This window comes from Nonomuraea sp. NPDC001636 (assembly GCF_040298265.1).
GTDB lineage: Bacteria > Actinomycetota > Actinomycetes > Streptosporangiales > Streptosporangiaceae > Nonomuraea.
Window position 1 is genome coordinate 1 of record NZ_JBEOZT010000021.1, and the last position, 57,671, is coordinate 57,671.

Below are 57,671 nucleotides of genomic sequence, written 5' to 3' on the forward strand. Positions count from 1 at the left end.
CCGACATCTGGCAGTCGTGCACGCAGGAGACGCTCGACAAGTGCGCCTCGTACGTGGTGCACCCGCCGCTCGGCAAGTGGATGATCGGCGCCGTCCCAGCTCCGCCGCCGCCAGCCAGTGCCGCGCGATCACCGCCGCGCGGTCGTCGCGGTCGTCGCGGTCGCCGTGCACGGCGGTGAGGGCGGCCGCCACCTGCTCGTGCGCCCGCGCCCGCCACAGCCGCGACCGGCGCGACAACAACGCGTCGGTCACCAGGGCGTGCGCGAACTCGTAGCCGCCCAGCCGGTACGACGACTCCCGGACCAGCCCCGCGCCGAGCGCCGCGTCGAGCGAGGGCAGCAGGTCGCCGACCGTGCCGCCGGCGACCCGGGCCAGGACGACCGCCTCGAACTCGTCGCCCATCACGGCGGCCAGCTCCAGCACGCGGGACGTCTCCTCCCCCAGGCCGGCCACCCGGTGCAGCACGACGTCCAGGACGCTCTGCGGCAGCCCGTCGCCCGCCCGGGCCAGCTCGGCGAGGAAGAACGGGTTCCCGGCGGTGCGCCGGCGCAGCTCCTCGGCCCCATGGCCGCCCGGATCGCGACCGGACAGCTCCTTGACCAGCGCGCGGACCTCCTCGGCGGCGAGCCCGTCCAGCCCGAGCCGGCGCGCGCCGAGCCGGGACAGCGCCGACAGCGTGGCGGTGAGCGCCGACGCCTCGTGCCGGCGGAACGTCGCCACCAGCAGCAGGCCCGGCCGGGCGGTGGCGGCCACGTGGACCAGCAGCCGCAGCGTGGCGTCGTCGGCCGCGTGCAGGTCCTCCAGCACGACGACCGCCGGGCCGACCGCGGCCAGGAACGTGCCGACGGCCTCGAAGAACCGCAGCCGCGCCCCCTGCGCGTCGGACGCCGGGACCGCCTGCGGACCGCCCGACAGGAACGTGACGACCTCACCCGGCAGGGCGGCCTGCGGGGCCGCGGCGGCGAGGTCGCGCAGGACGCGTTCCCAGGGCCACAGAGCGGGCGCGGTCTCGTGGTCGGGGCTCGCCCCCCAGCCGACCGGCACGCCCGCGGTCGCGCGGAACCGCCTCAGCAGGCTCGTCTTGCCGACGCCCGGCTCGCCGTCCACCAGCACGACCTGCCCGGCGGCGGAGGCCGCCGCGGCCGCCTCGGTCAGGAACGCGAGCGCGCTCTCCCGGCCGACGAACACCGGCTGGTCCGGCGCGGGCTCGGCGGCGCCGGGCGCCGCCGCCGTCCCTGCCGCCGCGCGCACCGGCGTCCGCGGCGGAACGGGCGGCGGCGGGGACGGCGGCGGGGTGAACGGCGGGGTGGCGGGACGGCCGGACGGTAACAGCGCGGCGTCCTGGCGCAGCACCGCGGCTTCGAGCGCGCGCAGCCGCGGACCCGGGTCGATGCCCAGTTCCCCGGCGAGCACGTCGCGCACCCCGCGCAGGCATTCGAGGGCCGCCGCCTGGCGTCCGGCGCGGTAGTGGGCCAGCACCAGCAGCTCCCAGGCCCGCTCGCGCAGCGGGTGCTCGCGGACGAACGGGTCCAGCCGCGCGACCACGTCCGTGTGGCGGCCCAGTCCCAGCAGGGCCGCGGCCAGCGCCTCCACCGCGTCCAGCCGTACCTGCTCCAGGCGGCCGATCTCCGGTTGCGCCCACTCCTGGGCGCGCACGTCCGCGTACGGGTCGCCGCGCCACAGGCCGAGCGCCTCGGCGAGGTCGGCCGCCGCCTGCTCGTGTCGTCCCGCGGCCAGGTGGGCGGAGCCGGCCGACACGAGCGTGCCGAAGTCCGCCGTGTCGAGGACGAGACCGCCGGTCATCAGGCCGTAGCCGTCGGCGGCGCTGACCAGGACGGCCGGGGTCGCGCCCGGCCGCCGGTCGGGCTCCAGCCGGCGGCGCAGGTTGGAGACGTACACCTGCAGGCTTCCCTGGACGCTCGGCGGCGGGTCGCCGGCCCACAGCCGGTCGGCCAGCAGGTCGGCGGGGAGCACGCGGTCGGCGTGCATCGCGAGGAGGGCGAGCAGGGCCCGCTGCTTGGGCGGCCCGACCGGTACGGCCTGCCCGCCCACGACGAGTTCCATGGGCCCGAGGAGGTTCAGCCGCACGCGCCCATGGTAGGGGGCGCGTTTCAACCGGTCCAGACGCGACATTCCCGCCGCGGGCCGGCCGGCCCGGAACGGCTTGCCACGCCCGAGTCGGCACGCTTTGCCGGGCCCGGGACGGCAGGCTCTGCCGCGCCCGGGCCGGCTTGGTGGCACCGGCTCAGGCCGGGGCGGGCCGGTCGAGTGCGGCGAGCTTGGCCGGATCGACGACGATGTGGATGCCGGTGATCCGGCCGCCCGCGACGGTGAAGGCGATGGCGGACAGCGGGGTCCCGTCGGCGCGCCAGGACAGGTGGCCGGGGAAGCCGTCCACCAGCACGGGCCACTGCCCGGCGACCTCGCCGGAGAACATGCGGGCTCCGGCGGCGACGGCGGTGGCGCCGAGGGTGACGACCACGCCGCCGGGGGTGTCCACGGTCAGCTTCACGTCCGGGTCGAGGACCCGCAGGAGCGCCTCGAAGTCGCCGCCGAGCGCGGCGGCGCGGAAGGCGTCCACGGCCTCCCGGTGCTCGCGGCCGGGGCCCGCCGCCCGGTCCGTGGACCGGACCTTGCGGCGGGCGCGGCTGGCGATCATCTTGGCGGCGTCGGCGGACCTGCCCAGGATGTGGCCGATGTCGTGGAACGGGACCGCGAACAGGTCGTGCAGGACGAACGCCAGCCGCTCGCTCGGGGTGAGCGAGTCGAGCACCACGAGGAGGGCGAGCCCGACCGAGTCGGCCAGCGCCGCCTGCTCGTCCGGCGTGGGCTCGTCGTCGGGCGTCGCCAGGAGGTCCGTGAACTCCTGGCCGTACGCCGCCTCGGGATGAGTCTGGCGGGATCGCAGCAGGTCCAGGCTGATGCGGCCGACCACGGTGGTCAGCCAGCCCGCCAGGTTGCCGATGGCCGACACGTCCTGGCGGACCAGCCGCATCCAGGCCTCCTGGACCACGTCCTCGGCGTCGGCGTGCGAGCCCAGCACGCGGTAGGCGACGGCGCGCAGCCGGTCGCGCTGGGCCTCGAACGCCTCGGCCACCGGGCCGGACGGGTGCACGCTCACGGCCTGCGCTGCTGACGGAGCGAGATCCGGTTGCCGTCCGGGTCCACCGCCTCGGCGCGGACGCCGAACGGGTAGTCCACGGGCTCGGACTCCTCGAAGGTGACGCCCCGCCCGCGCATGACCTCGAAGTCCTTGCGCAGGTCGTCCGATTCCAGGATCAGCGGGCCCGGCGCGCCGTTCCCGCCCGCGACGCCCGGCTGCCCGGCGGCCGGCGCGTACGACCACAGGAGGATCTGGACCGGGCTGCCGGGCACGCCGACGGTGAGGAAACGGCCGTCGGGCCCCCGGACGTCGATGCGCTTCTCCAGGCCGAGCCCCGCGGTGTAGAACTCCAGCGCGCGGTCCTGGTCGGTGACGTAGACCGTGGTGTACATGATGGTGGTCAGCATCCTGCTCTCGATTCACTCGTGGGTCTGACGACCGTTCGTTCTCGGTCGTCACCCCCATGACGAGCGGCGGCGGGAAAAGGTAACACGGCCGGTCCGGCCCGGCGGATTCGCGGCTTTACGGAACCTGAAAACTCGTTCACGATCACTGCGAGGGGGTGCAGGCTCGATCAGAAGGAGGCCCTATGCGGCCTGGCAGACGATCCTTGGGAGCGGTTGGCCTCACCCTCGGATTCCTCACTCTGGCGTTGTTCATCGCCGCGCTGGCGATCGGCCCGACCGGGCGGACGGCTCTGGCCTCCGTCCCGGCGGCGCACGACGTCGCGCACCCGGCCGTCCCCGCGGCGGCCGTCCCCGGCGCGGCTGTCGCGGCTGTCTCTGGCGCGGCCGACGACGCGCCGCCGACCCGTCCCGGCGGGCTGCGGCCGTGCCCGGTGCCGTTCGCCGCCAACCCGACCGGCTACGCGTCCATCTGCTGGTCCCCCTCCTCCGACGACACGGGCGTCGCCGGGTACGACCTGTACCGCCTGGCCCCGGACGGCTTCGTCCTCGCCGGCAGCACGACCAGCACGATCGGCGGCTTCTCCGGCGAGCTGAACCGCCTGTACACGATGTACGTCGTGGCCAGGGACCTGGCGGGGCACCTCAGCCCGCCGTCCGCCCTGATCACGGTGCCGGCGACGCTCGGGATGACCCCGACCAGCTCGCCGACCCCGCTGCCGGGCGACCACGTGCCCCCGTCCAGGCCCACCGGGCTGCGGGACGCCTGCCCGCAGGACTATCCGGGCGTCACGTTCTGCTGGCAGCCGTCGACCGACAACGTGGCGGTGACGGCGTACGACGTGTACCGGGAGACGGCGACGGCGTACAGCAGGGTCGGCACGGTCCTCCCGCCGAGCCTGAACTTCGCCGAACCCGGCCTGGTCGTCGGGCAGCGTTACACGTACGTCGTGGTGGCCAAGGACGCGGGCGGCAACGTCAGCGTGCCGTCGGACCCGCTGTCCGCGCTGGCCAGGGAGGGGCTGCCGTCGGGCGCGCCGTGCACGGTGACGTACCGGGCCACGACGGGAGGGCCGAGGCTGGACGCCGAGCTCGTCGTGCGCAACACCGGCACTGCCCCGGTCGACGGGTGGACGCTGACGGTCGACTACCCGGCGGCGGCCGCGGTGCGTCTCGTCTCGGGCTGGTCCGCGAACTGGACCCAGGCCGGCGCGGGGGTGGCCGGCGTGAACAAGCAGTGGAACAAGGTCATCGGGGTCGGCTCGCAGACCCAGGTCGGGTTCACCGCCACGTACGGCGGCGGCGCGCCGCCCTCGCCGGTGAGCTTCGCGCTCAACGGGAAGACCTGCGCCACCGGCTGACGTCCCGGCTGTAGCTGCTCGGCGAGGACGACCACGGCGACCACCAGCCCCGCCCCGCCGAGCCCAACCGGGCCAACCGCCGAGCCCGACCGGCCGCCGTGGCGAGCGCGACCGGCCCGGCCCGTCCGACCGGCCCCTCCGACCGGCCCCTCCGAGCGGTCAGGCCCGGGGCGAGCGCGAGCTTTCGGCGGCGGAGGGTGGGGGCCGCCGCTTCAGGCGCGGAGGGCGTCGAGGAGGCGGGACAGCGCCGCCTGGGTGTCGGCCAGCTCGTCCGGGGCGGACTGCGCCAGCCACAGCGCGGCCTCGTTCATCGCCCCGGACAGCAGGCGGGCCAGCGGCGCGACCGGCTGGGCCGGGATGGCGCCGGCCGCGACGAGCGCGGCCAGCGCCTCGGTCAGGTGCCGGACGCTGGTCGCCTCGTCGATCGCCCGCCACTCGTTCCAGCCGAGCACGGCGGGACCGTCGATCAGCATGATCCGCTGCACGTCGGGATCGGCTCCGGCCGCGACGAACGCCGCGCAGCCCGCCTTGAGCTGCGCCCACGGGTCGTCCTCGGCGTCGGCCGCCGCGGCCACCCGGTCGGCCACCTCGCGCTGCACCTGTTCGAGCACGGCCCGGAAGAGGTCGGGCTTGCCCTCGAAGTGGTGGTAGAGGGCGCCTTTGGTGACGCCGGACTCGCCGACGATCTCCGCCAGCCCCACCCCGGCATAGCCCCTGGTCGCGAACAGGCGCCGCGCCGTGGCGAGCAACGTGCGGCGGGTGCGTTCCTTCTGCTCCGTCCTGGTCACTGCGTCCCCTTTGACATACCGACGGTATCCCAAATAGTGTACGCCCACATACCGTTGGTACGTGAAATGAGGAGGAACGCATGGAGCTGAGCAGCGTGTATCCGGTGGTGTGCACGGCCGATCTCGCCGCGTCGAAGGACTTCTACGTCCGGCTGTTCGGATATGAGGTGACCTTCGAGGCCGACTGGTACGTGAGCCTGCGCCATGGGCCGTACGAGCTGGCCCTGCTCGACCACCGCCACCCGACGTTGCCCGCCGCCTACCGCCGTCCGGTCGCGGGGCTGCTGATCAACTTCGAGGTCGCCGACGTCGACGCCGAGTGGGAGCGCCTGGTCGGGCGCGAGGGGCTGACCCCGGAGCTGGCGCTGCGCGACGAGGACTTCGGCCAGCGGCACTTCATCGTCGCCGACCCCAACGGCGTCCTCGTGGACGTGATCACGCCGATCCCGCCCTCGCAGGAGTACGCGTCGCAGTACGCGTCCGAGTGAGACCGGCGCCGGGCGCTGGACCCGTCGTACGCGTACGTGAACCATGGAGGGGTGCGTACGGGCTTCGCCCATGAGGCGACGATCGTCATGGACGCCGACGGCGATGTGCGCGCCCCCGGCGCGGCGATCACCGTGGCGCTGTGCGGGCACTGGGAGCACGAACCGCCCTGCCCGATCGCGGCGCACCACACGACCGCCGACCGGCAGGGCGACGTCGTCCGGGTGCGGGTCCTGTTCGCGGCCGAGGCGGCGGCCGAGGCCGACGTGCGGGCCCGCATCGACGCCGCGCTGGCACGGGGGACGCTCGACGGCCCCGACGGGGTCACCACCCGATGGCGGCTCCTGGACACCCGGCCCGGCCGCCCGCACGCGGCCGAACTGCCGCACCTCGAACGTCTCCGGCGCGGATGAAACCCGCCGAATTACGGCGGCGACCACGGCTCGACGGCCATCCTGATCGGTCCGGACAAGTACGCTGACCGCTGTTTCCCGCGACAGTGAAGGAGCACCGATGACCGCCGATCCGACGATGGCCAGGATCGGCCAAGGGGTGGACTTACACCACCACCAAGGCCGGCCCGAAGCCGCTCGCGAATTGTTCGCGCAGATCTGGGACGACATCGGCGGCGAGCAGGGCGAGCCGCTGCACGTCTGCGTTCTCGCCCACTCGATGGCCGACGTCCAGGACGACGTGCACCAGGAACTGATGTGGGACCTGCGCGCGCTCGCCGCCGCCGACCGGGTCACCGACGAACAGGTGGCACAGGCCGGGATGGCGCTCCCGGTGGTGGCGCTGTACCCGTCGCTGCACCTGAACCTGGGCGAGTGCTACCGCAAGCTGGGCGATCTCGACCGCGCCCGCGACCACCTCGCCCAGGCCCGAACCGGCATCGGCGCACTGGCCGACGACGCCTACGGCCGACTCATCAGGGGCGGCCTCGACCGTCTGGCCGACCGGCTGAACTCCAACAATTCTTCCGTCACCCCACCCACAAAACCCTGACCGAAGTTTCCCACCACCATTTCCCACCGAAGCAATTCCCCGCAAAACCCAGGACCCCTTCGGCGAAATCCTCAACAAGGCCAAAAACAACAAGCTTCAATTCCGAGCGACAACGACACCCACTTACTCGAGACCACCACCCCACCCGAGCGTCTGGGGCCCCAGCGGCCCGGTGGCCCCGGCGGTCCGATGGCAAGGGCTCGGGGAGTCCGGAGAGTCCGGGCGGCCCGGAGCAGTCAGAACGGGAGCGGACACTCCCGGAGCGGGCACCAGGAACCAGGGACCGGGGCCCGAGCCAGGAAGCAAAGGCCGGGGACCAAGGGCCGGCCCGGAGACCAGAAGTTGGGGAGCTGAGAGCTGAGGCCAGGGAGCTGAGAGCTGGGAGGCGAAGGCCGGGAAGCTGGAAGCTGGACTCCCTTTCATGCCTTCAAACCGCCGGGCGGGTCGAAGGTGTGCGCGGCCAGGGCAGCCAGACCGGGCGCGCCAACGTCAGGCCCGGCAGGGGCAGCAGGGGGCACTCCAGCCAGACGCACCTCCACCAGCTCCCGGCAGAGCGACCGCCCCTCCATCCGACAAGCCCGGACGGCGACGAACAGCCCCGCCCCCAACAAAACCAGAGCCGCACGGCCGACTCGGACGACAATGGCCAGGGCCCCCGGGCGCGCCGATCGGGAATGAGCAGAGCCGCCCTGCCAGCTCGGACGACGACGAACAAGGCTGCCCTGCCAGCTCGGACGGCAACGAGCGAGGCCGTCGTGGCCACCCGCCCGCGAAACGGCCCCCAAACCGCCCACCAGACCACGTGCTGGACCGAACGCCGTGCTGCCCGCCAGACAGACCGTCACTCTGCCCGCCAGACCGGCCGCGCGAAGTCGGCCAGCCCGGCGGCGACCGAGCGCCAGGGCGATCGGGCGGTACGGCGGGGCAGGGCGGGGACGTTGGGCGGCGTGGCGACCGTATGACGCGGCGGGGATGTCAGGGTCGGCCGGTACGGCCCGGCGATGCGGCCCGACCGAGTGAGGTGCGGTGCGGCCCGACCGAGTGAGGTGGGGTGCGGCCCGGCGGAGTGAGGTGGGGTGCGGGTGGTGTGGTCAGGCTGAGTGTTGCCGGGTTCGACAGCGACGTCGATGAGCCGTTGCCGGGGCGCGCCTGACCTTGGCGTGCTGAGTCCTGTAGAGGAGGCGGCCATGCCTCCGAGCTGGCCTTCAGTGGGTTGCAGCACGGCGGGCACCTGACCAGGCTTCGAGGGAACGCCACCCCCACAGAACCAGCGCTCTTCCACGGGCCGGGATCACGAATTCGCCGCCCGGAGATCAGCCACTACACAGGGTCACAGAATCCCCTGGAGTTTGACCGGAAAACCTTACGGGACGTCATTCACGCTGACGGCCAACTCCATCCCGGAAAGCACTCGACAAAGCGATCATGCGGATTATGCTTCATCGCGCAATTTGTACGTATTTGCCGCCAATCGCGGTGGGTTTTACGGGGAGATACCATGACCGACGACGTGAAAGGCCCGGGGGCCGGCACACGCGTTCACGAGGCCATATCCATCCAAACCAAGAAAAGCCCCGACAGCATCGCCGTCATAGCCGGCACCACCCGCCTCACCTACGCCGACCTGGACCGCAGGGCCAACGGCATCGCCCACACGCTGCTCGACCGCGGCATCGACCGCGGCCACCACGTCGGCGTCTGCCTGGAACAGGGCGAATGGCTGCTCCCTGCGCTCCTGGGCGTGTGGAAGGCGGGCGCGGCCTACGTGCCGCTCGACCCCGCCTACCCCGCCGAGCGCTTACGTTTCATGGCCGCGAACGCCGAGGTCACCGCCGTGCTCTCCGCGACGGCGCTGGCCGCGACGGCCGCCCGCACCGGGGCGGAGGTCGTCCACGTCGACGACGTCGCGCCGCGCGGGGACGCGCCCGGCGTCGCGGGAGACGCCGCCGACGCCGCGTACGTGATCTACACCTCCGGCTCCACCGGGACGCCCAAGGGCGTGGTCGTCGAGCACCGCAACACCATGAACTTCCTGGCCTGGGGCGCGTCGGCGTACGGCGCCGAGGAGCTGGGCGGCATGCTGGCCAGCGCGTCGATCTGCTTCGACGCCTCGATCATGCTGCTGTTCGTCCCGCTCGTCGCCGGCGGCACGGTGATCATGGCGGAGAACCTGCTGGCGCTGCCGTCCCTGCCCGCCCGCGACGAGGTGACGACGGTCTTCGGCGTCCCGTCCGCGCTGTCGGTGCTGCTGCGCGACCCGCTGCCGGCCGGGGTGCGGACGGTGGTGTCGGGCGGCGAGCCGCTGACCGCCGCGCTGATCCGCCAGATCTACGCCAACCCGAACGTCCGGCGCGTCCTCAACATGTACGGCCCGACGGAGTGCAGCACCGCCTGCACCTTCTTCGAGGCGGGACGCGACTTCGACGGCGAGCCGCCCCTCGGCGAGCCGCTGGCCGGCGCCGTGCTGTCGGTGCGCGACGCGCAGGGCCTGCCCGTCCGGGACGGTGAGCTGGGCGAGTTGTGGATCGGCGGCCCCGTGGTGGCCCGCGGATACCTGGGGGTGGACTCCCCCGCGTTCGGCTCCGGCCCGGACGGCGTCCGCGTCTACCGCAGCGGCGACCTGGTCCGCCGGGTGGACGGCGAGCTGCGCTACGCGGGCCGGGCCGACGACCAGGTCAAGATCTGCGGCATCCGGGTCGAGCTCGGCGAGGTGGAGGCCGTACTGGACGCCCACCCCGCGGTGCGGCGGGCCGTGGTGCTCGCGCAGACCGGCGACGACGGGGCCGCCCACCTGGTCGGCCACGTCGCCGCGACCGGGGTGAGCGAGCCCGAGCTGCGCGAGTGGCTGGGCGACCGGCTGCCCGGACACCTGGTCCCGGCCCGGATCGGGATCAGCGAGAGCCTGCCGCTGGCCCCCACCGGCAAGGTGGACCGCGCGGCCCTGCCCAGGCTCGGCTCCACGCGGCTGGTCGCCGCCGCGCCGGTCGCGCCGCGGACCGACGACGAGCGCCTGGTGGCCGACGTCATCGCCGAGGTGCTCGGCCTCGACGGGATCGGCGTGCTGGACCGCTTCGCCGACCTGGGCGGACACTCCCTGGCCGCGGTCAAGGTGGTGAACGAGCTGTCGCGCCGGCTGGGGCACACCGTGCCGCCGGCGGCGTTCCTGACCGAGCCCACGGCGGCGGGGCTGGCGTCCCGGCTGCGCGAGACCGTCCAGGAGCCGGTGCGGCGGGACGGCGGCCGGAGCACGTACCCGCTGACCGGCATGCAGCGCGAGTTCTGGACCCTGCGGCAGCTCCATCCGGGCAAGCCGGTCACCACCGTGTCGGTCCGGCTGCGGGTGAGCGGCCTGCGGGACGCCGCGCCGCTGCGGGCGGCGCTGGACGCCGTCGTGGCCCGGCACGAGGTGCTGCGCAGCACCGTCGCCGTGGGCGAGGACGGCGTGCCGTACGCCGTGACGCATCCGCCGGTGCCGGTGCCGTTCGCCGAGCACGGCCCCGAGGCCGACCCGGAGCGGGTGGCCAGGCGCGCGGGCGCGTACGTGTTCGACGTGGCGGACGAGGTGCCGCTGGTCCGGGCCGAGCTGTGCTGGACCGGCGAGGCGGCGGCCGAGCTCGTGGTCGTGACCGATCACCTCGCCTTCGACGGCGGCTCGGTCGGCATCCTGATGGACGAGCTGGCCGCCGGGCTGGCCGGACGGCCGGTGGCCGGGCCCGCCGTCCAGGTCGGCGACGTGGCCGTGCGCGAGCAGGAGGGGCATCCGGAGCTGCCGCGGCTGCGCGAGTTCTGGCAGCGGGAGCTGTCGGGCGCGCCGGTGACGCCTCCGGCGCCCGCCGACCTGACGGCGGCGCGGGTGACCAGGCCGCTGCCGGAGGAGTTCGTGGCCGGCGTGTCCGCCCTGGCCAGGCGGTGCGGCGCGACCCCGTTCGCGGTCTACCTGGCCGGGCTCGCCCTGGCCGGCGCCGAACCGGACACGCTGATCGGCGCGGTCGCGGCGCGCCGCGCCGGCGCCGAGCTCGCCGGGGTCGTCGGCCCGCTGGTCGACACGGTGCCGGTACGGCTGCGGACCGGCGACGCCGCGACCTTCCGCGACCTGGTGCGCCAGGCCGCGGACGCCACCACGCGGGCGCTGATCCACCAGGAGATCCTGCCCGCCGAGCTGCCCCGCGCCGCCGTGCTGCTGGCCATGCAGCACAGCGAGGTCCCCGTGCGCGTGGACGGTCTGGAACTGCTCACCGAGCTCGGTTCGGGAGCCGCCGGGCACGAGCTCAGCGTGCTGGTCAACCGCACCGCGTCCGGCGGCGAGCTGCACCTGGAGTACGCCACCGCCCTGCTCGGCCGGGACCGCGCCGAGGCGTACGTGGACCGCCTGATCGCCCTGCTCCGGCACGCCATGACGGACCCCGGCCGCGAACTGGAGCTCGTCACCCCGGACGAGCGGGCCGCGCTGCTGGCGCTGGCCGCCGGGCCGGACCTGCCGGAACCGCTGCCGACCGTGCCGCGGTCGATCGCGGCCCACACCACGGGGACGGCCGTGGTCGGCCCCGACGGCACGTCGCTGAGCTTCGCCGACCTGAACGACTGGGCCGACCGGGCGGCGGCGGCGCTGCTGGAGCACGGCGTGGCGCCCGGGGACGTCGTCGGCGTCTGCCTGCCGCGCGACCACCTGATGCCCGCCGTCCTGCTGGCCGTGTGGCGGGCGGGCGCGGCGTACCTGCCGATGGATCCCGAGCACCCGGCCGAGCGCCTGCGCCTGCTGGCCGAGGACGCCGGGGCCGGCGTCGTGCTCGCCAGGGGCGGCGTGCCGGGGCTCGACGTCCTGGACCTCGACCGGCTGGAGCTCGACGGCCGCGCCGAGCTGCCCGAGGTCCGGCCCGGCGACCTGGCGTACGTGATGTACACCTCCGGCTCGACCGGCACGCCCAAGGGCGTCGAGGTCACCCACGCGAACCTGGCCGCCCTGGTGGCGGGCACGGCGGCCGCGCTGCGCCTGGGCCCGGACGACGTGCAGCCGGCCGTGGCGCCGCTGACGTTCGACGCCGCGGCCTCCGAGCTGTGGACGGTCCTGACCTGCGGCGGGACCAGCGTGGTGGTGGACAGGGCCACCGCAGGGACGGTCACGCGCTGGCCGAGGCCGCCGCCAAGGCCACGGTGCTCGACCTGGTGCCGACGGCGTACCGGATGCTGATCGAGGCCGGCTGGACGGGCGACGCGGAGCTGCGCGCGGTCACCGGCGGCGAGGCGCTGGACCCGGGCCTGGCCGCGGAGATCCTGGCGCGGGCCGGCGAGCTGTGGAACGCCTACGGCCCCACCGAGGCCACCGTCACCTCGACCATGCACCGCGTGTCCGCCGGCGAGCCCGGCCCGGTGCCGATCGGCTCGCCGATGCCCGGCGAGCGGGCCTACGTCGTCGACTCGCGGCTGCGGCTGCTGCCGCCGGGCGCGGTGGGCGAACTGCTGCTCGGCGGCGCGGGCGTGGCCCGGGGATACCGGAACCGTCCGGGCCTGTCCGGATTCGTGGAGGATCCCTTCGTCCCCGGCGGCAGGTGCTACCGGACGGGGGACCTCGCGCACTGGCGGCCCGACGGGACGCTGGAGTTCCACGGCCGCCGCGACCACCAGGTGAAGGTCCGCGGCTACCGCATCGAACTGGGCGAGGTCGAGGCCGTCCTGCACGAGGTGGCCCAGGGCGCGGTGACCGTGTCCGGCACGGGCGCCCAGGCCCACCTGGTCGGCTACGTCACGCCCGAGACGGCCGACCCCGCGGCGATGGAGCGACATCTGCGCGCACGGCTGCCCGACCACATGGTGCCGCGGCGGTGGGTGGCGCTGGCCGCGCTGCCCACCCTGTCCAGCGGCAAGGTGGACCGGGACGCCCTGCCCGAGCCCGGTGACGGCCCGCAGGCCGAACGGGTCCCGCCCGCCTCCGACGCCGAGATCATGGTCGCCTCGATCTGGGCGGCGGTGCTCGGCCGTCCGGCCGTCTGGGCCGACGACGACTTCTTCGCCCTGGGCGGCAGCTCCTTCGCCGCCACCCGCGTGGCCGGACGGCTCCGCGAGGTCCTGCAGCTCGCCGTGCCGGTGCGGCTGCTCTTCGACCGTCCGGTGCTCGCCGACTTCGCCGCCGCCCTGGAAGAGCTGCTGCTCGCCGACCTGACGGACGGGGTGGAGGCATGACCGACGTGCAGCGGGACCGGGTCGCCGACCTGCTCCGTTCCCGGCTCGCGGCGGCGCGGGCCGCGGCCGAGACCCTTGAGGAAGCCGCTCCGGCGGGCATTCCGGCGCTGTCGGCCGCGGACATGCCGCTGTCCCCGCTCCAGGAGCGGCTGTGGTTCCTGGCCCAGCTGGAGCCGGACTCCCCCGCCTACAACGTGCCGCAGGCGCTGCGGCTGCGCGGGCCGGTGGACCTCGACGCCCTCACCGGCGCGCTGGCCGACGTGGGTGAGCGGCACTGGGTGCTGCGCGGCGTCGTCGAGGGCCGGCGGGTGCGGCCGGCCGCCGGCGTGCCCGTCAGCGTGGTGGAGGTGACCCCCGAGTCGCTGGAGCGGGAGCTGCGGGCCGAGGCCTGGCGGCCCTTCCGGCTGGACGCCGAGCCGCCCATGCGTGCCACGGTGTTCCGGCTCGGTGCCGACGACCACGTGCTCGTGCTGGTCCTGCACCACATCGTGACCGACGCCTGGTCGGAGCAGGTGCTGCTGCGCGACCTGTCGGCGCTGTACGCGGCCCGGCTCGGCGCCGGCCCCCGTCCGGAGCCGCCGGCCCTGCAGTACGCCGACGTCGCCGCCTGGGAGGCCGGCCAGAACGCGCACGACACGGCCGGCGAGACCGACCTGGACTGGTGGACGCGGCGGCTGACCGGGCTGGCCCCGGTGCTCGACCTGCCCACCGACCGGCCCCGTCCCGCCGTGCCGGCCTGGAGCGGGCGCACGGTCGGGTTCGAGGTGCACGGGGAGCTGGCGGCCAAGGTGCGGGCCACCGCCGGGACGACGCCGTTCATGGTCTTCCTGGCCGGGTTGCAGGCGCTGCTGGGCCGGCTGGCCGGCAGCGACGACATCGCGGTGGGCGTCCCGCACGCCGGGCGGCACCATCCCGGCACCGAGGGCGTGGTGGGCTGCTTCCTCAACACCCTGGTGCTGCGTACCGACGTCGGCGGCGACCCCACCGGGCGCGAGCTGCTGGCCCGGGCCCGCACCACCGCGCTGGACGCCTTCGCCCACAGCCGCACGCCGTTCGAGCGGATCGTGGAGCGGTTGCAGCCGGAGCGGAACCTGTCGGTCACCCCGCTGTTCCAGGTGATGCTGAACGTGTACGACAGCGTCACCCCGATGAGCCTGCCCGGGGTCGAGGTCGCGACCGAGCGGCTGACGTCGCCGACGGCCAAGTTCGACCTCAACCTGACGCTGGAGAATCGCGGGGACGGGTTCGACGGCGTGCTCGAATTCCGCACGGACCTGTTCGACGAGGCGACCGTCCGCAGACTGGTGGACTGGTACCTCGCCCTGCTCGGCGGGATGTTGTCCGACCTGGACGCGCCGGTCGGCGCGGTGCCTCTGGAGCCGGTGACCGGGCCCGCCCTGGCCGGTCCCGCGCCCGTGGGCGCGCCCGGCGAGGCCGTCCACCACCTGATCGAACAGTGGGTGGACGCCACCCCGGACGCGCCCGCCGTGGTCGGCGCGGATCGCAGCCTGTCCTATGCCGAGCTGGAGTCCTCCGCCAACCGCATCGCGCACTGGCTGCTCCAAGCCGGGGTCCGCGCTGACCAGCCCGTCGGCGTGCTGCTGGAACCCGGCGCCTCCCTGGCGTGCACGCTGTTCGGCATCCAGAAATCGGGCGGCGGATATCTGCCGATGGACCCGACCTATCCGGCGGCGCGGATCGCGACCATGCTCGACGCCGCCGGAGTCCGCGCCGTGGTCACGGTGTCGGAGTTCACCGACCGCCTTGGCCCGGAGGTGCGGGTCCTGGAACTGGACCGACTGCCCGACCTGCCCGCCGAGCGGCCCCGCGTGGAGGTCCGGCCCGAGCACCTGCATCACGTCATCTTCACCTCCGGCTCCACGGGGACGCCCAAGGCGGTCGCCGCCGAACACCGCAACGTGCTCAGCTACCTCACCGGAATGCTTCCCCGCATCGACGTCCCCGGCGGCTCGTTCGCCGTGGTCTCCACACCGGCGGCCGACTTCGGCCTCACCTGCGTCTTCGGCGCGCTCACCACCGGCGGAACCGTCCACCTGCTCCCCCGCGAGATCGCGATGGACCCCACCGCCTTCGCCGACTACCTCACCCACCACCACGTGGACGTCGTCAAATGCGTCCCCAGCCACCTCGAACTCCTGGCCTCCGGCGGGAACCTGACCACCGTCCTACCCGGCAAACTGCTCATCCTCGCCGGCGAAGCCTGCCCCTGGGACCTCGTCGAACGAGCCCGCAACGCCAAACCCAGCCTGCGCATCCAGAGCCACTACGGCCACACCGAATCCACCATGATCTGCCTGGTCTGCGAGACCGACCAGATCCCCGCGGAACGCCGGACCGGGATCGTCCCGCTGGGCCGTCCTCTGCCGGGTGTCCACGGCCATCTGGTGGACTCGCGGCTGCGGCCGGTCCCGCCGGGTGTCCCGGGTGAGCTGGTCGTGGGGGGTCCCGGCATCACCCGCGGCTACATCGGGCTGCCGGACCTGACCGCCGAACGGTTCGTCCCGGACCCGCTCACCGGCGACGGGCGCTGCTACCGCAGCGGCGACCTGCTCCGCCTCACCACCGACGGACACATCGAGTTCCGCGGCCGAGTCGACGACCAGGTCAAAGTACGCGGCTACCGCGTCGAACTCGGCGAAGTCGTCACCGCCCTGCGAGCCCTACCCCAGATCAGCGAAGCCGTCGTCCTCCCCATCGGCGAGGGCAAGGCCAGGCAACTGGCCGCCTGGGTCACCCCGGCAGCCCTGGACATCCCGGCGGTCCGCTCGGCACTGCGCGAACGGCTGCCCGACTACATGGTCCCCGCCCACATCGTCACCCTCGACCACCTCCCCCTCAACCCCAACGGCAAGATCGACCGAGCCGCCCTGCCCGAACCGCAGCAGGAGGCGGTGGTCTTCGTGCCGCCGAGCACGGCCGCCGAGCGACTGGTGGCCCAGGCGTGGGCCGAAGTGCTCGACGTGGACCAGGTGGGGGCGAACGACGACTTCTTCACGCTGGGCGGGCACTCCTTCGCCGCCACCCGGGTGGCGGGCCGCCTGCGCGAGCAGCTCGGCATCGCCGTACCGGTGCGGCTGCTCTTCGAGCACTCCGTGCTCGCCGACCTGGCCGCCGCGCTCCCCCGCCCCGCCTCGGCGGCGGTGACGCGACGCGAGCGCGTGGAGGGCCCGGCGCCGCTGTCCGGCGCCCAGGCCAGGCTCTGGTTCCTGGCCCAGCTGGAGCCGGACGGCACGGCCTACAACGTCCCGATGACCCTGCGGCTGCGCGGGACGCTGCAGGCGGACGCGCTGCTGGGCGCGGTCAGGGACCTGGCCGAGCGGCACGAGGTGCTGCGCAGCGTGATCGTCGCCACCGGCGCCGAACCTGTCCTGGAGGTACGGCCGGCCGCGGAGGTGCCGGTGACCACCGTGACCATCGACCGTTCCCAGGTCGACCGGGCGGTGGCCGAGCAGCTGGCCACGCCGTTCGCGCTGGACCGGGAGCCGCCGATGCGGGCGGTGCTGTTCGTGGTCGGCGACGCGGAGCACGTGCTCTCCCTCACCTTCCACCACATCGCCACGGACGCCTGGACGCGTGGCCTCCTGCAGTCCGAGCTGTCGGCGCTGTACGCCGCCCGGCTGGGACTGCGCCCGCCGCCGGGCCCGCCGCCCGCCCAGTACGCGGAGGTGGCGCCCGTCCCGGCCCTGACCGACCTCGACTGGTGGGCGGAACGGCTGCGGGGGCTGCCGCCCGTGCTCGACCTGCCGACGGATCGTCCTCGGCCCGCGGTGGCCGACCCGGCGGGGGCGTCGCTGGAGGTCGAGCTGCCGGCGGAGCTGGCGGCCAAGGTACGGTCGGCGCCTGGCATGACGCCGTTCATGGTGCTGCTGGCCGGGTTGCAGGCGCTGCTCGCGCGGCTGTCGGCGGTCCACGACATCGCGGTCGGCGTGCCGGTCAGCGGACGGGACCATCCCGACACCGAGGGCGTGGTGGGCTGCTTCATCAACACCGTCGTGGTCCGCACCGACCTGGGCGGCGACCCGACCGGCCGGGAGCTGCTGGACCGGGTCAAGGAGGCCGCCCTGGGGGCGCTCGCCCACGCGGGAGCGCCGTTCGACCGGGTGGTGGACCGGCTGCGGCCGGAACGCAACCTGGCCGCCACCCCGCTGTTCCAGGTGATGCTCAACTACATCCCCGACCAGGGACGTCCCGAGCTGCCCGGCCTGGAGGCGACCTCCATCGAGCTCCCCGAGCGGACGGCGAAGTTCGACCTGGACCTGTACGTGCTCGACAGCGGCCCCGGGTCGCCTCTGCGCGGCGGCTTCGGCTACCGCACGGACCTGTTCGACGAGGCGACCGTCCGCAGACTGGTGGACTGGTACCTCGCCCTGCTGGACGGGATGTTGTCCGACCTGGACACGCCGGTCGGCGCGGTGCCGCTGGAGCCCGTGACCGGGCCCGCCCTGGCCGGTCCCGCGCCCGTGGACGCGCCCGGCCAGGCCGTCCACCACCTGATCGAACAGTGGGTGGACGCCACCCCGGACGCGCCCGCCGTGGTCGGCGCGGACCGCAGCCTCACCTACGCCGAACTGGAAACCTCCGCCAACCGCATCGCACACTGGCTGCTCCAAGCCGGGGTCCGCGCTGACCAGCCCGTCGGCGTGCTGCTGGAACCCGGCGCCTCCCTGGCGTGCACGCTGTTCGGCATCCAGAAATCGGGCGGCGGATATCTGCCGATGGACCCCACGTATCCGGCGGCACGCATCGCGACCATGCTCGACGCCGCCGGAGTCCGCGCCGTGATCACGGCGTCCGAGTTCACCGACCGCCTTGGCCCGCACGTGCGGGTCCTGGAACTGGACCGACTGCCCGACCTCCCGGAGACCAGGCCGGAGAGCGCGGTGCGACCAGAACACCTGCACCACGTCATCTTCACCTCCGGCTCCACCGGCACCCCCAAGGCCGTCGCCGCCGAACACCGCAACGTCCTGAGCTACCTCACCGGAATGCTCCCCCGCATCGACGTCCCCGGCGGCTCCTTCGCCGTGGTCTCCACACCGGCGGCCGACTTCGGCCTCACCTGCGTCTTCGGCGCGCTGACCACCGGCGGAACCGTCCACCTGCTGCCCCGCGAGATCGCGATGGACCCCACCGCGTTCGCCGACTACCTCACCCACCACCACGTGGACGTCGTCAAATGCGTCCCCAGCCACCTGGAACTCCTGGCCTCCGGCGGCGACCTGACCGCCGTCCTGCCCGGCAAACTGCTCATCCTCGCCGGCGAAGCCTGCCCCTGGGACCTCGTCGAACGAGCCCGCAACGCCAAACCCGGCCTGCGCATCCAGAGCCACTACGGCCACACCGAATCCACCATGATCTGCCTGGTCTGCGACACCGACCAGATCCCGGCCGAGCAGCGAAAGGGGATCGTCCCGCTGGGCACGCCGCTGCCCGGCGTCCACGGGCACCTCGTCGACGCCCGGCTGCGGCCGGTCCCGCCCGGCGTGCCGGGTGAGCTGATCGTCGGCGGCCCGGGGGTGACCCGCGGCTACATCGGCCTGCCCGACCTGACCGCCGAACGGTTCGTCCCGGACCCGCTCACCAGCGACGGGCGTTGCTACCGCAGCGGCGACCTGCTCCGACTCACCACCGACGGACAGATCGAGTTCCGCGGCCGAGTCGACGACCAGGTCAAAGTCCGCGGCTACCGCGTCGAACTCGGCGAAGTCGTCACCGCCCTGCGAGCCCTACCCCAGATCAGCGAAGCCGTCGTCCTCCCCATCGGTGAAGGCAAGGCCAGGCAGCTGGCCGCCTGGGTCACCCCGGCAGCCCTGGACATCCCGGCGGTCCGCTCGGCACTGCGCGAACGGCTGCCCGACTACATGGTCCCCGCCCACATCGTCACCCTCGACCACCTCCCCCTCAACCCCAACGGCAAGATCGACCGAGCCGCCCTCCCCGAGCCCAAGCCCGAAGCCACCGCCTTCGTGCCGCCCGGCACGGCGGCCGAGCGGCTGGTGGCCGAGGCATGGGCGAAGGTGCTCGGCGTGGCCGAGATCGGCGCCCACGACGACTTCTTCGCGCTGGGCGGCGACTCCTTCGCCGCCGTCCGCGCGGTCAAGGAGATCGGCCGCGGCCTGCGCGTGATCGACCTGTTCACCCGGCCGACCGTCGCCCAGCTGGCCGCCTTCCTCGGCCAGGAGGGCGGCGCGGGGCTGCTGCACCGGCTGGGCGGGGGCCCGGCCAGCGAGTTCACCCTGCTCTGCGTGCCGTACGGCGGCGGTTCCGCGGCGGTGTACCAGCCGCTGGCGGCCGCGCTCGGGGACCGGGTGGAGGTGCTCTCGGTCGAGCTGCCCGGCCACGACCCCGCCAGGCCAGACGAGCTGCCGCTGCCCCTGGAGGAGCTCGTCGAGGCGTTGTCCGCCGAAGTGGCGAAGTCGTCGATCAGCCGTCCGGTGGCGGTGTACGGCCACTGCGTCGGCTCCGCGCCGGCCGTGGCGCTGGCCCGCAGGCTGGAGGCCGACGGCGTGCCGGTGCTGGGCGTGATCGCGGCGGGCAGTCTCCCGTCCGCCCGGCTGCCCGGCCTGGCCAGGAAGCTGTTCCGCGGCGACCGCCTGGTCTCCGACCGGCTGTTCCGCGACGCGCTGCGGGCGTCGGGCGGCCTGCTCGACGACATGGACGAGGCCGCCAAGGCGACCGCGGTGCGCGCCATGCGCCACGACTCCACGCAGGCGCAGGAGTGGTTCACCCGGGAGCTGGCCGCCGACGGCCCGCGGCTGGCCGCGCCGATCCTGTGCCTGGTGGGCGAGCGGGACCGCGCCACCCAGCTGCACGAGGAGCGCTACGCCGAATGGGGCGCCTTCGCGTCGAGGGTGGGGCACGCCGTGCTGCCCAGGGCCGGTCACTACTTCCTGCGCCATCAGGCCGAGCCGCTGGCCGCCCTGGTGTTCGGCCAGCTACGGCGCTGGTCGGACGGTGAGCTGCCGGATCCGGTGCGCGCGCCTGACCGGACCGGCCTGCGTTCCTTCTACACCGTCGCCGGCGGCCAGTTCGCGTCGGCGGTGGGCAACGCGCTCAGCGCCTTCGCGCTGGGCATCTGGGCCTACCAGCGCAGCGGCGAGATCCTGGACCTCGCGCTGGTGACGATGCTGGCGCAGATCCCGGCCGTGCTGCTCACCCCGCTGGGCGGCGCGCTGGCCGACCGGGTGGACCGGCGGCGGATCATGCTCGCCTGCGACGCCCTGTCCGGCCTGGCGATGGGGGCGCTGGTGCTGCTGATGGCGACCGGCCGGCTGGAGTTGTGGAACGTCTGTCTCGTCGTCGCCGTCACCTCGATGGTCACGGCGTTCCATCAGCCCGCTTACCTGGCGGCGATCGCGCAGCTGGTGCCCAAGCCGTACCTGCCGCAGGCCAACGCCATGGCCAACCTGGGGTTCGGCGCGGGCAACGTGGTGGCCCCGCTCGCGGGCGGGGCGCTGATCGGCCTGTTCGGACTGTCGGCCGTGATCTCCATCGACGTGGCCACCTTCGCGATCGGCGTGGGCACGCTGCTCGCGGTCAGGTTCCCGAACCGGCTGTTCCACCGGCGGGAGGAGAGCTTCCGGGCGGCGCTGAGCGGCGGATGGCGCTTCATCCGCCGGCGGCGTCCGCTGCTGGTGATGGCGGTCTTCTTCGCGGTGGTCAACTTCTGCACCGCGCTGATGTGGGTGCTCGTCACCCCGATCGTGTTGTCCATCGGCAGCTCGGCCGACCTGGGCGTGGTGACGGCCGCCGGAGGTCTCGGCGTGGCGGTGGGCACGGGCGTGATCCTGGTGTGGGGCGGCAGCCGCCGCCGGGCGACCGGCATGATCGCCTTCGTGATCGGCTCCGGGGTCGGTGTCGTGCTGATGGGCGCGTGGCCGGTCGTGGGGCTGGTCGCGGTGGGCCTGTTCGTCCGGCTGGCCTGCATGAGCATCGGCAACGCGCACTGGTTGTCGGTCATCCAGACGAAGGTGGGGCCGGACCTGCAGGGACGGGTGCTGGCGGTGAACGTCATGCTGGCCACGGCCATGCAGCCGCTGGGCTTCCTGTCGGCCGGGCCGCTGGCCGAATGGGCCGAACCACTGACCTCCCGGCCGGGCGGCGGCGCCGCGGCGGTGCTGCTGGCCAGCGGCGTCCTGCTGGTGATCTGGGGCCTGCTCGGGCTGCGTCACCGGCCGCTGCACCACATCGAGGACCTCATCCCCGACGCGGCGCCGCCCTCGGAGGCCGCCGCCGACCTGAACGCGATCCAGGAGAAGGTGCTGAACGGATGATCTTGGTTTCCGCGTCCGACGTGCGGGCCGCCGCGGCCCGCATCGCCCCGTTCGTCCGGCGCACGCCGCTGCTGCGGCTGCCCGGCGAACGCCTGTGGCTCAAGCCGGAGAACCGGCAGCCCACCGCCTCGTTCAAGGTGCGCGGCGCCGCGAACGCGGTGACCCGGCTGGCCGGTCAGGGCGTCACGCACGTCGTGGCCCAGTCCTCGGGCAACCACGCCCAGGCCATCGCCTACGCCGCCGCCCGGCACGGCCTGCGGGCCACCGTCGTCCTGCCGGACACCGCGCCGGAGCTCAAGGTGGAGGCCGCCCGCGGGCTCGGCGCCGAGGTGGTCATCGTGCCGCCGGCGCTGCGCGAGATCACCTGCCTGGCGCTGGCCGACCATCTCGGCGCGACCGTCGTGCGTTCCGACGACTTCGACGTGATCGCCGGGCACGGCAGCACCGGGGCGGAGATCGTCCTCGACCTTCCTGAGGCGGGCACGATCCTGGTGCCCGTCTGCAACGGCGGCCTGCTGGCCGGCGTCGCGGTGGCGGCCAAGGCCGCCGATCCCGCGATCACCGTGATCGGCGTCGAGCCCGAGCTCGCCGCCGACGGCGCGGCCAGCTTCCGCAGCGGCAGCCGGACGGCCTGGCCGGTGGAGCTGACCTACCGCACCCGGGCCGACGGGTTGCGCGGCCCCGTGCTGGGCGAGCTGGCCTGGGAGCACATCCGGCGGCACGTGGACGACATGCTGACCGTCCGCGAGGACGACATCGACGCCGCCGCCGACCTGCTGTGGGACCGGCTGGGCGAGCGCGCCGAGCCCAGCGGGGCCGTGACCACCGCCGCCTACCTGGCCCATCAGGCGCTTCTGCCCGACGGGCCGGTCGTGGCGATCGTCTCCGGCGGCAACGTGGCGCCCGCCCTCCAGCCGGCGGCCCGGCAGGCGGAGTGACGCCGCCCTCGCGTCCCATGGTGTTCAGCACCCATGGGACGCGAGGGCGGGGACGGCCGCTACGCCTCCTCGGAGACCCCCAGGTACATCACGCTCGGGTGCGCGGGGTTGAAGGCGATGGAGGTGACCCGGTCGTAGGCGTTGTGGTTGACGGTGACGCGGTCCTTGCGGGACTCGTACTTGTAGATGTCCGTGCCGATCGCCGACCAGCCGGTGCCGAAGTCGAAGTAGAGGACGTCGGCGTCCTTCGGGTGCGGGGCGAGCAGCGGCCCGTTGGGGATCGTCACCACCGCGTCCTGGTCCACGGCGGGGGTGAAGTTCCGGCCGCCGTCGTCCGAGCGGTAGATGTGCCGGCCGCCGGACGGCACGCCGGCCTCCAGCTCCGCCAGGTTGAGCCCCATCGCCCACACGACGTTCCCGGCGGCCGGAGAGATCGCGGCGCTGAACACGTTGACCCGGTCGCCGTCCCCGGCCAGCCCCGCGGCCGAGGTCCAGGTGCGGCCGCCGTCGAAGGTGACGCGGGCGCCGGTGTCGGAGGCGCCGAGCACCACGTGGTCCAGGTCGTGCGGGTCGAACACCGCCGTGTAGGACATGCGGGTGTCGCTCGGTGACCAGGCCGGCACGCCGACGGGCTGCCAGGTGCGCCCGCCGTCCCGCGACTCGTGCAGCTGGCCCAGCAGGTCGGACGCCCGCAGGCGGTCGCCGTCGCCCCGGTCCACGCCGATCCCGATCAGGTCGCCGCCCGGCCCGGTGAGCGGCGTGACGCCCTCGGGCGTGGCGAGGGCCAGGTTGCCGTCACGGTCCCAGGCGTAGGCCCGGCCGCCCTGGGCGGCGGCCAGCTCGATGTAGGAGCCCTTGACCTCGCCGGCCACGTTCCAGGTGCAACCCGCGTCCTTGGAGGCCAGCAACTGCCTGTTGGACATGGCCAGCAACTGGTTCGGGCGGTCGAGCGCGACCAGCCCGGTGGTGTAGACGATCGGGCCGAGCACCTTGCTGGTGGACGCGATCTTCTTGCCGTCGTTCCACGCATACGTCACAGAGCCGTCACCGGCGACCGTCTGGCAGACCGGCCGGCTCCAGCCCGAGCCGTCGAAACCCTCATTGGAGGTCCTCGCCACGGCGGGCGTGGTGGCACACAAGACCGTCAGCGCGGTCGCGAGCCCGATGGTGAACGCCTTCTTCAAAACTGCCTCCCCGACAGGAATCTGGTACGCGTTCGTTCCTATCGGTGAATGCGATGCTCAGGCTAGGTCTGCCCGCGGCTGGTTCACGCCATGGCAGGTATCTGTCAAACTGTTCGATCATGAACGCGGACGACAACGCCCTCGCCGCCGTCGGCGTGGACGCCGAGGACGAGCAGATCTACCGCACCCTGCTGCGCCGGCCGCGCACCACGCTGCCCGAGCTGGCCGCGCACACCGGCCGCACCACCGTGGCCCTGCGCCGGGCGTGCTCCCGGCTGGAGGCGCTCGGCCTGGTCAGCCGCATGGCCGGCCGACCCGTCCGGTACGTGCCGACCAGGCCCGACGTGGCGGTGGCCGCCCTCATCTCCCGCCGCGAGGAGGGGCTGGCCCAGGCCAGGCTGGCCGCGCTCGCGCTGCTGGCCGAGACGCCGCGGACGGAGAACCTGGCGCCCGAGGAGCTGGTCGAGGTCGTCCAGGGGCAGGCGGCCGTGGTGCAGCGGTTCACCCAGTTGCAGCAGACCGCGACCGAGGAGCTCCTGGTCCTCGACCGGCCCCCGTACGCCCAGGACCCGTCCCAGCAGAACGCCCCCGAGATGGAACGCCTGGCGCACGGCCTCGTGGTGCGCGGCATCTACGACGCCTCGGCCCTGGAGATCCCCGGCAAGCTCCGTCTCGCCCAGGAGTCGGCGGCGGCCGGGGAGCAGGCCAGGGTGAGCCCCGAGGTGCCCATGAAGCTGGCCATCGCCGACCGCAGGACCGCCATCCTGCCGCTGAACGCCGACGCCTCGGCCCACTCCGGCAGCGCGGTCATCGTGCACTCCTCGTCGCTGCTCGACGCGCTGGTCGCCCTGTTCGAGGTCCTGTGGCGGGCGGCGCTGCCGCTCCCGCTCTACGACGCGCGCTCCCGCCCGGCAGACCTGCCGGACCCCGAGCTGTTCACGCTGCTCGCGGCCGGGCTCAAGGACGAGGCGGTCGCCCGTCAGCTCGGGGTGAGCCTGCGCACGGTGCACCGCAGGGTTAGCGAGGTGATGGACCGGCTCGGCGCCCGCACCCGCTTCCAGGCCGGCCTGCTGGCGGCGCGCCGCGGCTGGTGCGACCCGGACGCCTGACCGCCGTCCCGCCCATGCGAAAGACAAATCGGCATGACCCGTGCCGGATGCCGCCTTGTAGCATCGGGGCATGATCTTCACAGCGGGCACCGCCGACGTCGCCGTCGTCCTGGGGCCGGGCGGTCCGGTGGGCACGGCCTGGCTGCTCGGCCTGGCGGCGGGCCTGCGCGCGGCGGGCGTGGAGCTCGCGGACGCCGATCTGCTCGTCGGCACCTCGGCGGGCGCGATCACCGCCGCCGCCCTGGCCGCCGGACGCGATCTGGACGAGCTCGCCGACCTGCCGCCCGCGCCCCCGGGCCGGCGGACCGGGGACCCGACCGTGATGCCGCGCGTCCTGCAGATGCTCAACGCGCCCGGCGCCGACCCGCGGGAGGCGCTGCGCCAGGCCGGCGCGCTCGCCCTGGAGGCGGACGCGCTGCCGGAGGAGGACCATCTGGCCGCCATGCGCCGGCTCGTCGGCACCGGCTCCTGGCCCGGCCGCCCGCTGCTGATCACCGCCGTGGACGCCGTCAGCGGCGAGCCGGTGGTCTGGGGCGGCGACAGCGGCGTCCCGTTGCACGCCGCCGTCGCCGCCAGCAGCGCCGCCCCCGGCCACGCCGTCCCGATCACCGTCGGCGCGCGCCGGTACATGGACGGCGCGCTCGGCGGCGGGTCCAACGTGCACCTCGCCGCGGGCGCGGGCGCGATCGTCCTCGTCGAACCGCTCGCGCACGTGTTCCCGGGCCCGGCGCTCGAGCGGGGCGTGCGGATCGTGCCCGACCAGGCGGCGCTGGAGGCGTTCGGGCCGGACCTCGGCGACCGGAGCCGGTGGGGGCGGGTCTACCTGGCGGGACGCCGTCAGTCCGCCGGGCTCGCCGACCTGGTCGGGCCGTATCTTCGGGGCCGCTCCGCCCAGGCCTGAACGAGCGCGTGCCCGGCACGCAGCGGATCGGGGCAGGTGCGCGTTCCCTGTGCATGAATGTTGACATCGTCGCCCGCGCGTCCCCGCCGCCGGCCGGCGCCGCCGACGCGGTGGCCGGCCTGTACCGGGAGCACCGGCTCGCCCTCGTCCGCCTGGCCCTGCTGCTCGTGGGCGACCGGGAGAGCGCGGAGGACGTCGTCCAGGACGTCTTCTCCAGGTTGCCCGGCCGGAGCCCGGCCGCCCTCACCTTGCCGTACGTGCGGGTCTGCGTGCTGAACGCCGCGCGCTCGCTGCTGCGCAGGCGCAGTGTCGCCGCCAGGGCGATCCTGCGGCGGCGCGACGACCCGGTGGACTCGGCCGAGACGACCGCGCTCCTGGGCGAATCCCGGCAGGAGATGCTCGCGGCGCTCGGCCGGTTGCCCCGGCGGCAGCGCGAGGTTCTCGTCCTGCGTTACTACCTCGACCTGTCCGACGCCGACATCGCCGAGGCGACGCGCCTGCGGCAGAGCACGGTACGGTCCACCGCCTCCAGAGCTCTGGAGCGGCTTGAGCGCGAACTGGGAGGCCGGGCATGACCACGATCGAGGACCGGCTCAGGGACGCGTTGGCGGCCAGGGCCGAGACGGTTCAGGACGACGGGCGGCCGCGGGTCGCGCCGCCGCCGCGCCGGGGGGCGACGGCGGCCCGATGGTGGTGGGCGCCGGTGGCGGTGGCGACCGCGACCGCCGCCGTGGTGGGCGTCACCGTCCTGGGGACCCGGACGATCGGCTCCGCGCCGCCGTCCGCCGCGGCCCCGTCGGCCGCCGCCGGCCGCCTGTCGCCGCCGGTCGCGCAGGTGTGGCCGGGCGCGGTGCACGAGATCCCGGCGACGGGGCCCGGCGGCCGGGCCTTCGTGCCGGACGTGTTCGTCGCCGACCGGGTGGTGGCCGGCCGGGGGCTCACCGGGAACCGGCTCGACGGCATCTGGTCGTACGACCTCGACAAGCGCGCGTTCACCCAGGTCGCGCCGCTGCAGGACGTCAAGGTCACCAACGAGCCGCTGGTCTTCGGCGACGGCTACCTGGCGTGGTCGGCGCTCCGGGACGACCGGTCGGAGATCTGGGCGGTGCCCGTCAGCGGGGGCGTCCCGCGGCGGATCGCGGCGCTGAGGGCCGTGCTGTCCAGCGACAACGCCTACACCGGGCTCAAGAAGCTGGCCGTCGCCGGCGGCATGGCCGTGTGGTCGCCCGCCGACGGCGGCGTCTACCGGGCCCCGCTCAAGGGCGGGACCGTGTCCCTGGTCAGCGGGACGAAGGGCTTCTACCTGGTCGAGTGGCCCTGGGCCGGATGGCCGGTGCAGGACCCGACGGTCGACCACCCCGTCGCCCGGCCTCTGGAGCACCTGAAGAACGTGCTCACCGGCCGGTCCAGGAACGCGGTCCCGGCCAAGAAGCGCTCGTCGTGGACCGACTGCGGCCCGGTGTGGTGCCTCGACGGGACGACGGCCTGGCGGCGCGACGGAACGGACCGCCGCGACCTGCCCGGCAACGCCACGGGAACGCTGATCTCCGGCCGCTTCGTCCTGCTCCACCAGAAGGACGCCGGCGGCGGCCAGGCGCTGGCCCTGCACGACGTCGCCACGAAGCGCACCGGCCGGCTCTTCCCCGTGCCGACGCGCAGAGGCGACAAGGCCCCGCCCACGCTGTACTTCCACGAGGGCGTGGTCTGGTTCCGGACGGCGGAGGGCACCCAGGTGGTGATCGACCTGAAGGCGGCCGGCCGCTGAGCGAGGGCCGCCCGAGAATCGTCCGGCCGGACAGGCATAGCGGGAGTGCCCCGCGCGCGTCTCAGGGGTGTCATTCACACGTTTGGAGGTGGTCGTGGACCCTGCGGACGAGCAAGGCTTCCGCGAGTTCGTCTCTGCGCGCTCGCCTGCCCTGATGCGGCTCGGGTTCATGCTCAGCGGCGGCGACCAGCACGCGGCCGAGGATCTCGTGCAGGCCGCGCTGGCCAAGCTGGCGGCCCGGTGGCGGCAGGTGGACGCCCCCGAGGCGTACGTCCGGCAGATCATGTACCGGCAGCAGGTGACCTGGTGGCGCGCGATCGGGCGGCGCGGCGAGGTGATCCAGGCCGAGCCGCCCGACCGGCCGGGGGCCGACGGGACGCACCAGAGCGACCTGCGCATGGTGCTGCGCGCCGCGCTGGCCCGGCTCACCCCGAGGCAGCGTGCCGTGCTGGTGCTGCGCTACTTCGAGGACCTGCCGGAGGACCGGATCGCCGCCATGCTGTCCTGCTCGGTCGGCACGGTGCGGAGCACCACGTTCCGGTCGCTCGCCCGGCTGCGGCAGATCGCCCCGGAACTGGCTGCGGAACTGGAGGTCACCACATGAACCGGCTGCTTCGCGACACCATGGAGGAGTGGGCCGACGAGGTGCGGCTGCCGCACGACCTGGCCGACCGGGCGCTACGGCGGCGTGCCCGGCCACCGGTCATGGCGGTCGTGCTGGCGGCCGGGATGGCCGTCGTCGTGGCGGTGCTGGCCGTCGGGCTGCACGGCCGGAGCACGACCGTGCGCCCGGCGAACGGGGTGCCGGTGCCCGTGCGTCCGTCGGTGACGTCCACGGACGTGCGGGCCGACGTCGAGAACGCGCCGCCGAAGAAGTTCGTGGCGGCGGGGGACGTGGCCGTCTCCGCCTACTTCACCACCTGGCTGGAGAAGACGCCCGGGGGCGGCGAGCGCGTGCGGCGCACCTGGCACCTGTACGACCCCCGCTCCGACGGCTACGAGAGGACGCCGTGGGCCTGGCTGGACGTGGCGCCGGGGCTCCAGCTCGCGGCGGTGCTCCAGGGCGAGCGGATCGGCAGGCGGGTCGGGATCGTCGACATGAACACCCGGCAGGCCCTCGCCTGGATCGACCTGGAGCACGACGTCGGCTCGCTGGTCTGGTCGCCGGACGGCACCAGGGTGCTGGCCACGGCGTACTCGCAGTATCCGGAGCGGAGCCGCAAGCAGGTGGGCGAGAACTCCTACACCGTCGAGGAGTTCGTCCAGCCCCGGATCGGCTTCTACGTCATCGACGTCGCCACCGGCCAGGCCGCCTACCACCCGCTGCCGTCGCTGGACCGCGACGGCAAACCCGGGAACATGAACGCGCGCCAGGACCTCGGCTGGAGCCTGGACGGGTCCATGCTCTGGGAACCGACCGACACCATGCCCGACAGGTTGTGGCTCGGCCTCGACGGCACCCGCAGGGACGGCCCGCCCGGCGACCGGTACATCGACTACTCGGGCTGGTCGAAGGTCTCGCCCGACGGCAGGCGGACGCTGGACCGCGACCTGCCGCCGTCGGTGCCGGGCCGGCAGCTGGTGCTGCAGCACCTGGCCTGGGCCGACAACGACAACGTGGTGGTGCTGGGCTGCGCGGGCGCGTGCAAGAACGAGTTCGACAACGGCCTGGCGCTGGCCGGCGCCGACGGCGAGCGGATGATCCAGCTCACCGGCAGCCGCGACCGCGGCGGCGAGGAAACCTGGCAGTGGGTGCTCACCCGCCGGAACTAGGTCCGGCGCCCGCCCCGAGCCCCGTGCCGTCTCCGGCACGGGGCTTACCCATGCCACTTGCCAGGGACTGAACATGTGTTTAGTGTACTGAACATGTGTTCAGACCTGACCGCTCAGGCCAAGATCCGCAACGCGGCCATCGCGCACTTCGCCCGTGACGGCTTCGGCAAGACCAACCTGCGCGCCGTGGCGGCGACCGCCGGGGTGAGCCCCGCCCTGGTCATCCACCACTTCGGCAGCAAGGAGAAGCTCCGGAGCGCCTGCGACGAGCACGTCCTGGGCATCCTGGTCCGGCGGGCCGGCGGCGCCCGCCCGAGCGGCATGCAGGACCTCTTCCGCGAGTACCTGTCCAACCCGGAGGAGTACCGCCTCCAGATGCGGTACATGCTGCGCGCGATCGAGGAGGACACACCGGCCGCGGCCACGTTCGTCGAGACGCTGGTGGAGGAGTCGGAACAGGTCCTGCGGGCCGGGATCGCCGACGGCTCGATGCGGCCGTCCTCCGACGTGCGGGCGCTGGCGGTGCTGACCGTGCTCAACAGCGTGGCCACGCTGACCATGCCGCCGTCGCTGGCGCGCGCGCTGGGCCACGAGCAGTTCGGGCCCGACGTGCTGCGCCGCCTCGCGCTGCCCACGCTGGAGCTCTACACCCACGGGCTGTTCACCGACGACGCCGCCCTCAAGGCGGCCCGGGCCGCCCTCGACGACTCACCCCAGGAAGAGGACTGACACGATGACCATCCCCCTCCCCGACCTCACCCCACTGGAGAACACGCTCTGGCTCACCCTGGCCGGCAAGGCGCTCGACTACCGGGCCGAGCACCCGATCCTGCGCGACCGGACGGCCTACGACCTGGCCGCGAAGCTCGACCTCGACACCGCCCGGTTCAAGCTCTCCGCCAGCCCGGTCGTGGGCATCGCCCACCGCTCCCTGGTCATGGACGACATCGTGCGGCGGTTCGTCGCCCGCCGTCCCGACGCGGTCGGGCTCGACCTGGGCGCCGGGCTCGACACCCGCGTCCACCGCGTCGACCCGCCCCCCACCGTCGACTGGTACGACGTCGACCTGCCCGGCGTGGCCGAGGCCCGGCGCCTGCTGCTGCCGGAGCGTCCGCACGCCCACGTCATCGGCCGCGACCTCAACGACCCCGGCTGGCTGGACGAGGTGCCCTCCGACCGTCCGGCCGTGATCGTCGCCGACGGCCTGATCGGGTTCCTGTCGCAGGAGGAGCTGGCCGGCCTCCTCGACCGGCTCGTCCGCCACTTCCCCGCGGGCGAGATCTGCTTCAACGGCTACACGAGGTTCCACGTGTGGGCGGCCAGGAAGTACGCCGGCACCCGGTCCGTCGCCCCCTTCCTGAAGTCGCCGGGATTCGACACGCCGCAGGACATCGTGCGCCTGGAACCCCGGCTGAAGCTGGTGCGCGAGATCTTCCTGGCCCGCGAGCCCGAGGTCGCCGGCTACCCGTGGACGACCCGGCTGGCGAGCCGGCTCACCTCCTGGAGCACGTCCCTGTCCCGCAAGGGCACCGCCGTCCAGCACTACCGCCTCTGAGGGGCGGGCTCGGCCCGGCGGATCAGGCGTCTGCCCAGCCGCTGCGCCGGCGCCTCCACCCACCGCCAGGTCAGCGCGCACAGACCGAGCAGCGCCGCGCACACCGCGGCCAGGAGCGTCAGCCGTGCCGCGAGCGGCACGCCCGACGGCTCCGGCAGGAAGAACTCGACGCTCTCCAGCAGCAGCGGGTGCAGCAGGTAGATCGAGTACGACACCAGCCCCAGCCAGGTCAGCCACGACGGCATCGCGCGGCGGCGCAGCGCCATCGCGGCGGCGAAGGTCAGCCAGGCCGCCACGGTCGCCACCTGCGTCCCGAGCTCGGCGCGCGCCGGCCACAACCCCGCCAGCGGGATCAGCGCCACCCAGACGAGATGCCGGTGACCGAGCAGTCCGGCCTCGACGCGGTAGAGCACGGTGCCGGCGAACATGGTCGCCAGGATGAACAGCCCCTGCCACGGCCCGGGGTAGCTCTGGTTGACCGCCAGCAGCAGCAGGACCGTGCCCGCGACGGCCACGGCGCCCGCCTGCCGGACGCGCCTGCCGCCGCGCAGGACGGCGGCCAGCCCGGCGCCCAGCACGACGGTCACCACGACCACGACCGTGAGCATCCGGCTCGCGCCGCCCGCCGACAGCAGCGTCACCGGCAGCAGCCCGGCGCCGAGCACGGCGGCCGCCGCGAACCCGAGCGCGGCGGCCGCGCTGCGCCGGTGCACGCCGAGGGTGAACATCGCGGTCAGCAGCAGGTAGAAGGCCATCTCGTAGGACAGCGTCCACAGCACGTTGGCCACGTTCGGCGCGTACAGCAGGTTCTGCAGCATGCCGGCGTGTGCCAGGGCCATGGCCAGCGGCCGGGTGTCCCACCAGACGTGCAGGTCGTCCCAGCCGAGCGCGGCGAGCAGCAGCATGCCGGCCACGCACACGGCGAACAGCGGCCACAACCGGAAGAACCGCGAGATCCAGAAGGCCCGCACGCTGCCCCGGCGTTCCAGTGACGCGGGCACGATGTAGCCGCTGACCAGGAAGAACACCATCACGCCGTACCAGCCGGGATCGAAGACGGCCTTGATCGGCGGGCGTGCCTCCGGCCACAGCGGTTCGAGCGCGTGCTCGAAGACCACCACCATCGCGGCGAGCCCGCGTAACGCGTCCAGCCAGGCCAGCCGCCCGGCATTCGGCGGGGCCGAGCCTTCGACCGCGAGGGGAGCACGAAGCATCAGGACATCGTAGTGAGAAGTACGGTTTACAGCCTTACGACCGTCCACAGTGAGCGACGGCCATGCGGCGCGCCTGGCCGCCCCCCTTGGGGGTCACAGCCCCGACATGGACGCGGCCAGGTACTGCCCGAGCTGCGGGATCCGCGCGTCGGACAGGCGGCTGGACGGGCCGGAGATGCCGGCCGCGCCGATCAGGGAGCCGCGGATCCGCACCGGCACCGCGACGCACCGGACGCCCGTCTTCGTCGTGCGTTACCTGAGCCGGTTCATGGCGCTCGAACCCGGCGACCTGATCAACACCGGCACGCCCGCGGGCGTCGGCATGGGCTTCGACCCGCCCGTCTACCTGCGGCCGGGCGACCGGATGGAGCTCGGCATCGACGGCCTGGGCCGCCAGACGCAGTCCGTCGTGGCCGCCCCCTGACCCGACCGGCGCGGCCCGCCCTGAACCGTCCGGACGGGCCGCCCCGCATCGTCCGGACGGGCCGGCGCGTCTAGGAACGCCAGCCGGGCAGGCGGTCGGTCTCGCAGCCGGCGTCCTCGATAGCCGCCACGATGAAACTCTCCTCGACCGGGCCCTCGGTGAGCACGCTCACCCGGCCGGCCGCCAGGTTCACGTCCACGCCCACCACCCCTGGGATCAGGGCCAGCTCCCGCTTCACCGCCTCCACGCACGTGGCGCAGCTCCCGGTGTTCAGGTCGGGGATGCCGTAGGTGACGAGGCTGTGGACAAGGGTGATCATAAAGTCCTCCGAAGTGCCGTACAGGGGTTGGGTATGGGGTCCGTTTCACCACGCCGTACCCTTTTCTGAGCTTGCCGCACGGAGAGCGGCGACGACAGCGGAAACGACTTCCCCTTCCCGCCATGGCGGGAAGGGGACAGGAGAGGGACGTGAGCGACGAGGCCACCGCCAGGCGGGTGTACACGCGGATGCGCCGGCACCGGGAGTCGTTCGGCGCGGCCGCCGCCGGGCTGGGGCTGCGCGGCGCCGAGGCCGAGCGGGCCCGCGACCGGCTGACCAGGCTCAGCCTGCTCAACCCCGGCGCCGAGATCGCCGTCGACGCGATGGCGGCGCTCAACCGCATGCTGCTCGGCGGCGAGGAGCTGCTCGGGCTGCTCGCCGAGCAGCGGGCCGCCTCCAGGGAGCTCACCGAGCACTACCTGCGCCTGGACGGCGACCCCCAGGACGCCCGCGTCGAGTTCTTCCCCCGGTCCAACGTGGAGGCCCTGCGCGTGAAGCTGCGGGCGGCGACGGACCTGGCCCGCGAGGAGGTCATGGGCATGCACATGCCGCACGCCTGGGAGCCGGAACGGCTGCGGCACTCGCGGGCCGAGGACGTGCGCGCGGTGGCCCGCGGCGTGCGGGTGCGCATCATGCACGCCCAGAGCCAGCTGGCCCAGCCGGCGATGCGCGAGCACGTCCAGGGCATGCTGGAGGGCGGGGTCGAGGTGCGCACCATGCCGTTCGTCCCGGTACGGCTGATCATGCTGGACCGCGAGCTGGCCGTGGCCGAGGTGATGCCCGGCGACCTCATGGCGGGGGCGATGCTCATCGAGGGACGCGGGCTGGTCGCCTCCTACGCCGCGCTGTTCGACTACTGCTGGATGACCGCCTCCGAACCGGGCGACGTGCCCAGGGCGGCCGACGGCGAAGAGCTCAACGACCAGCAGCGGGCGGTGCTGCGCCTGCTGGCCACGGGTGCCAAGGACGACGCCATCGCCCGCGCCCTGGGCGTCTCGAACCGCACGGTGACCAGGGTCGTGGCCGAGCTGACCGCCCAGCTCGGCGCCGACAGCCGCTTCCAGGCAGGCGTCCGCGCCGCCAAGCTCGGCTGGATCTGAGCCGGGAAGGCCCCCTCTCCCCCGATTCGCGCGCCGGGCGGATCGGGGTTGTGAAACTCGCATTGTTCTATCAGGATTAGAACATGCTCTATCGCGTCGACCCGAGCAGCAGCACGCCGTTGAGCGAGCAGATCGCCGGATGCGTCCGCCGCGGCATCGCCGACGGGCTGCTGACCCCCGGCGACCGGCTGCCCTCCGGCCGCGACCTGGCCTCCTCGCTGGAGGTCAACATGCACACCGTGCTGCGCGCCTACGCCGACCTGCGCGACGAAGGACTGATCGAGCTGCGTCCCGGCCGCGGCGCCACCGTCACCAGGACGAACCCGCGCGAGCGGGCACAGCTCGTGCAGACCGTCCGGCACCTTGTCACCGTGGCCCGCCGCGCGGGCCTGAACCGCGACGAACTGATGTCGCTGGTGGGGAAGGAATTCACATGATCGGTAAGGTCCGATGGCTGACGGGCGCAGTCGCCCTGCCCGCGACGGTTCTGGGCGGTGCCGGGCTGACCGTGCTCGCCTGGCGTCAGCGGCTGCCCGCCGCGTTACCCGGCCGGAGCGGCGCGGCCCGCGGCTCCACCGTAACGGTCGAGCAGTTGTCGACCCTGCTGCTCGGCGTCCCGGCGGCTGTCTGGCTGGCCGGGCTGGCCGCGTTCGCGCTGGCCGGCCGCGCGCCGGCCTCGCGCGCCCATGCGATACGGACGGCGATCGTGGTCCCGGTCGTCACGATCGCCGTCGCGCCGGCCACGTCCCTGCTGGTCATCCTGCACGCCGCACTCGACGCCCCCGCCGCGGCCCAGGCGGCTGCGCCCTCGCCGGCGGTGATGGGCGTGCTCGTCCCCGTGGCCACGCTCGCCGGCGCGCTCGCCGCCTTCCTGCTGGCCGGCCGCCGCGCCCCCGTCGGCCGGGCCGCCGGCGCCCCCGCTCCCGACGCTCCCCGGCTGCCGCTGCGCGGCCAGGAGAAGGTCTCCTGGCAGGAACGGCGCGTCATCCGGGCCGTCGACCTGGGCGTGGCCGCTCTCGCGCTGACCGGGGCGGCCATGACGGCGGCGCTCGTCCTCACCGTCGGCCCCGCGGGCTGGGCCGGGGCCGCCGTCGTGGTCGTCGCCGTGGTGCTGCTGCCGATGCGCTCCTACCGGCTGGCCATCGACGAGCGCGCGGTGACCGTCGCGCTCGGCCCGATCAGCCGGGAGGTCGCGGTCGGCAGCGTGCGCCGCGCCGACGCGGTCGACGTCCCGGCGGATCGGTGGCTGCTCAACGGAGCCCTGCACGGAGCCGGGGCGGGCATGTTGCTGCTGCCCGGGCCCGCGCTGGCCCTGCGCCTGGCCGACGGCACCGACTTCCTGGTGTCCTGCCGCGACGCCCCCACCGCCGCCGGCCTGATCAACAGCCTGCGCGACCAGGCCGCCTGAGCGCCCGGGGCCGGCACGGCGGTGACATTGGTCAATGTGATCACGCTGATCCCATTGATCACTCGGCCACCGGCGTGCCGGGACCCGGCCTATACACTGCCGCTGTTCCTGGTTTTCGTGGCGCCCGGCCCGTCGCGGCCGTGCGCCACCGTTCTCCTGGGGGGCGCACCTGCGCCGCCTGCGTGTACACCCGATTCACGGATGGCATGGGGCAGGTGGGATGACGACGGTCGGGAAACCGGATCGGGTCGTGCCCGAACAGGGGCGGCCGTGGCCGCGCGGCGCGGCGCGGCACTACCGCCGAGATCCGCTGGGGTTCGTGGAGCAGGCGGCGGGCGCGCGCGGGCCGGTGTTCCGCCTGCCCGACGACGGATCGCTGTGCGTGGCCGACCCCGTGCAGGCCCTGCGCATCCTGCACGACGAGGCGGGCGACTACGCCGACGTGTCCGGGTTCTTCCACGTCGGCGGCGGGCTGCTCGGGCCGCGGGCGACGCAGGTGGCGATCGGCCGGGCGGCCCGTACGACGCTGCGCGCCCACGTGGCCGCCCGGCGCGAGCGGCTGCCCGCCGTGGTGGCGGGGCTGGGCGAGGTCAGCGAGTGGCCGTCGGCCGGGCGGGCCGCCGTGCACCGGTTCCTGGCCGACGCCCTGCTGCGGCCGGACAGCCCGCCCGCCCTGCGGGAGCTGATGGCGTACGTCGTGCGGCGCGAGGTGCTGATCCGTCCCGCCGGCCGGCTCGCGCGGTTGTCCCGCCGCGCCCTGTGGGCCCGCGTGGTACGGACGCTCGCCACCGAGGCCCGCGCCCGGCGGCGCGAACCGGCGGACGAGACGCGGCCCGGCGACCTGCTGGACGCCGTCCTGGGCGCCACCCCGCCCGGGACGCCGCCCGAGCACGTGGCGCAGGTGTACCTGCTGCTCTTCCGCACCTCGATCGCGCCGGTGGGCCACGCGGTGGCCTGGGCGCTGCTGTCGGCGGCCGCACACGGCGTCGATCTGGCCGCCGTGCCGCCCGAGTCGGCCGTACGCGAGTCGCTGCGGCTGTGGCCGGTGGCCTGGCTGCTCGGCCGCCCGGTACGCAGGGCCCATCAGGTCGGCGGCGTGCCGCTGGAACCGGGCGACAGCGTGTCCGTCTGCCCCTACCTGCTCCACCGCGACGAGCGGCACTGGCCGCGGGCCACCACGTTCCGCCCTGACCGCTGGGACGGCCCCGAACCGCGCGGCCCCTTCCTGCCCTTCGGCGGCGGCCCGTTCACCTGCGCCGGAGCGGGTGTCGCCCAGGCGCTGGCCACCGACCTGCTGGCCGCCCTGACCGACGCCGCCCGCCTGGAGGTGCGCGGCGGCACCGGCCGGCCGCACGTCGAGGGCATCATCACGCCCCCGCCCTTCCAGCTGCGCCGCACGCCACGCCAGACCTGACCACCAGCGGTTCGTCGAGGAAGGAGGTGATCCCCCATGAGGAAGCTGCTGCGCCGCGTCACCGGCCGCCGGGTCAACCGGCAGGCCTGGTACATCTGGTAACCGAGTCCGAGGGGCCGCGCCGGGCCGAGTGCCCGGCGCGGTCACCCGGCCCGCCGGCCGTTCAGGAGGCACGCATGTCGCATGTCGAGGAGACCCTGGCGGCCTACGAAGGCATCGCCGCCCGCTACGACGAGCTGAACGCGCAGATGGACACCGAGGCCCTGGTGGACCGCTTCGCCGAGGCGGTGGCGCGGCACGGCAACGGGGGGCGGCGGCTGCTGGACGCCGGTTGCGGCACCGGCCGCAGCAGCACGGCCTTCAAGAAGCGGGGATTCGCGGTGACCGGCTACGACCTGTCCCCGGCGATGGTGGCGACCGCGCGGCGGCGGCCGGGCGCCGGCGGCATCCCGTTCCTGGTCGGATCACTCCTGCGCCCTCCGCCGGAACTGTCCGGCTTCGACGTGGTCGCCTGCGTGGACGTGCCCCTGACGTACCTGACGAGCGCCGGCCAGCTGCGGCAGGCGCTGGCGGCGGCGCGCGACCGGCTCGCCGCGGGCGGGCTGGTGGTCTTCGACCTGAACACCATCGGCTACTACCGGCGCACGTTCGGCGTCCCGGTGGTCGCCGACCGCGGCGACCGGTACGTGGCCTGGTTCGCGCACTCGCCGCGGATCGAGGCCGACGAGATCGTGATCACCCAGTTCGACCTGTTCGAACGGGCCGGCGCGGGCTGGGAGCGGCTGTCGATGCGGCACGTGCAGCGCCACCACTCCGACCGCACGGTGCGCCGGGCCGCCGAGCTGGCCGGGCTGCGCGTGGTGGCCGCGCACGGGCTGGTGGGCACCTCGGTGCGCGACCCGGCCGACGAGGAGGCCCACGACCGGATCCTGTACGTCGCCCGCCCCGCCTGACGTTCGCTATATTCAGAATATGGTGAATCTACCGTCCGTCCTCTCCCTGCGGGGTTGCGACCTGCGTTACGCCGACAGCGGAGGCGGCGGCGTGCCGGTGGTGTTCTCGCACGGCGCCGGGGCCGACCACGTGATGTTCGACGCCCAGGCCCGCCACCTGCGGGCCCGGGGGTACCGCGTCGTCACCTGGGACCTGCGCGGCCACGGCCTCTCCCGCCCGGCCGGCGGGCGCTTCACCGCCGAGCAGGCGATCGCCGACCTGTGCGCGCTGGTCGAGCACCTGGGCCTGGACCGGCCGGTGCTCGTGGGGCAGTCCCTCGGCGGCAACCTCGGCCAGGCCGTCGTACGGCGGCATCCCGGCCTCGCCCGCGCCCTGGTCGTCATCGGCGCCACGCCGAACACGGCGCCGTTGACCTGGCGGGACCGCCTGCTGCTGAGGGCGGCGGCGCCGATGCTGACGATGATCCCCGCCAGGAGGCTGCCGCGGCTGATGGCCGACGCCTCCGCGACCACCCGGGCCGCCAGGGACGACGCCCGGCGGGCCTTCGGCCAGGTGCCGAAGAAGGAGTTCGTGCAGGTGTGGCGGGCCACCGTCGAGTTCCTCTCCCCCGACCCCGGCTACCGCACGCCGGTGCCCCTGTGCCTGATCCGCGGCGAGCGGGACACCACCGGCAACATCGCCTCGGCCATGCCCGGCTGGGCCCGCGCCGAAGGCGTCGAGGAGATCGTCGTCCCCGGGGCCGGCCACATCGCCAACCAGGACGACCCGCAGGCGGTCAACGAGGCGATCGAGGCGTTCCTGTGCACGCTCCCGGCGCCGGGGCGGGCGCGGCGATGAGCGCGCGGCACACGTTCGTCACCTCGGTGGGCGACCTGCTGGCCTCGTGGAACCTGCCGCACGCGACCGGGCGCGTCTACGGGCTGCTGCTCCTCACCGAGGAGCCGATCTCGCTCGACACCATCGCTGCCGAGCTGGAGCTGAGCAAGGGCGCGGTGAGCACCGCGGTGCGGCAGCTCGACTCCTGGGGCCTGGCCAGGGTGATCCCGCAGCCCGGCAGCCGGCGGCTCCTGGTGGAGGCCACCGGGGGGATCGATTCGCTGCTGGAGGCCAGCCAGGCGCGGGCCAGGACCCTGATCGCCGCCTTGCGCGAGGGCGAGGCCCTGGTGCGCCCCGGGCCCGCGCAGGAACGGCTGCAGGACGTGATCGGGTTGTTCGCCGGTTATGTCGACGTCGGCGGGCAGATGCTGGCCAGGCACCGGGAGCGACGCCCCGGATCGGACTCCGCGCGGCCGTCCTCCGCCGGGTAGGGTCTGCCCCACGAAGTCGATCAAGGGGGCCCGGCGGTGGAACTGCCAGACACGCGCGTGGACATGTCCCGGAGCGAACGGGCCAGAAGATACGGCGACGTCGCGAGCGCCCTGGCGTTGCACAGCGACCGGCAGCTCGGCCAGGCGCTGGAGCAGGCGCGGGTGCTGGGCGCGGGCATCGGCGGCACGTCGGTGCTGCTGGACGTCGAGGGCGTGCCGGTCTTCGCCAAGCGCATCCCGCTGACCGACCTGGAACGCCGGCCGGGCAACGTGATGTCCACCGCGAACCTGTTCGGGCTGCCGCCGTTCTGCCAGTACGGGGTCGCCGCCATCGGCACGCCCGGCTTCGGCGCGTGGCGCGAACTCGCCGCCGCCGCCATGACGACCGGCTGGGTGCTGGCCGGGCACAGCGCCGCCTTCCCGCTGCTGTACCACTGGCGGGTGCTGCCGGGCGCGCCGCCGCCGGCCGCCGAGCACGCCGACGTCGAGGCCGCCGTGGAGTACTGGGACGGGTCGCCCGCGGTACGCGAGCGCCTGCACGCCCTCGCCCGCGCCTCGGCCGGCATCGTGCTGTTCCAGGAGTTCATCCCCCACGACCTGAACCACTGGCTCGCCGCCCAGGTCGCCGCCGGCCAGGAGGCGGCGACGGCGGCGGCCGCCATGCTGGAGTCGTGCCTGCGGCGCGACGTGGCGTTCATGAACGGCCGGCACCTGATGCACTTCGACGGCCACTTCGGCAACATCCTCACCGACGGCGACCGTCTCTACCTCGCCGACCTGGGGCTGGCGACCTCCTCCCGGTTCGACCTGGCCAAGCCGGAGATCGAGTTCCTGGAGCGCAACCGCACCCACGACACCGCGTACGCGCTGGCGCGGCTGGTCAACTGGCTGGTCACCGACGTCTGCGGGGTGCGGTCGCCGAACGGCGCCGTCGAGGAGCGCAACGCCTACATCCGCGCGTGCGCCGAGGGCGCGGACCCCGCCGGCGCGCCCCCGGCCGTGGCCCCGATGATCCGCCGGTACGCTCCCGTGGCCGCGGCCGTGAACGACTTCCACTGGCACCTGTGGGGCACCAGCAGGACGACGCCGTATCCGAGCGAGAGGATCGAACGCGCCCTGAGCGCGATGCGCTGACGGCCGGGGCCGGGCTCGCTGGTGACGACCCGGCCGCCGGTGTCATACCGTCACATCATGGACGAGCACCGCCAGAACATCCCCGACGTTCTCCGCCCCGTACGGGACGCCGCCGCGGCCCTGGGTGAAGACCTCACCGACCTGGGCGACGCGCTGCGGGCGTTGCGGCGGGTCGAGGTGGAGGTGGAACTGGCGACCGATCTGCTGATGCGGCAGTCCAACGCGAAGGCGAACCAGGCCCGGCAAGAGACGTCCTGACCGGCCCGGCGAAGGCGCCGCCGCGCTGTTTCCCGTCCTGCGGCTCGGAGGCGAAGCGCGGCTTCGGCGCCCTGGTCGGGGCGCGGATAATCGCTCGGCAGGCGCAGGATGATCACACTGAACTTTCTCCCTCATTCTTGATCAAGAAGATGGAGGATGACATGTCTCGTCTCCGCGCGTTGGCGCTGACTGTCGTCGCGGGAGCCGTTCTGCTGCCCTCGCCCGCGCACGCAGCGTCCGTGAAGGGGGTGAAGCTCGTCAACGGCGCGTCCGGCCAGTGTCTCACCGTGGCCGCGACCGAAGTGAAGAAGAACGGCGCCCCGGTCATCCAGTGGCCCTGCGACGGTTCCAGGCGCCAGCGCTGGTACGTCGTCAGGGATTCCGAGGGCGGCGTGACTTTCCGGAACGCGGTATCCGGACAGTGCATGGCGATCGCCCACGGAACCACCAGGGAAGGCAAGCGGGCCATTCAGTGGCCGTGTTACCGGGGCAAGGCGCCGGAGCAGGTCTGGCGAACGAAGGCGGCGCGGATCAGGAATCTGGCCTCAGGCCGATGCCTGGCGATCGGCGAGGGCAGCAAGACCAAGGGGGCCATCGCCATTCAGTGGCGCTGCTACGGAGGCAACGCCCCTGAGCAGGTCTGGCACATCCGCAAGAACTGACCCGGCCGGAAGAACGGCAGCCGCGGCGATTTCCGCGTCGGCCGACGCGACGTAAGACCCCGAGGTCGCGAACCTTGAGCCAGGCCAGGCTCGCGCTCCCGTCGAGGGAGGCGAGCCTGGCACACGCAGAAACGAGACGGGCCCCTGCCGTGCGCGCGCTTCGCAGCCCGCGCACCTGATCCCCGTGCCGCCCCCACCGCATGCTGGACCGCCTGGTGGAGCAGCACGTCAAGGCCGCCGCGGTCGCCCGGGGCTGCCTGAACCCAGCCGTCCGCGCCGAGCGCGACTGCGCGAGATGCTCACGACCGTCCCCACCGAACCTGCCTCAGAACCTGACCGGGCATCAGGCTCTGACGGCGCGCCCGGGCAGGGCGGTCGGCACCAGATGCTCGTCACGGACCACGAACCGGCCGCCGACAAGAACGTGAACGAACCCGGAGGAATGCCTGACCGTCTCGGTGTAGGTGGCACGGTCGCTGACGGTCTCGGGGGCGAAAACGGTCAGGTCGGCGTCGCAGCCCGCCTGAACACGGCCCTTGCGCCGCATCGCCGGAACACCCGAGCCCACCACGTCGGCGGGGACGAGCGTGCACCGGCGCACGGCCTCGGGCAGTGACAGGACCCCGTTCTCCCGGACGAGCCGGCGCAGCGTCCGGCCGTAGGTGCCGGCCGTACGAGGGTGGGTGACGGCGTCCGGCCCGAGCGGCCAGGAGAGCGGGTCGGGCGCCCCCGAGCGCCACAGGAGGGGGACGGCATCGGTGGCGACAGCGGCGTCGGTGAAGGTGAGGGCCCGCTGGATGTAGTCGAACTGAGCGGGGTCATCCTCGTCGAGCAGGTGGACGAAGGCCGCCGAGCCGGGTTCGCTCTCGCGGATTCGACGCAGGGTGTCGGCGTCGGGGACACGGCCCTCGGCACCGAGCAGGCCGATGGAGTGCGGGGTCAGCCCGCGCCGGTGCAGGAGTTCCGGGGCGAGGAAGGCCGCGCCGACGCCGGTCATGCCCGCGCCGTAGGGGTAGGCCTCGGTGGTGACGCGCGAGCCTTCGGCGCGGACCTTCTCCACCAGGCCGAGCACGCGGTCGACATGGCGGATGGAGGTGCTGTTGACGTGGCAGTAGTGCATGTGCGCGCCGGTCTCGGCGGCGGCGCGGACGACCTCCTCGGCGCCGTCGACGGGAGTGGTGGGATCCATCTCGACGAGTTCGCGGGCGTGGGTGTAGGTGGGCAGCCCGACGCGGGCGGCGAGGGCGGCCACGGCGAGGTACTCGGCGGGATCGACGCGGGGCGCGTAGCCGATGAGGATGCCGATGCCGAGCGCGCCATCGCCGAGGTCGCGCTCCAGCATGCCGACGATGCGGTCGACGACGTTCCGCGGAGCGGCGCGCTGCCATTCCTCGCGGCCGATGTGGGCGAGGAAGTCGTCCTGCAGGTCGCCGCTGGTGTCGAGGCCGAGGAGGACGGACATCCGCGCCACGGCCCAGGAGGTGGCGAAGCCGTAGTTGAGGGGCCTGCCCTCGATCTCGGCCCTGCGGTAGGCGGCGGCGACCGGGTAGGCGCCGGCCTCGAGTTCCAGGACGGTGGTGACGCCGTCGAGCGCCTGCAGGCGGTGGCCGGCGACGTCCACGCTGTGGCTGTGCAGGTCGATGAAGCCCGGACTGACGACCAGGCCGGTCGCGTCGACGGTGGTGACGCCGTCGAGCGGCTGGTCGGAGACGGCCTGGATGACCCCGCCGCTGACGCCGACGTCGCGTACGGCGTCCAGACCGGTCTCGGGGTCGATGACCCGGCCGCGGGTGAGGACCAGATCGTATGTCGTCACGCGAGCTCCTTCGGTACGAGGCTGAACTGCTCAGGGCGCTGGGGCACGATCAACGCGATCAGCGCGCCGAGGACGGTGGTCGCGATGAGCAGGCCGAAAGCAGCGGTGTAGGAGAACTGGTCGACCAAAAAGCCCATGAGGACGGGGGCGAGGACGCCGGCGATCTGGCCGCCGACGTTGACGACGCCCATGCCGGATCCGATGAAGGCGGGCGGCAGGGCGCGCACGGGCATGCCGAGGATGCCCATCGTGGAAAGGCCCGCCACGCCCATGGCGAGGGTCTGGTACACGGTGAACCCGACAGCGGAGTCGGCCATCAGCATGAGCACCAGGAGCACGGCGGTGACCAGGAGCAGGGGAATGACGTAGAGCCGGGCCCTGTCGTGGAAGAAGCGGTCGAACAGCCAGCCGCCGAGGAAAGCGGTCGCGCACGCGACCAGGCCGGGGATGGCGGACATGACACCGGTGTTGATGAGGGAGATGCCGCGCTCCTCCAGCAGGTAGCTGGGCACCCAGGTGATCAGGCCGTAGCCGAGCATGTTAGTGGTGCAGAAGAGCGCGGCGAACTTCCAGACCGATGGCGAGCGCATGACGGTGCCGAGGCTGGTCCCCTTGTCCTGAACGACGTCGGAGCCGTTGAGGTGGGCGGGCAGCGCCTTGGGCAGCAGCTTCCAGAGCAGCACGCCGACGGCGACGCCGGCGGCGGCGGTGACCCAGAAGGTGTGGCGCCAGCCGAGGGCGAGGATGAGCGGCGCGACGAGGAGCGGGGCGACGCCGGCACCGAGCTGGTTGGAGGCGAGCATGGCGCCGGCGGCGGTGGCGCGGATGGCGGGGGTGGTGCGTTCCGCGACGGCCTTGAAGGACGCGCCGGGAAAGAGGCCCTGGCCGACGCCGAAGAGAGCACGGATGACGAGGAGGGAGGCCAGGCCCCAGGCGATACCGGTGAGGGCGGTGAAGACCGACCAGAGCAGCATGGAGACCATGAGCTGGCGGCGGGCGCCGAACTTGTCGGCGAGGATGCCACCCGGCACCTGGCACAGCAGATAGACCAGGGAGAAGGCGGTGATCAGCCAGCCTTGCTCGGTCTTGGTGAGGGCGAACTCCTCGCCGATGAACGGCAACGCGACGGCCATCATCACCCGATCGACATAGTCGATCACCCAGACGCCCATGAGCAGGCCGACAGTGACGGTAGCCGTTTTACGTACGTGCGCGGGCGCCAAGGTGTGGGTGACTTCGGCGAATCCCATTCACAGGCCTCCGGAGCTAGATCAATGTTCCAGCAACCCTCCATCACCTCACCCGGGAGGTGCTTCGTGCAGAAACATGAAGTCGGGGCCGTCGGCGGTGCAATTGCACCAAGATCTGTCCGCCGGTGGCGAACGCCTCGACGGTGCCCCACCCGGGTCCAGGCGATGAGCCCCCGGAACGTCCCAGGAGCCCAGTGCCGGCTCGGCGCTACCGTCCGTGTCTTCGGCGCGTTCTGTTCGTCGTGGTCGCGCAGCATGCGCAGGACGGTGGCGGGTGAGGGGCGCGGCCCTTTTCGGAGAAGATCGCCGTCTGTCGTCGCCCTCGGTTGCGCCCACTTCTTCCATGCACGGAACTCTGTCATTGCAGATAGTAGTCAGTTGATTACATCCAGTTCATGATCGGCAGAGCGACACCTGCTGCACCAGCTTCCGAAGGGAACCCCCATCATGCGACGCACACTGTCCACGCTGGCCGCTCTCGCTGCGGCCGCCACCCTCACCGTTGCCGTCTCCGGCGGCCCCGCCTTCGCGATCGACCACGTCACATGCGACCCTGACGCGGGCTACCTGCAGATCTGGTCGCACTCCAACGGCCGCGACAGCGTGGACTGCTACGCCAACCGAGGACGGACCGACTTCGGCGGATGGTGGGTGGACAAGATCTCCACAGGTAACAACGATGTGAAGTACTACGACGCCAACGGCGACGTGGTGCGGATCAATCGCCACACCGTGATGACCTACCCGAACCGCCCGCCGAAGGTCGCCTCCATCGAGATCCTCTGACACATGGGGAGCGTCCGGCGACCGCTGAACAATCCGGCTGCCGGACGCCGCCCCACCTGCGAGTCCACAGGAATGGTGCAGTCAACAGAGCTCATGAGACCACGCGGCTGACCGAAAGAGGCCTCAGGCCCATGGGGCGAGGTCACAACTCAGAGTGGGAGCGACTGGAGCCGCTGCTCCCGAAGGCGGCCGGTGAAACGACCGCCGAAGGACGATCGACGGCGTGTTGTACCGGGCTCGCACCGGACTGCCCCGGCGGGACCTGCCCGAACGATTCGGCCCCTGGATCACGGTCTGCGAGCGGCATCGACCCCGGTCGGCTGATGGCACCTGGCCGCGCTGGCCGTCCGGTTGGCAGAGGTGGCTTCCTCCAGTTCGGCTTGCGCTGCTGATTGTTCGACGGCAGGGCGGCCCCTTGGCGAGTTCGGGCACGTACTTGTAGCTCGTGCAGCAACTGACGTTCAGCAGCCGGGCGGTCGATGACACGGTGGCGTCAGGTTGGGTGAGCAATGCCCTCGCGTGCCTGGTCTGCTCAGAGGTCATCGCGGGCGAACGGTCGGGGCGAGCTGGCCGAGCTGCTGTCCCCTGTCGCCGCTGGAGCTGCGTCCCTGCGCGTGGACGGCGTCGTCGCCCCACCACGACTCTTCGGGAAGGCACTCAACCTCCGGGCGGGCTCGCGCGTTGGGGAGGGCGAAAGGGGACCTTCACTGATGACAGATGACGACGAGGCTGCCTTCGACGACTTCCTCGCCACCAGAAGCACCTCGTTGCTGCGTACCGCGATCCTGGTGTGCGGGGCGACGCGGCACGACGCCGAGGACCTGGTCCAGCACGCCCTGGAGAAGGTCTACCGGAACTGGCCTCGGATCAGGCACGACAACCCCGAGGCGTACGCGAGGAAGGTCGTCGTGAACGCGGCGATCAGCAGGGCGAGGCGGCGCAGGGTCGTCCAGGAGATCATGTTCGCCCGGCCGCCCGAGACCGCCGCCGACTCTCCCGACCTCGACCTGCGCGACATGCTCATCGGTGAGCTGCGCAGGCTGCCGCCCAGGATGCGCGCCGTGCTCGTCCTGCGCTACTGGGAGGACCAGTCCGAGCAGGCCACCGCGGCCCTGCTCGGCTGCTCGGCCGGGACGGTCAAGAGCCAGGCCGCGCGCGGGCTCGCCAGGATCCGCCAGAACATGGATGTCGCAAGGGAAGTGACGAGATGACGATCGAGGACGACCTCGCCGACGCCATGGCGGCGCACGTCGCCGAGGTTCAGGCCGGGCCCGGACTGGGCAGTGCCGTACGCCGGGCGCACCGCGCCCGCCTGACCAGGTTCCGCGTGGCGGGGGCGGCGATCGTCGCGGCGGCCGTGGCCGTGACCGTGCCGGTGATGCTGAATCCCGGCGAACCCGCCGACACCGGCCAGAACGGCGTCGTGATGCGCAACGACGTGACCGTGCCCGACGTGACGGGCCGGCGCGCCACCGAGGCGGCCAAGGCGCTCCACGACACCGGGCTGAAGGTCGCGCTCACCGGGATGCGGAGCGACAACGGCCTGGTGGGCACGCAGGAACCGGCCGCCGGCAAGGTCGTCGCCCGGGGCAGTACGGTCACCCTCGACGTCCAGTTGCCGCCCGCGCCGACGCCGCAGGCCCTGGGAGACCTCGGCGACGGGCGGAAGTTCGGCGGCATCCAGCTCACTTACCTGCCGGACGGGCTCGAATGGGGCAAATGGTCGAAGGACGATGTGGTCGGCCCCGGCAAGAGCTACACCACCAGCTTCCGGAAGCCGGGCCCCCAGCAGGCCGGCTACGCCGTACAGGTGATCGTGGCCCATGGCGCGTCCGCGGACGCCTTGTACGACTTCCGGCCGGAACCGCGGGCCGAGACGGTGGACCTCGACGGCAGGCCCGCGCGGCTGTCCAAGGAAGGCGACTCGGGGGCCGCCGGCGGCCCGGTCACGCCCGCGGTCACCTGGAAGCTCCGCAAGGACCTGGCCGTCAAGGTGCTCATCGGCCCCGAGTACGCCAAGGAGATCGACGCCATGAGTGAGTTGAGGAAGATCGCGAAAGGCGTCCGCCCGGTCCGGTGACGCGCGCCGTCCGGCGCCATCCGGCGTCCTTCTCCCGACGCTCGGCACGGACCCCGCGACCTGCACCGATCGATCCACCTCGGGGCCGGCGACAGCTTCGGGAGAAGGACGCCGATGAATCCGGTGACCGGGGTCGTGCTGCTCGCTCCGCGGCCGGGCTAGACGTCGTCGTCCGGGCGTAGGGCGTGCAGGACCGCAGAAGTGTCCAGGTAGAACGGGTGTATCTCGGTGATGCGATCATTCTTGATCGTCATCAGCTGCATCACCGAGGTCTCCAACGCCCGGCCGGTGGCGCGGGCGCGCAGGAGGCCGCGGTTCCAGACCACGACGCTGCCGCCGTCCACCACATACTTCTGCTCCAGGAACTCCAGGGACTGCCAGGCCTCGCTCATGGCGGCCATGAACTGCTCGATGCCGCTCGGGCCGCGCCAGGTGCCCCCGTAGGGCAGGGAGTCCGCCTGGTACATCACGACCTCCGGGTCCAGGCACTCGGCAAGCTCGCCGAAGTCGGCCTTGCCGAAGCCCCCTGCGGCGATATAGGCAACTTCCGCCCGGTAGAACCTCTCCAGCACTGCCAGTGAGCTCCTTCCCTCGCCGCCTCCCGAAGCCGGACCGTCATTCGTCATTGTTTCTGCCGTCATGCGCTCATCATGTCCGTCCCGGACAGGATGCATCCGGCGGAAATCGGACAATCAACGACTGGCCATGCTGGGGCCTGCGTCGTGTGCTCCATCCGTGACGGAGGGGGCGAGGAACGTGGTATACGGGTGGACGACTTCGCCTCAGACAGAGTCATGCCGGTACGGAATCTGGCGCGCCGAGCACCTGTTCAAGACCGCCTCTGCCGAACTCGGCCTGCACGACGCCCCTGCATCAGCTCCGGCACACCGCGCTGACCCACCTGGGCGAAGCAGGCCGCACCGCGCCGGAACTGCAAGCCAAGTCCCGCCACCAGCACCTGTCCGGCCTCGGCCGCTACGTCCGCCTGAGCAAGGAGACCTCGGCCCGCATCACCTGCCGAGCACGACCCGGCGGCCCGCCGACGCAAGGCACTGAGGTCCTGCCTCTACGCCACGCGGTGTGCTTCCGGTGTACTGCGGCCGGACCCGTGGTGACCCACCAGCTCCAGTCCGGACGCCCGGCCCGCAGCCCCTTGCCATCGACGGCCCGCGAGCCCTCGCCCCCTCCCCAGGCGCCGCGACCCCCGCGAGATCAACGCGCCCAAGCCGAATGCCAGCGTTTGCCTTTATAGCGCGTGTGCAACTATTGTCGAAGCCTGCAAGAAGCAGTAGCAATAGTAAGAAGGGTCGCGCGATGCCTCTCGCACTCCTCGCCCTGGCCATCGGGGCCTTCGGGATCGGCACCACCGAGTTCGTGATCATGGGCCTGCTGCCCGAGATCGCCGGCGAGTACGGTGTCTCCATCCCCACCGCCGGCCTGCTGGTCACCGGCTACGCGATCGGCGTGGTCATCGGCGCGCCGCTGATGACGGCGCTCGGCACCAGGATCAGCCGCAAGACCATGCTGCTCGTGCTGATGGGCCTGTTCGTGGTCGGCAACCTGCTGTCCGCGCTGGCGCCCGGGTTCGGCATGATGCTCGGCGGCCGGATCGTGGCCTCGATGGCCCACGGCGCGTTCTTCGGCATCGGCTCGGTGGCCGCCGCCGGCCTGGTCGCCCCGCACAAGAAGGCCGGCGCCATCGCCACCATGTTCACCGGCCTGACCGTCGCGAACGTCGTGGGCGTGCCGCTGGGCACCTTCATCGGGCAGGCGGTGGGCTGGCGCACCACCTTCGCGATCGTGGCGGGGCTGGGCCTGGTCGGCCTGCTCGGGATCGCCGTGCTCGTGCCCGCCATGCCCCGGCCCGAAGGCACCCGCCTGCGCCCGGAGCTGACGGCGTTCCGCAACCCGCAGGTGCTGCTCGCGATGGCGATGACCGTGCTCGGCTTCGGCGGCGTCTTCGCCGCGATCACCTACGTCGCGCCGATGATGACGCAGGTGGCCGGCTACTCCGCCGACGCGGTCACCTGGCTGCTCGTGCTGTTCGGCGCCGGCATGTTCCTCGGCAACCTGCTGGGCGGCCGGTTCGCCGACCGCGCCCTGATGCCCCTGCTCTACACGACCCTCGGCGGCCTCGCGGTCGTGCTGGCGCTGTTCACCCTGACCGCGCACGACAAGGTCGCCGCCGCGGCGAGCATCTTCCTGGTCGGGGCGCTGGGCTTCGCCACCGTGCCGCCGCTGCAGAAGCGCGTCCTCGACCAGGCGCACGGCGCGCCGACGCTGGCCTCCGCGGTCAACATCGGCGCGTTCAACCTCGGCAACGCGCTCGCGGCCTGGCTGGGCGGCCTCGTCATCGCCGCGGGCCTGGGCTACACCGCGCCGAACTGGGTGGGCGCCATCCTCGCCGCCGCGGCCCTCGCCCTGGCGTTCTGGTCCGCCGCCCTGGAGCGCCGTGCGCCCGCGCGTGAACCGGCCGGCGCCGCCGTCGCGGTTCCCGCCCTCGTCCACGAGTGACCGCCCTGACTGCGCGTCCGTCCCACCTCAGGAGAATCATCATGAACGCCACCACCCTCACCCCGCTGACCACCGCCGACGCCGAGGTCCTGATCTCGGCCGCCCGCGCCGCCGCCGAGGCGGCCGGGGTCGCGGTCAGCGTCACCGTCCTCGACGCCGGCGGTCACCTGCTGGCCTTCCGCCGCGACGACCGCGCCGTGCTGATCTCCGGCGAGACCAGCACCCGCAAGGCCTACACCGCCCTCCAGCTGAACGCCCCGACCGCCGAGCTGGTCGACCTCGTCAAGCCCGACGGCCCCTTCCACTCCCTGCCGACCGCGCTCGACCGGCCGCTGCTGTTCATCGGCGGCGGCCTGCCGATCAACCGCGACGGCCACCTGATCGGCGCGATCGGCCTCGGCGGCGGCGCCCCCGAGCAGGACCACGGCTTCGCCACCGCCGCACTGGAGGAACTCCCCCGCTGACCTCGCGGTTCGCGGGCCAGGTCAGCGCGCGGTCTGCACGTCCCTCGCCGCGGCGGCCATCTCTGTCAGGACGTCGTCCACCGGCGTCGCCACGACGCCGAGGATCTCGACTGTCGGGGACGCGTCGAGCACGTTGGGCCGGTCGTACAGGTACAACATCTCGGGGAGCTCGGCCATGATCGAGTCGGTGCACCCGATCTCCGCCAGCTCGCGCAGGGACATGCGCTCCAGCCGCGGCGCGGGCGCCTGGGCGGCTTCGGCCAGTCGCCGGGCGAGCCCGCGCACCGGAAGCTCGCTGGTGGAGGGCACGTGCCAGGCCCGTCCCCAGGACGCCTCGTTCCCCGCGGCGGCGACGAGCGTGCGGGCCGTGTCGCCGGTGTAGGACCAGCTGTGCGGCGCGTCCAGATCACCGGGACAGGAGACCGGCGCGCCGGTCAGCACCTGCGCCCCGACCATGAGCGTGAACGGCGAGTACGCGCCGGCGCCGAGGAAGTCGGCGGCCCTGACCTCGGTCACCCGCACCCGGCCCGCCTGGTGGGCGGCGAGGGCGTCCTGCCACATCCGCGCTAGGAGAACCAGCTTCCGCCGAGCTCCTGGACGGCCTTGCTGCCCTTGGGCACCAGGACCGCCTCGCTCAGCACGTTGTTGACGCTCTTGGCGTCGTTGAGCAGGGCGAACAGGAAGAACATGCCGCCACTCGCCGTACGGAAGCCGAAGACGGAGCCGCGGCCGGCGAACCCGACGTACATCCCCTTGTTGACCTGGGGGAACGCCTTGCGGCTGTAGCTGTCCTTGGCCAGGCGGTAGCCGGAGTCGCCCTCCTTCTTCCTGTCCCCGTTCCAGAAGTTGCGGTACTCCTCGGCCACGGCGGCCGCCATCGCGTCGTCCATGTCCGTGATGTAGCCGTCGGCGTCGAGCAGCGGCTTGGGCATCTGCTGTCCCCAGTGCAGCGGGGTCGTGACGGCCAGCCGGAAGGACTGCCCGGGAGAGCGCAGGAACGCCAGCAGGTGCGGGCGGCTGTGGCCCTTGGTGTCCCGGTAGGTCGCCTTCGCGATGAACCAGTCGCCGGCCGGTGGCTGCCGCTCCGGCCTGGGCACATAGATCGTCGGGGTGCCGGTCGGGTTGATCGGTCTGTGCGCCGGCTTCCACCCGAAGCCCTCACGGCCGCGCTCCAGGACGCCCTCGTACAGGGCGCCTTCGACGAACAGCGCGTCGAGCCGGGCGTTCGACCGCCACCACTTGCGCTTCTTGAGCGCCGCGTTGTACGCGGCCACCCACGTGCGCATGGCCGTCCGGGCCTGGGCGACGGTCAGCGCCTGCGCGCTCGCGGACGGCGCGGCGTCCGGCGACTGAGACGGAGACTGAGACCGAGGCGGCGGGGTGGCGGGCGAGGCGGCCCGGCTCGGCGTCGGCGGGTCGGCGGGGCGATAGGGCAGTCCCGGGATCGCGCCGCAGCCGGCCAGGCTCAGCACGAGAGCCACGACCCACGGTAGTGCGCGCACCGACAACTCCCCCAAGACAGCGCAAAGACCTGACAAACAAGAACATATCGGATGCGTCCCGCCGCGCCGCTATCCCCGCAGCTCACCCGGGACGCGCGTGTTCATCTCCCTGTCGGTCTTCGGCGGCGGCGAGATCGACCTGCGCGACGCCCGCTTCGCCGGCCAGGAGATCCGGGTGCGCGCCTTCGCCCTGGCCCTGTTCGGTGGCGTCAGGACGAAGACCAAGCGGCCCGCCGCCAGGTGAACCGCCCTTCGCCGGTCAAGGGCGGGGGATCTCCACCTCGCGCACGGCCGACAGCGCGGCCGGCGGGAAGTCCGGCCACTGCGGCCCGTGGTGCCCCTCGCCCTGGAGGTACCTGTCGGCGAACGCCTGGGCGGCGGCCAGCACGTCCGCGACCTGCCGCGCGGCGAGCCTCCCGGACGTCAGCGCCTCCCCCAGCTCGTGCAGATCCAGCACCCGGTACGGAAACCCGGGCGGGCCGACGACGAAGTCGACGTAGTGGTCGGCCACCCGGACCGTGTCGCCGCTCTCCCGGATCCCGACCAGGTCGATGTACCACCAGCCGGCGCGTTCCGGCCCGAACACGACGGGCTGGTGGAGTTGCACCGACTCGTCCAGCAGCAGGAACGCCCGTTGCCGGCGCCCCGCGCCGGGGCGCACGTACCGGCCCTCCGGGATGTCGAACTCGTACGCCGCCACCCAGCCCACCCGGACCCCCGGGCACGGCAACTCGCCGCGGAAAACGGTGACCCGCTCCCGAAAAATGCGACCCGCGCTCACACGGCCAGATCGTATCCGGGGCGGCCGTTCAGCCGGAGCTCGCGGCGCTGCGCTCGGGACGGCTGTGGCCGGTGCTGACGGCGTGCGCCACCACGACCCGCCGCGTGGTGTATGGCCAGGTCAGCAGGGGAGGAGCCAGGAACCCTGGACGCTCACACCCGCTCGCGAACACCGCGCAAGAACGAATCGGAGAACATGTGATGCGCGCAACCCTGATGTACGGCGCCGGCGACGTCCGCGTCGAGCAGGTGCCCGACCCGACCGTCGAACTTCCCACCGACGCGCTGGTCCGCGTCACCGCGTCCTGCATCTGCGGCAGCGACCTGTGGCCCTACGGCTCGATGAAGCCGGAGGAGGGCCCCGCCCGGATGGGGCACGAGTTCATCGGCATCGTCGAGGACATCGGCGCGCAGGTGACCACCCTCGCCCGGGGCGACCTGGTCGTGGCGCCGTTCGCCATCTCCGACAACACCTGCCGGTTCTGCCGCGAGGGCCTGCACACCTCCTGCGCCGACCCGCAGGCCGGCTTCTGGGACGCCGAACCGGACGAGGGCGGCCAGGCCGAGGCCGTACGCGTCCCGCTGGCCGACGGCACCCTGGTCAAGCTGCCGGTCGAAGCCGACTCGGCCCTCATCGCGTCCCTGCTGACACTCGCGGACGTGCTCGGCACCGGCCACCACGCCGCCGTGGCCGGCGGCGTCGGCCGGCGCACCCGCGTCACCGTCATCGGCGACGGCGCCGTCGGCCTGCTGGCCGTGCTGTCGGCCAGGCGCCTGGGCGCCGAGCAGATCATCCTCATGGGACGTCACCGGGCCCGCACCGACCTCGGCCGCGAGTTCGGCGCCACCGACGTCGTGGCCGCCCGCGGCGAGGAGGGCATCGAGCAGGTACGCGACCTCACCGGCGGCGACGGCACCCACGTCGTCCTGGAGGCCGTCGGCAACATGCCCGCCTACCGGCAGGCTCTCGGGGTCGTCCGGCCGGGCGGCGTCATCAGCCGCGTCGGCGTCCCGCAGTACGACGACGCGCCGATCGGCATGGGCAGCCTCTTCCGCCACAACCTGCGCCTGGCCGGCGGCCCGGCCCCGGTCCGGGCCTACATCGAGGAGCTGATGCCCGACATCCTGAACGGCGTCATCGAACCCGGCAAGGTCTTCGACGCCACCACCGACCTCGACGGCGTCCCGGCCGGCTACCGGGACATGGCCGACCGCAAAAGCCTCAAAGTTCTCATCAAGCCCTGACCTGTCGAAGCGCACCCGAGGCGCCGGCCGCGCCGGAACACCACCCGCGGGCGAAGCCGCTCCCAAGCGGGAGGAAGGAAACAACCCCGCGAGGAATGATCCTCAGCCCGATAAGCCACCCCGCCCGCCCCTCGCCCGCGCACGGTCGCCATACTGCAGAAGGCGCACGGTGAAGAGCCCCCTGGTGGCCTGAGCACAGATCACCACGGCACCTCCCGCCGACCCGGTGCTCCGGAGCCGCCCTCGGCCCGGAGCACCCGCGCCCACGACATCCACGACGTCGGAAGGCCCTGATGACAGCCGACCAGCCCATCTGCTGCCCCACCTGCAAGGGAGTCCTCCCCGGCCGGGAGCGCAGCGACTACACGGCCGCCCGCGGACGCCTCGTCGTCGTCAACGGCTACTGCCAGGGCCGCTGCCCGGCCCCCGGACAGCCGCCCCGACTCCAGGCCCCCGCGGAACACCCCGCACCCGCCGACCACGACACCCGGCAGCCGCTCAACGTCCCGGCCCCGGCACTCTGACGCCGGCACCCGAGACCGGGCCGACGCCGTTCAGTCAAGGAGTTCCACGTACCCGTCGGTCCCGTGAACGCGGATCCGCTGCCCGTCCCGGATCAACCGGGTGGCCCCCTCCACCCCCACGACCGCCGGCAGCCCGTACTCCCGCGCGATCACCGCTCCATGCGTCATCAGACCGCCCACCTCCGTCACCAGCCCGGCGATGCCCACGAACAACGGGGTCCAGCTCGGGTCGGTGAAGGCTGTGACCAGGATGTCACCCGCCGCCAGATCGGCCCGTGCCATGTCCGGCACCACCCGGGCACGTCCCTCGACGGTCCCCGCCGACACCGCCAGACCGGCCAGCGCCCCCGGCGGCACGTCCTCGCGCTGGTACCGGCCGGCGAGCACCTCGCCGTCCGACGTGAGCACGCGCGGCGGGCGCAGCGTCTCGTGCCACCGGAAGTCCTCCCGGCGCCGCAGGACGAGCTCGCCGTCCGCCTCGCCCGTGCGCACGACCTCCTGCAGTTCCTGGAACCGCAGGAAGAAGACGTCCTCGCGGTCCCGCAGCACGCCCGCCCGGACGAGCCGATCGGCCTCCCGCGACAACGCCTGCTTGTAGGCCAGGTAACGGCAGACCATGCCGTACTTGGGGAACTCCCGATAGCCCGCGAACGTGCGCACCCGGGCGATCATCCGCTCGGTCTCCGCCGCCTTCCGCTCCCCGTCGGGCAGGGCCCGCAGGCGCGCCAGCACCTCCCGCTCCTTGCGCAGGGCCTCCTGACGCCCCTGCTCGAAACGCCGCGCACCGGCACCCGCCTCGAAATTCCGGACATTTCCGAGAATCACCGGAACGAGCATGGCGGGCCGCTCACTCCAGCGCGTCCGGGTGATGTCGATCTCCCCCGCACAACGCATGCCGTACTGCTCCAGGAAGCCCCGGACGGCCTCGGCGGCCTCCCGGCCGCCGGGCAGCTCGCCCAGCTCCTCCAGGAAACCGTCGCCCTCCCGCTCCTCCGCCGCCACCCGCTGCAGGAACGCCACCACCTCCGCGTGCGGACGGATCACGTCCGCCACGTCCAGCAGCGCCAGCCCCATCTCCGACGTCACGTTGTGCGGGACGGACTGCGTCAGCACATCGGCCGCGTTCCGCTCCCCCAGCCACTCCTCCAGATGATCGTTCAGCCACCAGGCCGCCTCCATCCCCGCCATGATCGCCTGGAAGCTCCGCGGGCCGAACAGCAGACGCCTCAGCTCCGCGATGTCGGCCAGGATGAACTCGAACAGCTCCGGCCCGGACAGCTCCTCGATGCGACGCCGCAACACGGCCACCGACTCCCGGCCGTCCCGGACCAGCTCGGCGACCAGCTCCGGATCGGTCTCGATCGGCGCGGGCGGAGCAGCGGCGGGCGCGACACCCGACTCCTCCTCCGGCACCGCGCGGATGAAGTCGCCACGATCCACCAGCGTCTGCAACGCGTCCCGGATGAGCGGATCGGACTTCCCCAGCGTCCCGATGAGGTTCGCCCGGCCCGCCGCCGTCGCCAGGACCGGGGCCACGTCCACGAACAGCCGCCCGCCCGCCTCCGCCATCGGCCGCGACGTCGTCAGCTGCCAGAAGGACAACCCCAGCGGCTTCATCGCGTCGGTCATCATCTGCTGATGCCCCACGGAGACATAGACGTGGTTGTCCTGGTCGTCGGCGACCGGAACCGGGAACAACGTCGTGATCGGCCGGCTCTGGACGACATGGAACTCCTCACCGGCCAGACACCACTCGATGTCCTGCGGCCGGCCGAACCACGCCTCGATCCGCCGCCCCAGCCCCACCAGACGAACCGCCTGCTCATCGGTCAGAGCCCGCCGGACCGACCGTTCGGCCTCGACCGGCGACTCCTCGGTGCCGCCCGCCGGCGACGCCCGCACCACCCGCGCCTTGGCCCCGACCGACACGTCCACGACCCGGTCGTCCCGCACCGTGTAGACGTCCCCCGCGACCACGCCGGAGACCAGCGCCTCACCCAGCCCCCACACCGCCTCCACGACCGCGGCCTTCCGGTCCGACGTCACCGGATCGGCGGTGAACAGGACCCCCGCCGCCTCCGGGAACACCATCCGCTGCACGACCACCGCCATCCGCACCCCGCGGTGATCGAACCCGTTACGACGCCGATAGACCACCGCCCGCTCCGTGAACAGCGACGCCCAGCAGCGCCGCACGTGCCGGAGCACCTCCGCCGGCCCCACGACGTTCAGGTACGAGTCCTGCTGCCCGGCGAAGGACGCCGTCGGCAGGTCCTCGGCCGTCGCGCTCGACCGCACCGCGCAGGCAGCCTGCTCGCCGAGCCGGGCCAGCGCCTCCCCGATCGCCGCCACCACGTCGTCGGGCACCGGCGCGCCCTCGATGACGGCGCGGATCTCCGCGCTCAGCGCGCGGACCGCCGCACGGTCGTCCGGGTCCACCTTCGACAGCAGGTCGAGCTGGGCGTCGAACGACGGCACCGCGGACACGACCCGCTGGAAGGCGTCGGTCGTGACGCAGAAGCCGTCCGGCACGCGGACGCCGTCGATCCGCGAGAGCTCGCCCAGGGCGACGCCCTTCCCGCCGACTTCCGCGAGGTTCGCCGCGTCGATCTGCCCGAACTCCAGCACGTAACCCAATTCCGTCGCTCCATCCTTCGTCGGGGTTGGTTCGCAACGGGCAGTATGAACGACTTTTCGAGGTCTCATGAGGGGCGGGGATCCGCTATAAAGTGAAAGTGAGGGGATGTTCCCCCAGCATCGCGCCCGACCGCTGCGCGTGACTCCTCGATCGAAGATCACTTTCGCACCTTGGACGTCGCCTTTACTTTGTAGATTAATAGTAGTGCGCCGGGACGAGCCGGTGTCCACACGCTGTAGCGCACGCAATCACCAAAAAGCCGATAAGGCTACCCCCATCCGGGACGCCCCTCCCCCGCCATCCACCCAGAGACATGAAAAACTAGCGCCCGAGATAGGGAAGCACAGCGCCCTCGAAGCGTGAGTCGCAAATCCCCATATAACCGGAAATATCCCCAGCTTCCCGGCACTCCCCGCGCGCCGCGGGTCCGGAAATCGCATGAGTTCTCCGCCTTTGTCACCCAGCGAGGCTTTCTGGCGAATTATTCCAAATGCGGGATTTTGCGTTTCCCTCGTCGCCAAAGACCTGGTCACCCACGCGTCAGGTTCCGTTATAGAGTCTGCACCCGGACCCCGCCGAAGAAAGGTGACAGGCATGCAAGACGCGGCCATCGACCGAGTAAAGCTCATCTTCACCCTGTTCGACGCCGACGGCACCGGTTACCTTGAGGCCGAAGACTTCGACCGTATGGCCAACCGCGTATTGGCGGCTTCCCCTCGTTCCACAGAAGCCGCCAAGAGTGCGATCAGCGACGCATTCCGTCGTTACTGGACGACTCTTGTCGAGGAACTCGATGCGGACAAAGACGGCCGCATCAGCTTCGAGGAGTACAGCGCGTGCGTCCTGTCCCCCGAACGCTTCGACGACGCGCTGACCGACTTCGCCGAGGCGCTGGCCGAGCTGGGTGACCCCGACGGCGACGGCCTCATCCACCGCACCGACTTCATGGCGCTCATGACCGCCATCGGCTTCAAGCGGCGCAATGTCAACACCCTCTTCGACGCGTTCGGCCCCTCCCAGGACGACCAGGTCAAG

The 57,671-nt window shown here is 73.0% G+C and carries 50 protein-coding genes and 1 pseudogene (1 of these 51 running past the window's edge); 37 read left to right on the plus strand and 14 right to left on the minus strand.

Translation table 11 applies throughout. From position 1 onward, the window contains the following. The 3 genes from ABT158_RS32580 to ABT158_RS32590 form a co-directional block, all read right to left on the minus strand. A partial coding sequence (locus ABT158_RS32580) for an ATP-binding protein (protein WP_352360000.1) occupies positions 1-2,088 on the minus strand: 2,088 nt, incomplete at its 3' end. A 157-nt stretch (positions 2,089-2,245) separates the two neighbouring features. Beyond that, positions 2,246-3,121 (minus strand): sigma-70 family RNA polymerase sigma factor, encoded by an 876-nt coding sequence (locus ABT158_RS32585; protein ID WP_352360002.1) that lies wholly within the window; start codon positions 3,119-3,121, stop codon positions 2,246-2,248. Further along, positions 3,118-3,510, minus strand: a complete 393-nt coding sequence (locus ABT158_RS32590; RefSeq protein WP_352360004.1) for a VOC family protein — start codon at positions 3,508-3,510, stop codon at positions 3,118-3,120. The genes ABT158_RS32585 and ABT158_RS32590 overlap by 4 nt, the downstream gene beginning before the upstream one ends. Positions 3,511-3,713: 203 nt before the next feature. Here ABT158_RS32590 and ABT158_RS32595 point away from each other — a divergent pair, with 203 nt between their 5' ends. Further along, positions 3,714-4,868, plus strand: a complete 1,155-nt coding sequence (locus ABT158_RS32595) for a cellulose binding domain-containing protein (protein WP_352360006.1) — start codon at positions 3,714-3,716, stop codon at positions 4,866-4,868. Positions 4,869-5,080: 212 nt separating this feature from the next. Here ABT158_RS32595 and ABT158_RS32600 read toward each other — a convergent pair whose 3' ends face one another. Then, positions 5,081-5,656 (minus strand): TetR family C-terminal domain-containing protein, encoded by a 576-nt coding sequence (locus ABT158_RS32600; protein WP_352360008.1) that lies wholly within the window; start codon positions 5,654-5,656, stop codon positions 5,081-5,083. Positions 5,657-5,736: 80 nt separating this feature from the next. Here ABT158_RS32600 and ABT158_RS32605 point away from each other — a divergent pair, with 80 nt between their 5' ends. From ABT158_RS32605 to ABT158_RS32635, 7 genes are all read left to right on the plus strand, one after another. Further along, positions 5,737-6,144 carry a VOC family protein gene (locus ABT158_RS32605; protein WP_352360010.1) on the plus strand — a complete coding sequence of 136 codons (408 nt, stop codon included), beginning with the start codon at positions 5,737-5,739 and terminating at the stop codon, positions 6,142-6,144. Positions 6,145-6,195: 51 nt separating this feature from the next. After that, entirely contained in the window at positions 6,196-6,555 is a 360-nt protein-coding gene (locus ABT158_RS32610; RefSeq protein ID WP_352360012.1) for a hypothetical protein, read from the plus strand. 100 nt (positions 6,556-6,655) lie between these two features. Further along, entirely contained in the window at positions 6,656-7,147 is a 492-nt protein-coding gene (locus tag ABT158_RS32615) for a tetratricopeptide repeat protein (RefSeq protein ID WP_352360014.1), read from the plus strand. 1,498 nt (positions 7,148-8,645) lie between these two features. Then, entirely contained in the window at positions 8,646-12,335 is a 3,690-nt protein-coding gene (locus ABT158_RS32620; RefSeq protein WP_352360016.1) for a non-ribosomal peptide synthetase, read from the plus strand. Next, on the plus strand, positions 12,311-13,324 hold the full coding sequence (locus ABT158_RS32625) for a non-ribosomal peptide synthetase (protein WP_352360382.1): 1,014 nt from the start codon (positions 12,311-12,313) through the stop codon (positions 13,322-13,324). Before ABT158_RS32620 ends, ABT158_RS32625 begins: the two co-directional genes overlap by 25 nt. Continuing rightward, entirely contained in the window at positions 13,321-21,618 is an 8,298-nt protein-coding gene (locus tag ABT158_RS32630; protein WP_352360018.1) for a non-ribosomal peptide synthetase/MFS transporter, read from the plus strand. Before ABT158_RS32625 ends, ABT158_RS32630 begins: the two co-directional genes overlap by 4 nt. Further along, positions 21,615-22,556: a threonine ammonia-lyase gene (locus ABT158_RS32635; RefSeq protein WP_352360020.1), complete on the plus strand. Its 942-nt coding sequence runs from the start codon at positions 21,615-21,617 to the stop codon at positions 22,554-22,556. The genes ABT158_RS32630 and ABT158_RS32635 overlap by 4 nt, the downstream gene beginning before the upstream one ends. A 59-nt stretch (positions 22,557-22,615) precedes the next feature. Here the strand turns inward: ABT158_RS32635 and ABT158_RS32640 are convergent, their stop codons facing one another. Beyond that, on the minus strand, positions 22,616-23,740 hold the full coding sequence (locus ABT158_RS32640) for a WD40/YVTN/BNR-like repeat-containing protein (protein ID WP_352360022.1): 1,125 nt from the start codon (positions 23,738-23,740) through the stop codon (positions 22,616-22,618). Positions 23,741-23,859: 119 nt separating this feature from the next. Here ABT158_RS32640 and ABT158_RS32645 point away from each other — a divergent pair, with 119 nt between their 5' ends. The 8 genes from ABT158_RS32645 to ABT158_RS32680 all read left to right on the plus strand — a co-directional run bounded on the left by ABT158_RS32645 (position 23,860) and on the right by ABT158_RS32680 (position 30,843). Continuing rightward, positions 23,860-24,849: a helix-turn-helix transcriptional regulator gene (locus tag ABT158_RS32645; RefSeq protein WP_352360024.1), complete on the plus strand. Its 990-nt coding sequence runs from the start codon at positions 23,860-23,862 to the stop codon at positions 24,847-24,849. Between the two features lie 70 nt (positions 24,850-24,919). Further along, entirely contained in the window at positions 24,920-25,750 is an 831-nt protein-coding gene (locus ABT158_RS32650; protein ID WP_352360026.1) for a patatin-like phospholipase family protein, read from the plus strand. A 53-nt stretch (positions 25,751-25,803) separates the two neighbouring features. Continuing rightward, on the plus strand, positions 25,804-26,325 hold the full coding sequence (locus ABT158_RS32655) for an RNA polymerase sigma factor (RefSeq protein ID WP_352360028.1): 522 nt from the start codon (positions 25,804-25,806) through the stop codon (positions 26,323-26,325). Further along, positions 26,322-27,515: a TolB-like translocation protein gene (locus ABT158_RS32660; protein WP_352360030.1), complete on the plus strand. Its 1,194-nt coding sequence runs from the start codon at positions 26,322-26,324 to the stop codon at positions 27,513-27,515. The genes ABT158_RS32655 and ABT158_RS32660 overlap by 4 nt, the downstream gene beginning before the upstream one ends. Before the next feature lie 94 nt (positions 27,516-27,609). Next, complete coding sequence (locus tag ABT158_RS32665) at positions 27,610-28,119, plus strand: SigE family RNA polymerase sigma factor (RefSeq protein ID WP_352360032.1); 510 nt, start codon at positions 27,610-27,612, stop codon at positions 28,117-28,119. Beyond that, a complete protein-coding gene (locus ABT158_RS32670) occupies positions 28,116-29,288 on the plus strand; it encodes a hypothetical protein (protein ID WP_352360034.1) in 1,173 nt (390 codons plus the stop codon). Before ABT158_RS32665 ends, ABT158_RS32670 begins: the two co-directional genes overlap by 4 nt. A gap of 93 nt (positions 29,289-29,381) precedes the next feature. Further along, complete coding sequence (locus tag ABT158_RS32675) at positions 29,382-30,017, plus strand: TetR/AcrR family transcriptional regulator (protein ID WP_352360036.1); 636 nt, start codon at positions 29,382-29,384, stop codon at positions 30,015-30,017. 4 nt (positions 30,018-30,021) lie between these two features. Next, positions 30,022-30,843, plus strand: coding sequence for a class I SAM-dependent methyltransferase (locus tag ABT158_RS32680; RefSeq protein ID WP_352360038.1), 822 nt, complete (start codon positions 30,022-30,024; stop codon positions 30,841-30,843). Here ABT158_RS32680 and ABT158_RS32685 read toward each other — a convergent pair. After that, positions 30,831-32,057 carry an acyltransferase family protein gene (locus ABT158_RS32685; protein WP_352360040.1) on the minus strand — a complete coding sequence of 409 codons (1,227 nt, stop codon included), beginning with the start codon at positions 32,055-32,057 and terminating at the stop codon, positions 30,831-30,833. The genes ABT158_RS32680 and ABT158_RS32685 overlap by 13 nt on opposite strands. Positions 32,058-32,106: 49 nt before the next feature. Here ABT158_RS32685 and ABT158_RS51335 point away from each other — a divergent pair, with 49 nt between their 5' ends. Continuing rightward, the gene (locus tag ABT158_RS51335; protein WP_502911585.1) at positions 32,107-32,481 is read left to right on the plus strand and encodes a fumarylacetoacetate hydrolase family protein; all 375 of its coding nucleotides are present in this window, start codon (positions 32,107-32,109) and stop codon (positions 32,479-32,481) included. Between the two features lie 70 nt (positions 32,482-32,551). Here ABT158_RS51335 and ABT158_RS32700 read toward each other — a convergent pair whose 3' ends face one another. Next, positions 32,552-32,800, minus strand: coding sequence for a heavy-metal-associated domain-containing protein (locus ABT158_RS32700; protein WP_352360044.1), 249 nt, complete (start codon positions 32,798-32,800; stop codon positions 32,552-32,554). Positions 32,801-32,949: 149 nt separating this feature from the next. On the opposite strand from ABT158_RS32700, the gene ABT158_RS32705 reads away from it, so the two are divergent. The 10 genes from ABT158_RS32705 to ABT158_RS32750 all read left to right on the plus strand — a co-directional run bounded on the left by ABT158_RS32705 (position 32,950) and on the right by ABT158_RS32750 (position 41,037). Next, positions 32,950-33,900 carry a helix-turn-helix transcriptional regulator gene (locus ABT158_RS32705; protein WP_352360046.1) on the plus strand — a complete coding sequence of 317 codons (951 nt, stop codon included), beginning with the start codon at positions 32,950-32,952 and terminating at the stop codon, positions 33,898-33,900. A gap of 83 nt (positions 33,901-33,983) precedes the next feature. Further along, positions 33,984-34,337 (plus strand): GntR family transcriptional regulator, encoded by a 354-nt coding sequence (locus ABT158_RS32710; protein ID WP_352360048.1) that lies wholly within the window; start codon positions 33,984-33,986, stop codon positions 34,335-34,337. Next, positions 34,334-35,308, plus strand: a complete 975-nt coding sequence (locus ABT158_RS32715) for a hypothetical protein (RefSeq protein ID WP_352360050.1) — start codon at positions 34,334-34,336, stop codon at positions 35,306-35,308. The genes ABT158_RS32710 and ABT158_RS32715 overlap by 4 nt, the downstream gene beginning before the upstream one ends. Positions 35,309-35,528: 220 nt before the next feature. Continuing rightward, positions 35,529-36,722 (plus strand): cytochrome P450, encoded by a 1,194-nt coding sequence (locus ABT158_RS32720; RefSeq protein WP_352360052.1) that lies wholly within the window; start codon positions 35,529-35,531, stop codon positions 36,720-36,722. 176 nt (positions 36,723-36,898) lie between these two features. Then, positions 36,899-37,675, plus strand: coding sequence for a class I SAM-dependent DNA methyltransferase (locus ABT158_RS32725; RefSeq protein ID WP_352360054.1), 777 nt, complete (start codon positions 36,899-36,901; stop codon positions 37,673-37,675). A gap of 19 nt (positions 37,676-37,694) precedes the next feature. Continuing rightward, positions 37,695-38,513 (plus strand): alpha/beta fold hydrolase, encoded by an 819-nt coding sequence (locus ABT158_RS32730; RefSeq protein ID WP_352360056.1) that lies wholly within the window; start codon positions 37,695-37,697, stop codon positions 38,511-38,513. After that, entirely contained in the window at positions 38,477-38,983 is a 507-nt protein-coding gene (locus ABT158_RS32735) for a GbsR/MarR family transcriptional regulator (protein WP_352360058.1), read from the plus strand. The genes ABT158_RS32730 and ABT158_RS32735 overlap by 37 nt, the downstream gene beginning before the upstream one ends. A gap of 36 nt (positions 38,984-39,019) precedes the next feature. After that, complete coding sequence (locus ABT158_RS32740) at positions 39,020-40,117, plus strand: serine/threonine protein phosphatase (RefSeq protein WP_352360060.1); 1,098 nt, start codon at positions 39,020-39,022, stop codon at positions 40,115-40,117. Between the two features lie 57 nt (positions 40,118-40,174). Further along, positions 40,175-40,375, plus strand: a complete 201-nt coding sequence (locus ABT158_RS32745) for a hypothetical protein (RefSeq protein WP_352360062.1) — start codon at positions 40,175-40,177, stop codon at positions 40,373-40,375. 137 nt (positions 40,376-40,512) lie between these two features. Next, positions 40,513-41,037 (plus strand): RICIN domain-containing protein, encoded by a 525-nt coding sequence (locus ABT158_RS32750; RefSeq protein WP_352360064.1) that lies wholly within the window; start codon positions 40,513-40,515, stop codon positions 41,035-41,037. A 343-nt stretch (positions 41,038-41,380) separates the two neighbouring features. Here the strand turns inward: ABT158_RS32750 and ABT158_RS32755 are convergent, their stop codons facing one another. Continuing rightward, on the minus strand, positions 41,381-42,853 hold the full coding sequence (locus ABT158_RS32755; protein ID WP_352360066.1) for an amidohydrolase family protein: 1,473 nt from the start codon (positions 42,851-42,853) through the stop codon (positions 41,381-41,383). Further along, positions 42,850-44,103, minus strand: a complete 1,254-nt coding sequence (locus tag ABT158_RS32760; RefSeq protein ID WP_352360068.1) for an MFS transporter — start codon at positions 44,101-44,103, stop codon at positions 42,850-42,852. The genes ABT158_RS32755 and ABT158_RS32760 overlap by 4 nt, the downstream gene beginning before the upstream one ends. A gap of 447 nt (positions 44,104-44,550) precedes the next feature. Here ABT158_RS32760 and ABT158_RS32765 point away from each other — a divergent pair, with 447 nt between their 5' ends. The 4 genes and pseudogenes from ABT158_RS32765 (at position 44,551) to ABT158_RS32780 (ending at position 46,969) form a co-directional block, all read left to right on the plus strand. Then, positions 44,551-44,889: a beta/gamma crystallin domain-containing protein gene (locus tag ABT158_RS32765; protein WP_352360070.1), complete on the plus strand. Its 339-nt coding sequence runs from the start codon at positions 44,551-44,553 to the stop codon at positions 44,887-44,889. Positions 44,890-45,020: 131 nt separating this feature from the next. Then, positions 45,021-45,229 (plus strand): annotated as a pseudogene (locus ABT158_RS32770) (transposase); the annotation flags it as partial. Positions 45,230-45,599: 370 nt separating this feature from the next. After that, the gene (locus ABT158_RS32775) at positions 45,600-46,100 is read left to right on the plus strand and encodes a SigE family RNA polymerase sigma factor (protein ID WP_352360072.1); all 501 of its coding nucleotides are present in this window, start codon (positions 45,600-45,602) and stop codon (positions 46,098-46,100) included. Beyond that, positions 46,097-46,969 (plus strand): PASTA domain-containing protein, encoded by an 873-nt coding sequence (locus tag ABT158_RS32780; RefSeq protein ID WP_352360074.1) that lies wholly within the window; start codon positions 46,097-46,099, stop codon positions 46,967-46,969. Before ABT158_RS32775 ends, ABT158_RS32780 begins: the two co-directional genes overlap by 4 nt. Positions 46,970-47,127: 158 nt before the next feature. Here ABT158_RS32780 and ABT158_RS32785 read toward each other — a convergent pair whose 3' ends face one another. Next, positions 47,128-47,541, minus strand: coding sequence for a nuclear transport factor 2 family protein (locus ABT158_RS32785; RefSeq protein WP_352360076.1), 414 nt, complete (start codon positions 47,539-47,541; stop codon positions 47,128-47,130). A gap of 742 nt (positions 47,542-48,283) precedes the next feature. Here ABT158_RS32785 and ABT158_RS32790 point away from each other — a divergent pair. Together ABT158_RS32790 and ABT158_RS32795 are read left to right on the plus strand one after the other, a co-directional pair. Beyond that, positions 48,284-49,483 carry an MFS transporter gene (locus ABT158_RS32790; protein WP_352360078.1) on the plus strand — a complete coding sequence of 400 codons (1,200 nt, stop codon included), beginning with the start codon at positions 48,284-48,286 and terminating at the stop codon, positions 49,481-49,483. A 41-nt stretch (positions 49,484-49,524) separates the two neighbouring features. After that, positions 49,525-49,947 carry a GlcG/HbpS family heme-binding protein gene (locus tag ABT158_RS32795; protein WP_352360080.1) on the plus strand — a complete coding sequence of 141 codons (423 nt, stop codon included), beginning with the start codon at positions 49,525-49,527 and terminating at the stop codon, positions 49,945-49,947. A gap of 21 nt (positions 49,948-49,968) precedes the next feature. Here ABT158_RS32795 and ABT158_RS32800 read toward each other — a convergent pair whose 3' ends face one another. Both ABT158_RS32800 and ABT158_RS32805 read right to left on the minus strand, forming a co-directional pair. Continuing rightward, positions 49,969-50,508, minus strand: a complete 540-nt coding sequence (locus tag ABT158_RS32800; protein ID WP_352360082.1) for a Rossmann-fold NAD(P)-binding domain-containing protein — start codon at positions 50,506-50,508, stop codon at positions 49,969-49,971. 5 nt (positions 50,509-50,513) lie between these two features. Next, the gene (locus tag ABT158_RS32805) at positions 50,514-51,449 is read right to left on the minus strand and encodes a DUF8094 domain-containing protein (protein ID WP_352360084.1); all 936 of its coding nucleotides are present in this window, start codon (positions 51,447-51,449) and stop codon (positions 50,514-50,516) included. A gap of 97 nt (positions 51,450-51,546) precedes the next feature. Between ABT158_RS32805 and ABT158_RS32810 the strand changes: the two genes are divergently transcribed. Further along, entirely contained in the window at positions 51,547-51,693 is a 147-nt protein-coding gene (locus ABT158_RS32810) for a hypothetical protein (protein ID WP_352360086.1), read from the plus strand. 15 nt (positions 51,694-51,708) lie between these two features. Here ABT158_RS32810 and ABT158_RS32815 read toward each other — a convergent pair whose 3' ends face one another. Continuing rightward, positions 51,709-52,230: a DUF402 domain-containing protein gene (locus ABT158_RS32815; protein WP_352360088.1), complete on the minus strand. Its 522-nt coding sequence runs from the start codon at positions 52,228-52,230 to the stop codon at positions 51,709-51,711. Between the two features lie 200 nt (positions 52,231-52,430). Between ABT158_RS32815 and ABT158_RS32820 the strand changes: the two genes are divergently transcribed. Continuing rightward, the gene (locus tag ABT158_RS32820; protein ID WP_352360090.1) at positions 52,431-53,474 is read left to right on the plus strand and encodes a zinc-binding dehydrogenase; all 1,044 of its coding nucleotides are present in this window, start codon (positions 52,431-52,433) and stop codon (positions 53,472-53,474) included. A gap of 293 nt (positions 53,475-53,767) precedes the next feature. Next, positions 53,768-53,998, plus strand: a complete 231-nt coding sequence (locus ABT158_RS32825; protein WP_352360092.1) for a hypothetical protein — start codon at positions 53,768-53,770, stop codon at positions 53,996-53,998. A gap of 30 nt (positions 53,999-54,028) precedes the next feature. On the opposite strand, the gene rph is transcribed toward ABT158_RS32825, so the two are convergent. After that, positions 54,029-56,635, minus strand: a complete 2,607-nt coding sequence (gene rph / locus ABT158_RS32830) for a rifamycin-inactivating phosphotransferase (protein ID WP_502911586.1) — start codon at positions 56,633-56,635, stop codon at positions 54,029-54,031. Between the two features lie 595 nt (positions 56,636-57,230). On the opposite strand from rph, the gene ABT158_RS32835 reads away from it, so the two are divergent. Beyond that, positions 57,231-57,671: the 5' portion of an EF-hand domain-containing protein gene (locus tag ABT158_RS32835; protein WP_352360094.1), read on the plus strand. Its footprint extends 90 nt past the window's final position; only the first 441 of its 531 coding nucleotides appear in the window; the start codon lies at positions 57,231-57,233; its stop codon lies off the right edge, out of view.

Bases quoted from the DNA above. Each gene is read 5' to 3' on its own strand.
- ABT158_RS32650 (WP_352360026.1), top strand. From the start codon at position 24,920: ATGATCTTCACAGCGGGCACCGCCGACGTCGCCGTCGTCCTGGGGCCG.
- ABT158_RS32660 (WP_352360030.1), top strand. From the start codon at position 26,322: ATGACCACGATCGAGGACCGGCTCAGGGACGCGTTGGCGGCCAGGGCC.
- ABT158_RS32620 (WP_352360016.1), top strand. From the start codon at position 8,646: ATGACCGACGACGTGAAAGGCCCGGGGGCCGGCACACGCGTTCACGAG.
- ABT158_RS32800 (WP_352360082.1), bottom strand. From the start codon at position 50,508: ATGTGGCAGGACGCCCTCGCCGCCCACCAGGCGGGCCGGGTGCGGGTG.
- ABT158_RS32615 (WP_352360014.1), top strand. From the start codon at position 6,656: ATGACCGCCGATCCGACGATGGCCAGGATCGGCCAAGGGGTGGACTTA.
- ABT158_RS32680 (WP_352360038.1), top strand. From the start codon at position 30,022: ATGACCATCCCCCTCCCCGACCTCACCCCACTGGAGAACACGCTCTGG.
- ABT158_RS32715 (WP_352360050.1), top strand. From the start codon at position 34,334: ATGATCGGTAAGGTCCGATGGCTGACGGGCGCAGTCGCCCTGCCCGCG.
- ABT158_RS32730 (WP_352360056.1), top strand. From the start codon at position 37,695: ATGGTGAATCTACCGTCCGTCCTCTCCCTGCGGGGTTGCGACCTGCGT.
- ABT158_RS32655 (WP_352360028.1), top strand. From the start codon at position 25,804: ATGAATGTTGACATCGTCGCCCGCGCGTCCCCGCCGCCGGCCGGCGCC.
- ABT158_RS32605 (WP_352360010.1), top strand. From the start codon at position 5,737: ATGGAGCTGAGCAGCGTGTATCCGGTGGTGTGCACGGCCGATCTCGCC.
- ABT158_RS32720 (WP_352360052.1), top strand. From the start codon at position 35,529: ATGACGACGGTCGGGAAACCGGATCGGGTCGTGCCCGAACAGGGGCGG.
- ABT158_RS32725 (WP_352360054.1), top strand. From the start codon at position 36,899: ATGTCGCATGTCGAGGAGACCCTGGCGGCCTACGAAGGCATCGCCGCC.
- ABT158_RS32795 (WP_352360080.1), top strand. From the start codon at position 49,525: ATGAACGCCACCACCCTCACCCCGCTGACCACCGCCGACGCCGAGGTC.
- ABT158_RS32760 (WP_352360068.1), bottom strand. From the start codon at position 44,103: ATGGGATTCGCCGAAGTCACCCACACCTTGGCGCCCGCGCACGTACGT.
- ABT158_RS32645 (WP_352360024.1), top strand. From the start codon at position 23,860: ATGAACGCGGACGACAACGCCCTCGCCGCCGTCGGCGTGGACGCCGAG.
- ABT158_RS32630 (WP_352360018.1), top strand. From the start codon at position 13,321: ATGACCGACGTGCAGCGGGACCGGGTCGCCGACCTGCTCCGTTCCCGG.
- ABT158_RS32790 (WP_352360078.1), top strand. From the start codon at position 48,284: ATGCCTCTCGCACTCCTCGCCCTGGCCATCGGGGCCTTCGGGATCGGC.
- ABT158_RS32745 (WP_352360062.1), top strand. From the start codon at position 40,175: ATGGACGAGCACCGCCAGAACATCCCCGACGTTCTCCGCCCCGTACGG.
- ABT158_RS32685 (WP_352360040.1), bottom strand. From the start codon at position 32,057: ATGCTTCGTGCTCCCCTCGCGGTCGAAGGCTCGGCCCCGCCGAATGCC.
- ABT158_RS32590 (WP_352360004.1), bottom strand. From the start codon at position 3,510: ATGCTGACCACCATCATGTACACCACGGTCTACGTCACCGACCAGGAC.
- ABT158_RS32635 (WP_352360020.1), top strand. From the start codon at position 21,615: ATGATCTTGGTTTCCGCGTCCGACGTGCGGGCCGCCGCGGCCCGCATC.
- ABT158_RS32700 (WP_352360044.1), bottom strand. From the start codon at position 32,800: ATGATCACCCTTGTCCACAGCCTCGTCACCTACGGCATCCCCGACCTG.
- ABT158_RS32670 (WP_352360034.1), top strand. From the start codon at position 28,116: ATGAACCGGCTGCTTCGCGACACCATGGAGGAGTGGGCCGACGAGGTG.
- ABT158_RS32775 (WP_352360072.1), top strand. From the start codon at position 45,600: ATGACAGATGACGACGAGGCTGCCTTCGACGACTTCCTCGCCACCAGA.
- ABT158_RS32825 (WP_352360092.1), top strand. From the start codon at position 53,768: ATGACAGCCGACCAGCCCATCTGCTGCCCCACCTGCAAGGGAGTCCTC.
- ABT158_RS32710 (WP_352360048.1), top strand. From the start codon at position 33,984: ATGCTCTATCGCGTCGACCCGAGCAGCAGCACGCCGTTGAGCGAGCAG.
- ABT158_RS32765 (WP_352360070.1), top strand. From the start codon at position 44,551: ATGCGACGCACACTGTCCACGCTGGCCGCTCTCGCTGCGGCCGCCACC.
- ABT158_RS32675 (WP_352360036.1), top strand. From the start codon at position 29,382: ATGTGTTCAGACCTGACCGCTCAGGCCAAGATCCGCAACGCGGCCATC.
- ABT158_RS32820 (WP_352360090.1), top strand. From the start codon at position 52,431: ATGCGCGCAACCCTGATGTACGGCGCCGGCGACGTCCGCGTCGAGCAG.
- ABT158_RS32780 (WP_352360074.1), top strand. From the start codon at position 46,097: ATGACGATCGAGGACGACCTCGCCGACGCCATGGCGGCGCACGTCGCC.